This is a genomic window from Streptomyces sp. NPDC019396 (genome assembly GCF_040632375.1).
Classification (GTDB): domain Bacteria; phylum Actinomycetota; class Actinomycetes; order Streptomycetales; family Streptomycetaceae; genus Streptomyces.
This window is the reverse complement of record NZ_JBEYBS010000012.1, coordinates 56,855-113,877: the sequence shown is the minus strand read 5'-3', so window position 1 is coordinate 113,877 and position 57,023 is coordinate 56,855. Positions and strand designations below refer to the sequence as shown.

At 71.5% G+C, this 57,023-nt stretch carries 47 protein-coding genes, 2 pseudogenes and 1 riboswitch (1 of these 50 cut by a window edge); of the genes and pseudogenes, 26 read left to right on the top strand and 23 right to left on the bottom strand.

Annotated features, from left to right (window positions below; all coding sequences use genetic code 11):
* Positions 1–2,402: the 5' portion of a polymorphic toxin-type HINT domain-containing protein gene (locus ABZ532_RS16190; RefSeq protein WP_361283112.1), read on the bottom strand. It extends 1,636 nt beyond the left edge of the window; 2,402 of the gene's 4,038 nt are visible here — the first part of the coding sequence; its start codon is at positions 2,400–2,402; the stop codon falls past the left edge of the window.
* A gap of 497 nt (positions 2,403–2,899) precedes the next feature.
* On the opposite strand from ABZ532_RS16190, the gene ABZ532_RS16185 reads away from it, so the two are divergent.
* Positions 2,900–5,374, top strand: a complete 2,475-nt coding sequence (locus tag ABZ532_RS16185) for an FG-GAP-like repeat-containing protein (RefSeq protein WP_361283110.1) — start codon at positions 2,900–2,902, stop codon at positions 5,372–5,374.
* A gap of 87 nt (positions 5,375–5,461) precedes the next feature.
* Here ABZ532_RS16185 and ABZ532_RS16180 read toward each other — a convergent pair whose 3' ends face one another.
* The 3 genes from ABZ532_RS16180 to ABZ532_RS16170 form a co-directional block, all read right to left on the bottom strand.
* The gene (locus ABZ532_RS16180; protein WP_361283308.1) at positions 5,462–6,394 is read right to left on the bottom strand and encodes a 1-phosphofructokinase family hexose kinase; all 933 of its coding nucleotides are present in this window, start codon (positions 6,392–6,394) and stop codon (positions 5,462–5,464) included.
* Between the two features lie 131 nt (positions 6,395–6,525).
* On the bottom strand, positions 6,526–7,671 hold the full coding sequence (gene nagA / locus ABZ532_RS16175; RefSeq protein WP_361283108.1) for an N-acetylglucosamine-6-phosphate deacetylase: 1,146 nt from the start codon (positions 7,669–7,671) through the stop codon (positions 6,526–6,528).
* A complete protein-coding gene (locus ABZ532_RS16170) occupies positions 7,671–8,627 on the bottom strand; it encodes an ROK family protein (protein WP_361283106.1) in 957 nt (318 codons plus the stop codon). Before ABZ532_RS16170 ends, nagA begins: the two co-directional genes overlap by 1 nt.
* 389 nt (positions 8,628–9,016) lie before the next feature.
* Here ABZ532_RS16170 and ABZ532_RS16165 point away from each other — a divergent pair, with 389 nt between their 5' ends.
* Both ABZ532_RS16165 and otsB read left to right on the top strand, forming a co-directional pair.
* A complete protein-coding gene (locus tag ABZ532_RS16165; RefSeq protein WP_361283104.1) occupies positions 9,017–9,253 on the top strand; it encodes a DUF3263 domain-containing protein in 237 nt (78 codons plus the stop codon).
* A 10-nt stretch (positions 9,254–9,263) separates the two neighbouring features.
* A complete protein-coding gene (otsB, locus tag ABZ532_RS16160; RefSeq protein WP_361283102.1) occupies positions 9,264–10,124 on the top strand; it encodes a trehalose-phosphatase in 861 nt (286 codons plus the stop codon).
* On the opposite strand, the gene ABZ532_RS16155 is transcribed toward otsB, so the two are convergent.
* The 3 genes from ABZ532_RS16155 to ABZ532_RS16145 all read right to left on the bottom strand — a co-directional run bounded on the left by ABZ532_RS16155 (position 10,062) and on the right by ABZ532_RS16145 (position 12,987).
* Complete coding sequence (locus ABZ532_RS16155; RefSeq protein WP_361283100.1) at positions 10,062–11,564, bottom strand: trehalose-6-phosphate synthase; 1,503 nt, start codon at positions 11,562–11,564, stop codon at positions 10,062–10,064. The two genes, otsB and ABZ532_RS16155, sit on opposite strands and share 63 nt — an antisense overlap.
* 81 nt (positions 11,565–11,645) lie before the next feature.
* Positions 11,646–11,888: a hypothetical protein gene (locus tag ABZ532_RS16150; RefSeq protein WP_361283098.1), complete on the bottom strand. Its 243-nt coding sequence runs from the start codon at positions 11,886–11,888 to the stop codon at positions 11,646–11,648.
* 145 nt (positions 11,889–12,033) lie between these two features.
* Positions 12,034–12,987, bottom strand: coding sequence for a glucosyl-3-phosphoglycerate synthase (locus ABZ532_RS16145; RefSeq protein ID WP_361283096.1), 954 nt, complete (start codon positions 12,985–12,987; stop codon positions 12,034–12,036).
* Positions 12,988–13,151: 164 nt separating this feature from the next.
* A riboswitch (SAM riboswitch) is annotated at positions 13,152–13,312 on the top strand.
* Here ABZ532_RS16145 and thrC point away from each other — a divergent pair.
* From thrC to groL, 4 genes are all read left to right on the top strand, one after another.
* Positions 13,306–14,619: a threonine synthase gene (gene thrC, locus ABZ532_RS16140; RefSeq protein ID WP_361283094.1), complete on the top strand. Its 1,314-nt coding sequence runs from the start codon at positions 13,306–13,308 to the stop codon at positions 14,617–14,619. (Overlaps the previous riboswitch by 7 nt.)
* Positions 14,616–14,891, top strand: a complete 276-nt coding sequence (locus ABZ532_RS16135; RefSeq protein ID WP_361283092.1) for a MoaD/ThiS family protein — start codon at positions 14,616–14,618, stop codon at positions 14,889–14,891. The genes thrC and ABZ532_RS16135 overlap by 4 nt, the downstream gene beginning before the upstream one ends.
* Positions 14,892–15,408: 517 nt before the next feature.
* Entirely contained in the window at positions 15,409–15,612 is a 204-nt protein-coding gene (locus tag ABZ532_RS16130; protein WP_009339379.1) for a cold-shock protein, read from the top strand.
* Positions 15,613–16,007: 395 nt separating this feature from the next.
* A complete protein-coding gene (gene groL / locus ABZ532_RS16125) occupies positions 16,008–17,630 on the top strand; it encodes a chaperonin GroEL (RefSeq protein WP_361283090.1) in 1,623 nt (540 codons plus the stop codon).
* Positions 17,631–17,790: 160 nt separating this feature from the next.
* On the opposite strand, the gene ABZ532_RS16120 is transcribed toward groL, so the two are convergent.
* Complete coding sequence (locus tag ABZ532_RS16120) at positions 17,791–19,782, bottom strand: PAS domain S-box protein (protein ID WP_361283088.1); 1,992 nt, start codon at positions 19,780–19,782, stop codon at positions 17,791–17,793.
* A gap of 231 nt (positions 19,783–20,013) precedes the next feature.
* Complete coding sequence (locus tag ABZ532_RS16115) at positions 20,014–20,412, bottom strand: hypothetical protein (RefSeq protein WP_361283086.1); 399 nt, start codon at positions 20,410–20,412, stop codon at positions 20,014–20,016.
* Between the two features lie 129 nt (positions 20,413–20,541).
* Here ABZ532_RS16115 and ABZ532_RS16110 point away from each other — a divergent pair, with 129 nt between their 5' ends.
* On the top strand, positions 20,542–21,939 hold the full coding sequence (locus ABZ532_RS16110; RefSeq protein WP_361283084.1) for a hypothetical protein: 1,398 nt from the start codon (positions 20,542–20,544) through the stop codon (positions 21,937–21,939).
* Here the strand turns inward: ABZ532_RS16110 and ABZ532_RS16105 are convergent.
* Both ABZ532_RS16105 and ABZ532_RS16100 read right to left on the bottom strand, forming a co-directional pair.
* Positions 21,931–22,893, bottom strand: a complete 963-nt coding sequence (locus ABZ532_RS16105) for a hypothetical protein (RefSeq protein WP_361283082.1) — start codon at positions 22,891–22,893, stop codon at positions 21,931–21,933. The two genes, ABZ532_RS16110 and ABZ532_RS16105, sit on opposite strands and share 9 nt — an antisense overlap.
* A gap of 229 nt (positions 22,894–23,122) precedes the next feature.
* Entirely contained in the window at positions 23,123–23,299 is a 177-nt protein-coding gene (locus tag ABZ532_RS16100; RefSeq protein ID WP_361283326.1) for a hypothetical protein, read from the bottom strand.
* On the opposite strand from ABZ532_RS16100, the pseudogene ABZ532_RS16095 reads away from it, so the two are divergent.
* Positions 23,222–23,398: pseudogene (locus tag ABZ532_RS16095) on the top strand (amidohydrolase); the annotation flags it as partial. The gene ABZ532_RS16100 and the pseudogene ABZ532_RS16095 overlap by 78 nt on opposite strands.
* A gap of 146 nt (positions 23,399–23,544) precedes the next feature.
* Here the strand turns inward: ABZ532_RS16095 and ABZ532_RS16090 are convergent.
* Together ABZ532_RS16090 and ABZ532_RS16085 are read right to left on the bottom strand one after the other, a co-directional pair.
* Positions 23,545–25,335, bottom strand: coding sequence for a DUF11 domain-containing protein (locus tag ABZ532_RS16090; protein WP_361283080.1), 1,791 nt, complete (start codon positions 25,333–25,335; stop codon positions 23,545–23,547).
* A gap of 664 nt (positions 25,336–25,999) precedes the next feature.
* Positions 26,000–26,716 (bottom strand): TetR/AcrR family transcriptional regulator C-terminal domain-containing protein, encoded by a 717-nt coding sequence (locus ABZ532_RS16085; RefSeq protein WP_361283078.1) that lies wholly within the window; start codon positions 26,714–26,716, stop codon positions 26,000–26,002.
* A gap of 101 nt (positions 26,717–26,817) precedes the next feature.
* Here ABZ532_RS16085 and ABZ532_RS16080 point away from each other — a divergent pair, with 101 nt between their 5' ends.
* Positions 26,818–28,023: an FAD-dependent monooxygenase gene (locus ABZ532_RS16080; RefSeq protein ID WP_361283076.1), complete on the top strand. Its 1,206-nt coding sequence runs from the start codon at positions 26,818–26,820 to the stop codon at positions 28,021–28,023.
* A gap of 28 nt (positions 28,024–28,051) precedes the next feature.
* Here the strand turns inward: ABZ532_RS16080 and ABZ532_RS16075 are convergent, their stop codons facing one another.
* Both ABZ532_RS16075 and ABZ532_RS16070 read right to left on the bottom strand, forming a co-directional pair.
* A complete protein-coding gene (locus tag ABZ532_RS16075; protein WP_361283074.1) occupies positions 28,052–28,318 on the bottom strand; it encodes a DUF397 domain-containing protein in 267 nt (88 codons plus the stop codon).
* Positions 28,299–29,141 (bottom strand): helix-turn-helix transcriptional regulator, encoded by an 843-nt coding sequence (locus tag ABZ532_RS16070; RefSeq protein WP_361283072.1) that lies wholly within the window; start codon positions 29,139–29,141, stop codon positions 28,299–28,301. Before ABZ532_RS16070 ends, ABZ532_RS16075 begins: the two co-directional genes overlap by 20 nt.
* A 111-nt stretch (positions 29,142–29,252) precedes the next feature.
* Here ABZ532_RS16070 and ABZ532_RS16065 point away from each other — a divergent pair, with 111 nt between their 5' ends.
* From ABZ532_RS16065 to ABZ532_RS16050, 4 genes are all read left to right on the top strand, one after another.
* Positions 29,253–29,468: a hypothetical protein gene (locus tag ABZ532_RS16065; protein WP_361283071.1), complete on the top strand. Its 216-nt coding sequence runs from the start codon at positions 29,253–29,255 to the stop codon at positions 29,466–29,468.
* Positions 29,468–29,698, top strand: a complete 231-nt coding sequence (locus ABZ532_RS16060; RefSeq protein WP_361283069.1) for a hypothetical protein — start codon at positions 29,468–29,470, stop codon at positions 29,696–29,698. Before ABZ532_RS16065 ends, ABZ532_RS16060 begins: the two co-directional genes overlap by 1 nt.
* Positions 29,699–29,882: 184 nt before the next feature.
* Positions 29,883–30,680 carry a putative protein N(5)-glutamine methyltransferase gene (locus tag ABZ532_RS16055; RefSeq protein WP_361283067.1) on the top strand — a complete coding sequence of 266 codons (798 nt, stop codon included), beginning with the start codon at positions 29,883–29,885 and terminating at the stop codon, positions 30,678–30,680.
* 67 nt (positions 30,681–30,747) lie between these two features.
* Positions 30,748–32,040 (top strand): MFS transporter, encoded by a 1,293-nt coding sequence (locus tag ABZ532_RS16050; RefSeq protein ID WP_361283065.1) that lies wholly within the window; start codon positions 30,748–30,750, stop codon positions 32,038–32,040.
* An 87-nt stretch (positions 32,041–32,127) separates the two neighbouring features.
* Here ABZ532_RS16050 and ABZ532_RS16045 read toward each other — a convergent pair.
* The 3 genes and pseudogenes from ABZ532_RS16045 to ABZ532_RS16035 form a co-directional block, all read right to left on the bottom strand.
* Positions 32,128–32,667, bottom strand: a pseudogene (locus ABZ532_RS16045) (MATE family efflux transporter); the annotation flags it as partial.
* 765 nt (positions 32,668–33,432) lie between these two features.
* Entirely contained in the window at positions 33,433–34,818 is a 1,386-nt protein-coding gene (locus ABZ532_RS16040; RefSeq protein ID WP_361283063.1) for an MFS transporter, read from the bottom strand.
* Positions 34,819–34,875: 57 nt separating this feature from the next.
* Positions 34,876–35,271: a MarR family transcriptional regulator gene (locus ABZ532_RS16035; protein ID WP_361283306.1), complete on the bottom strand. Its 396-nt coding sequence runs from the start codon at positions 35,269–35,271 to the stop codon at positions 34,876–34,878.
* Between the two features lie 263 nt (positions 35,272–35,534).
* Here ABZ532_RS16035 and ABZ532_RS16030 point away from each other — a divergent pair, with 263 nt between their 5' ends.
* On the top strand, positions 35,535–35,741 hold the full coding sequence (locus ABZ532_RS16030; protein WP_361283061.1) for a ribbon-helix-helix protein, CopG family: 207 nt from the start codon (positions 35,535–35,537) through the stop codon (positions 35,739–35,741).
* A gap of 161 nt (positions 35,742–35,902) precedes the next feature.
* Here the strand turns inward: ABZ532_RS16030 and ABZ532_RS16025 are convergent, their stop codons facing one another.
* Positions 35,903–37,384, bottom strand: coding sequence for an NCS2 family permease (locus ABZ532_RS16025; protein WP_361283060.1), 1,482 nt, complete (start codon positions 37,382–37,384; stop codon positions 35,903–35,905).
* A 195-nt stretch (positions 37,385–37,579) separates the two neighbouring features.
* Here ABZ532_RS16025 and ABZ532_RS16020 point away from each other — a divergent pair, with 195 nt between their 5' ends.
* The 3 genes from ABZ532_RS16020 to ABZ532_RS16010 all read left to right on the top strand — a co-directional run bounded on the left by ABZ532_RS16020 (position 37,580) and on the right by ABZ532_RS16010 (position 43,210).
* A complete protein-coding gene (locus ABZ532_RS16020; RefSeq protein WP_361283058.1) occupies positions 37,580–37,861 on the top strand; it encodes a DUF2530 domain-containing protein in 282 nt (93 codons plus the stop codon).
* A 192-nt stretch (positions 37,862–38,053) separates the two neighbouring features.
* Positions 38,054–40,531, top strand: coding sequence for a cation-translocating P-type ATPase (locus ABZ532_RS16015; RefSeq protein WP_361283056.1), 2,478 nt, complete (start codon positions 38,054–38,056; stop codon positions 40,529–40,531).
* A 174-nt stretch (positions 40,532–40,705) separates the two neighbouring features.
* The gene (locus ABZ532_RS16010) at positions 40,706–43,210 is read left to right on the top strand and encodes a hypothetical protein (RefSeq protein WP_361283054.1); all 2,505 of its coding nucleotides are present in this window, start codon (positions 40,706–40,708) and stop codon (positions 43,208–43,210) included.
* A 141-nt stretch (positions 43,211–43,351) separates the two neighbouring features.
* On the opposite strand, the gene ABZ532_RS16005 is transcribed toward ABZ532_RS16010, so the two are convergent.
* On the bottom strand, positions 43,352–46,588 hold the full coding sequence (locus ABZ532_RS16005; protein ID WP_361283052.1) for a molecular chaperone Hsp90: 3,237 nt from the start codon (positions 46,586–46,588) through the stop codon (positions 43,352–43,354).
* Positions 46,589–46,902: 314 nt separating this feature from the next.
* On the opposite strand from ABZ532_RS16005, the gene ABZ532_RS16000 reads away from it, so the two are divergent.
* The 3 genes from ABZ532_RS16000 to ABZ532_RS15990 all read left to right on the top strand — a co-directional run bounded on the left by ABZ532_RS16000 (position 46,903) and on the right by ABZ532_RS15990 (position 50,078).
* The gene (locus ABZ532_RS16000) at positions 46,903–48,531 is read left to right on the top strand and encodes an LAETG motif-containing sortase-dependent surface protein (protein WP_361283050.1); all 1,629 of its coding nucleotides are present in this window, start codon (positions 46,903–46,905) and stop codon (positions 48,529–48,531) included.
* A gap of 129 nt (positions 48,532–48,660) precedes the next feature.
* A complete protein-coding gene (locus ABZ532_RS15995) occupies positions 48,661–49,329 on the top strand; it encodes a SigE family RNA polymerase sigma factor (protein WP_361283048.1) in 669 nt (222 codons plus the stop codon).
* Positions 49,326–50,078 carry a hypothetical protein gene (locus tag ABZ532_RS15990; protein WP_361283046.1) on the top strand — a complete coding sequence of 251 codons (753 nt, stop codon included), beginning with the start codon at positions 49,326–49,328 and terminating at the stop codon, positions 50,076–50,078. The genes ABZ532_RS15995 and ABZ532_RS15990 overlap by 4 nt, the downstream gene beginning before the upstream one ends.
* Before the next feature lie 432 nt (positions 50,079–50,510).
* On the opposite strand, the gene ABZ532_RS15985 is transcribed toward ABZ532_RS15990, so the two are convergent.
* A complete protein-coding gene (locus tag ABZ532_RS15985) occupies positions 50,511–51,419 on the bottom strand; it encodes a DUF3027 domain-containing protein (protein WP_361283044.1) in 909 nt (302 codons plus the stop codon).
* 336 nt (positions 51,420–51,755) lie between these two features.
* Here ABZ532_RS15985 and ABZ532_RS15980 point away from each other — a divergent pair, with 336 nt between their 5' ends.
* From ABZ532_RS15980 to ABZ532_RS15965, 4 genes are all read left to right on the top strand, one after another.
* On the top strand, positions 51,756–53,120 hold the full coding sequence (locus tag ABZ532_RS15980) for an MFS transporter (RefSeq protein ID WP_361283042.1): 1,365 nt from the start codon (positions 51,756–51,758) through the stop codon (positions 53,118–53,120).
* 185 nt (positions 53,121–53,305) lie between these two features.
* Entirely contained in the window at positions 53,306–53,785 is a 480-nt protein-coding gene (locus ABZ532_RS15975; RefSeq protein WP_361283040.1) for a DUF2771 domain-containing protein, read from the top strand.
* A 17-nt stretch (positions 53,786–53,802) separates the two neighbouring features.
* The gene (locus ABZ532_RS15970; protein WP_361283038.1) at positions 53,803–54,504 is read left to right on the top strand and encodes a futalosine hydrolase; all 702 of its coding nucleotides are present in this window, start codon (positions 53,803–53,805) and stop codon (positions 54,502–54,504) included.
* Complete coding sequence (locus tag ABZ532_RS15965) at positions 54,501–55,370, top strand: 1,4-dihydroxy-6-naphthoate synthase (RefSeq protein WP_361283036.1); 870 nt, start codon at positions 54,501–54,503, stop codon at positions 55,368–55,370. The genes ABZ532_RS15970 and ABZ532_RS15965 overlap by 4 nt, the downstream gene beginning before the upstream one ends.
* Positions 55,371–55,445: 75 nt before the next feature.
* On the opposite strand, the gene ABZ532_RS15960 is transcribed toward ABZ532_RS15965, so the two are convergent.
* Entirely contained in the window at positions 55,446–55,829 is a 384-nt protein-coding gene (locus ABZ532_RS15960) for a cold-shock protein (protein WP_361283034.1), read from the bottom strand.
* A 283-nt stretch (positions 55,830–56,112) separates the two neighbouring features.
* Between ABZ532_RS15960 and ABZ532_RS15955 the strand changes: the two genes are divergently transcribed.
* Complete coding sequence (locus ABZ532_RS15955) at positions 56,113–56,331, top strand: hypothetical protein (RefSeq protein ID WP_361283304.1); 219 nt, start codon at positions 56,113–56,115, stop codon at positions 56,329–56,331.
* Here the strand turns inward: ABZ532_RS15955 and ABZ532_RS15950 are convergent.
* Complete coding sequence (locus tag ABZ532_RS15950; protein WP_361283032.1) at positions 56,286–56,927, bottom strand: HAD hydrolase-like protein; 642 nt, start codon at positions 56,925–56,927, stop codon at positions 56,286–56,288. The genes ABZ532_RS15955 and ABZ532_RS15950 overlap by 46 nt on opposite strands.
* Positions 56,928–57,023: the final 96 nt, after the last annotated feature.

Here is a 57,023-nt window from a genome sequence, read left to right as displayed (position 1 = left end):
GTGGCGATGATGCCCTGGATCTGGGCGACGTGGGCCGCGGTCAGCTGGTCGCGGCGCTGGGCCCGGTACTGGCCGGATTCGATGAAGTCGCGCAGGTGCGTGTCGGGGCTGGCCAGTGCGGTTTCGGCAGCGGCTTTGATCTCCGGGGTGCCGCCTTCGGTGAGGCGCGCTGCTGCGACGCGGTCGTCCACGACACGCGCTTGGTGTTGGGTGGTGGCGAGGAAGTCGGCGAGTGCCTTGGGGTCGGGGTCGTAGAGGGCCTTCTTCGCGGCTTCCTTGACAACCCTCCCGCCGGCTTCGTCGATCTGGGCGACCAGGATGCGGTTGTCGTCTGCGGCAGCCTTGTACTGACCGGTGGTCAGGAAGGTGTGGACCTGGGTGGCGTCGCCCTTGAGGGCGTTGCCCGCGGCGGTGCGCACATCCTCGAAGGGCGATTCCTGGTACAGGCTGTTGACCTGGTCGCGCTCGTCCTGCTCTTCCGCGCTCTTCCAGCCACCGCGGGCGTACTCGACGACGGTCGCCTCATCGCCGGCGAGGGCGGCTTCGGCGGCGGCGCGGCTCCAGGAATGCCGGATCTTCATCGCGGTCAGGGCCATCTTGCGGCCGGTTGCGGCGATCTGCTGGGTGTCGGCGCCTGACTGGTTCGCCTGTTCGGCGAGCGTGGCGAAGTCGGTTTCGAGCGTGAGGGCTTCCTGAGTGAGGCGCTTCACCTCGGCCCCGGCGATGTCGAAGGCTTCCTTGGCGTCGCGGGCCTGGTTGACCTGGGTCTTGGTCCGAGTGGCGATCTCCTCGGCTTCGGTCTTGCGGGCCTTTTCCTGGACGGCTTGTGCCTGCTTGACCGCGTCTCCGGCCATCTTGGCGGCCTTCAACGCCTCGTCGGCGTTGGTCTTTGCACGGTTGGCCGCCTGCTGGGCGTCGCCTGCGTGTTCGGCGGCCTTGCGCGCGGCCTCAGCCGCCTTGCGCGCGTGAGCTGCTGCCGAGCGGGCGCTGTCGCGGGCCTGCCGTGCTGCTGCGGCGGCATCGGCCGCATGGGCCTGCGCTGCGGCTGAAGCCCGCCGGGCCTCTTCCGCATGGCGCCGGGCCGACGCCGCTGCCGCCTGGGCTTCGGTCGAGTGCGCACCGGCCTGCTTGGCGTATCCGTCGGCGGCGGTGGCGCTTTCGGCGGCGTCGGTCATGTCCTGGATCGCCGCGATCGATGCCTGCAGGGCGGTATTGGCTTCATCCAGGGTCTTCGCCATCGCGTCCGCGGCGTCCGCGATCTTCTCCGCGTGCTGGGCGGCCTTGACCGCATCGTCCGCGATCTTCTCGTTGACCTTCCCGGAGGCGGCGGCCCGCCATGCCTCGCTAGCGGCCCGTGATGCAAGCAGGGCGGCGGTTGAGGCATTGTGGGCGGCGATCGCCGCGGTCTGCGATGCGGCGTTGGCCGCGCGGGCGGCGGCGATCGCGGACTGCGCGGCGTCGGCAGCGCGACGGCTGGACTCGGCGGCACGACGTGCCGCGTCGGCGGCCTTGATCGCATCGTTCTTGGCCGCCTTGGTCTCGGCGGCGGCCTTGGCTGTCTCCGCTTTGGCCAGACGGGCGGCGGTCTTCGCCTTCTGGGCCTGTTCCTGCGCGCTCTTCTTGGCCTTCGCAGCGGCGGCGCCGGCTTCCTCGGTCTGCTCGGCCAGCTGGCTGATGGTGGCGTGTTCCTGGTCCTGGGCGCGTGCGATGTGCTGGCCGAAGAGGAGGAACTCGCGAACGTCTTCGATGGTGCCCCGCAGCGCAGCGGCTGCGGCGCGCTTGGTCGCGGGACCACCGGCTTCGTCGATCTGGGCGACCCGGACGCGGGCGTCGTCGTCACGCTTGCGGTACTGCCCGTCGGCGAGGAATTCGCGGACGTCATCGAGCGATCCGCGCAACGCCGCACCGCCCGCCTCACGCAGATGGGCGCCACCGCCCTCGGTGATCTGCGCCGCCTCGATTCGCCGGTCGTCGGCAAGCGGGGCCTGCCAGCCGTTCTCCATGAAGGCGGCCAGGTCCTCCGGTGTGCCGTCCAGGGCCTTCTGTGCCGCCTCGCTCAGGCGCGGTCCGGCGTCGGTGACGAGCGTGAGCGCGGCCTCACGCAGATCGAGGTCTTCAGCGATCTTCTGGCCGTTGGCCAGGTAGTCGCGAAGCTGCTCGTCATTGCCCGTGAGGGCGGCACCGGCGGCGGACTTCACCGCCGGCCCGCCGTTCTTCCAGAGTTCGAGGACCTGGGCGCGATCGGACGGCGGCGGGACGTCGGGGCCGTCGGCGGCAGCTGGTCCTGCCGCCGAGACCAGTCCGGCGATCAGGGCAAGCGGAAGCAGGCCGCGAGCAGCCTTGCTGGCTACCGCGTACCCCCTTCGCCATCCCCGTGTGCGCCGGCTTCTGTCGAGAAGCACGGAGTTTGTTTCCCCTCAGTGGTCTGCTGGTCGCAGCACGCGTCGCGGCAGGACCGCCCCCGGCTGAGCACGAGGACAGGTGGGCGCCATTGCCCCCTGCACACACCGCAGAGAACCGCCGCCCCCCATGAATCGGCTTCCCCAGGCCGGAGGACGGCAGACCCGTTGCCGAACCCCCCGGTCCGGTACGGCACTGCTTGAACGAGAACACAGATTCAGCCAAGGGGTAGATGGTTGTGCGCCAAACCAGGACCGTTATGCGCTCTTTATCGAAGCCAGTAGTGCTGGGAGCGCGTGACGTCGCTGCTGCCTGGAGCGGCTATGCTGCCTCCTCGGCCCCCCAGGCGATCCCGACCGTCCGCAGTGCAGCGTTGACGGTCCCGTTGTGGTTCCGCCTTCCCTCCCGCCTGGTCGGGGGGCTTTTCATGAGAGAAACACCTGTGCGTATACGCAAATGGCTGCCTGCGGCGATCGTGATCGCAGCCACCACTGTGGGGATGCCAGCTCCGGTTGCCGCCGCTGCGGACGAGAATCCCACCGCCACCGGCGCCTCCTACGCCGTCGAGGACGGTGCCTACCCTGACGCCGACGCGATCCTCGAGGAGACGGGCGCTCAGCTCGTCGCCGGTGATGGGAACATCACTCTCACCTCGTGCTCCGAGGACTTCCAGATCATGGTCTGGATGGCGGACATCACGGAGGACAACCAGGGCCGGCTCTGCTTCAAAGCCGCGAGCACCGGCTACCTGTCCGTGAACATTCCGCACGCGTTCCGGATCGAGACCTTCGGACGGGACATCCGGGCCGAGGTCAGCATCGACGGCGACACGCAGACCCTGAACGTCCCCAAGGACACCGCAAAAAACTTCGGCGAGGCCATACCCGCCGACCCCAAGAAGGCAGTCCTGCTCGAACTCCAGGTCACCGGCCCCGGGGCGAAGCCGCCCACCGGTGAGCAGAAGGACACCAGCCTGCCCTTCACCGGCAAGCTCAGCATCGGCAACGTCCGTTCCTGCACCGCGACGCTGGTCGCCCCGCAGTGGGTCGCCACTTCGAAGAGCTGCTTCGCCCAGGACCCGGCAAAGAGCATCGACATCCCCACAGGCCCCCCGAGCGAGAAGACCACACTCACCCTCGGCCGCAGCGACCTCGCCCTCGGCGGCGGGCACACGACCGAGATCACCACACTCGCCCCGCGCGGCGACCGCGACCTTGTCCTGGCCCGGCTCGCCGAGCCCGCCACCGGCATCGCCCCCGCATCGCTCGCGACCTCGGCAGCCGGCAAGGGCGAGGCGGCGGATGTCGTCGGCTTCGGCCGCACCGCCGACCAGTGGGTGCCCACCAAGCGCCACACCAGCGGGTTCACCGTCGCCAGCGTCACCTCCACCGAGGTCAACCTCGACGCCCAGGCCGAATCTGCCGTCTGCAAGGGCGACGCAGGCTCCCCCGTGCTGCGCACCAAGGACGGCAAGACTGAACTCGTCGGCATCGCCAGCCGCTCCTGGCAGGGCGCTTGCTTCGGGGAGTTCGACGAGACCCGTACCGGAGCCGTCGCCACGCGCGTGGACGACATTCTTTTCGGCTCCCAGCTGACCGCCGCCAAGCGCCTCGACACCGGCGACATCCTCGTCTCCGCTTCCGCCCAGCTGACCATGAAGAGTGACGGCGACCTGGTTCTCACCTCGAATGCCGGGAAGACCCTCTGGTCCACCGGCACCGCAGGGAACCCGGGTGCGTTCGCGCGTATCAGCAAGGGCAACCTGATGGTGCGCAACGCCGGCGACACCGCCACGCTGTGGGAGTCCAAGACCAGTGCGTCGAACGGCTACGCCGTCCTGAACGACCGGGGCGACTTCGTCATCTACAACAGCGAGGGCGAGTCGCTGTGGTCCAGCAACAGTGCGCCGCGCCACGACCAGGACGGTGACGGGCGCAGCGACCTCGGGGCTTGGTACAGCTACACGGCCGGCAACGACGGCATGTACACCTTCCGCAGCGGCGAGGACGGGGCCATCGGTGCCCCCGAGCGGTCCTATCTCACTTCTGGTGATGAGTGGGATGCCAAGGCGATGAAGTTCGTCAGCGGCGACTTCAACGGCGACGGTCACGGTGACATGGCCACGGTGCGCGGCTACAGCGACACGAGCGTCAAGATCTGGATCGCGCTCGGCAAGCCCGACGGCGGTTTCAACGCGCCAGTGGCCACGTGGAGCTCGCCCGCGGGCGGCCCGTTCCACATCAGCTACATCACGCCGCAGTCCGGTGACTTCAACGGCGACGGACGCGACGACCTCGCCATCTGGTACGCCGCAGGCGACGGCAGCACCAAGCTGTGGACCTACCTGGCCACCGACAAGGGCAAGCTGAATGCCCCCACCAGCTCCTGGTCCGCCCCCAGCGGCACCTGGACCCGCAACCGGGTCAAGTTCATCACCGGTGACTTCAACCAGGACGGCCGCACCGAGATCGGTGTCTTCTACGGCCAGGGCAACAACGATGTGAAGACCTACGTCTTCACCACCACCCCCGCAGGTGGATTCACCAGCCCCACCGTGTGGTGGGAGAGCGCCTCGATCGACTGGGACCGGACCGAGCCGCACTCCGGAGACTTCAACGGTGATGGCACCGACGACGCCCTGATCTGGTACGACTACGCCGACGGCAGCGACAAGGCCTCCACCATCCTCGTGCAGAAGGTGGACGGCGCGAACCGGTTCGGCGGGGCCAAGGTCGTCCTCGACAGTCCCAAGGGCAACCTCGACGTGAAGCGCTTCCAGATCGTCATCGGCGACTACAACGGCGACGGCCGCGACGACCTCGCGATGCTCAACCACCAGCCCGACAACGCCGTCAAGCTGTGGACCTGGACCACCAAGTCCGACGCCACCCTCAACAGCCCCAAGGCCGGCTGGACCGCACCCGCCACCAGCTGGCTCTACGGCAACACCACACTCCTCAACACCTACAACTGACCCGGCTCCCACCGGCCGTCGAACCCCGGGGCGCCGGGCCCGCGACCAGCGCGGGTCCGGCGCCCCGGGGTGTCCGGTCGCGGTTGTTCAGGCTGCGGGGAGCAGCTCAGTGACGGCGATCCTCGGCAGGAGCTCCTCGTACGCGGCCGGGTCGAAGTCGCCCGCTGCGGGGGAGAGCACGGCGGCCGCGGACAGGGCCACCGCGCGGGAGAGGCGGTCCGGCCAGGGGAGGGACTCGACCAGGCCGGACAGCAGGCCCGCGACGGCGGCGTCGCCCGCGCCGGTCGGGTTGCCGGTGACCTTGGCCGGTGGGGTGGCGCGCCAGGTGCCGTCGGGGGTGACGGCGAGCAGGCCGTCCGGGCCCAGTGAGGAGACCACCGTGTGGGCGCCGCGGCGGCGGGCGTCGCGGGTGGCGCGCAGGGGTTCGCGGGAGCCGGTGAGCTGGGCGAGCTCGTCGGCGTTCGGTTTGACCAGGTCGGGGCGGGCGGCGATGCCCCGGCGCAGGGGTTCGCCGCCGGTGTCGAGGACGGTGGGGACGCCCGCGGCGCGGGCCCGTCGGATCAGCGAGGCGTAGGCGCCGACATGGATGCCCGGGGGCAGGCTGCCGCAGAGGGCGACGGCCTCGGCGTCGCGCAGCAGCCTCTCGTACGTCACCAGGAAGGCGTCCCACTCGGCGGCGGTGACGTGCGGGCCGGGTTCGTTGAGCTGGGTGGTGCCGCCGCTCGCCGTGTCCACCACGGCGAGGGTGCGGCGGGTGTTCGCGGCGATCGGTACGAGTGCGTCGTGTACGGGCTGCGGCTGTCCGGCCAGCAGCTCACGCAGCACCGCGCCCGTCGGGCCGCCCGCGAAGCCGGTGACGACCGCCTCGTGTCCCAGCGAACCCAGCACCCGTGCGACGTTGAGGCCCTTGCCGCCAGGGCGTTCGGTGACCTCGGCGACACGGTGGGAGGCGCCGGGGAGCAGCGAGGGGACCCGGTGGGTGATGTCCAGGGCGGCGTTGAGTGTGACCGTGAGAATCACTGCTGACACCCCCGGAGGCTGCGTTGCCATGGTTGGAGTTGCCATGGTGGGACGGGGCCTGATCATGCCAAAGAGATGGCCGTTGGCCCAGACCCCGCCCGTTCGTACGCCCGCCTTCCGGTGGCGCGGTGTCAGGAAACGCCCGGCTCGACCACCCATGCGCCCTTGCGCATCACGCCCTTGAGGGCGAAGTCCGCGTCCAGCACGACCAAGTCCGCGTCCTTGCCGGGTTCGAGCGAGCCGACCCGGTCGTAGACGCCCAGCAGCCGCGCCGGATTGGCCGAGATCGCCCGCACGATGTCCTCGACGGGCAGCCCGTCGACGGTCGCCGCCCGCCGGAAGGCCGTGTCCAGAGTGAGGGTGGACCCGGCGATCGAGCCGCCGTCGACCAGCCGGGCGACCCCGTCGCTGACCTCGACCTCCAGCGGTCCGAGGTGGTAGACGCCGTCGCCGAAGCCGGCCGCGTCCATGGCGTCCGTGATGAACGCGACCCGGGCGGGCCCCGCGCGGTGGAAGGCGAGTTCGAGGGCGGCGGGGTGCAGGTGGGTGCCGTCGTTGATCAGCTCGACGGTCACGCGTTCGTCCTCGAGCAGTGCGGCGACCGGTCCCGGTGCCCGGTGCCCGAGCCCGGGCATCGCGTTGAACAGGTGCGTCGCCACCGTGGCGCCCGCCTCGATCGCCTCGACCGTCTGCTCGTACGTGGCGTCCGTGTGGCCGACCGCCGCGATCACCCCGTGCTCGGCGAGCAGCCGTACGGACTCGATGCCACCGGGCAGTTCGGTGGCCAGCGTCACCATCTTCGCCGTGCCGCGCGCCGCGTCGAGCAGCTTGCGCACCTCGGACGGGTCGGGGTCGCGCAGCAGCATCTCGCTGTGCGCGCCCTTGCGGCAGGGGGAGATGAACGGCCCCTCGAAGTGGATGCCCGCGAGCTCGCCCTGCTCGACCAGCTCGGAGAGCAGCCCCGCCCGGTGGGTCAGGAAGTCCATGTCGCCCGTGACCGTGGAGGCGACCAGCGTGGTCGTGCCGTGCCGCCGATGGGTCCGTACGCCGGTGAGTACGTCATCGGCGCTGCCGGAGGTGAAGGAGGCACCGCCGCCGCCGTGGTTGTGCAGGTCCACGAATCCGGGGACCAGCCAGTGGCCGGACAGGTCGACGGCGGGGGTGGCGGCGGGGGCGTGCCCGGCGATCCGGGGCCCGTCGACGATCACCCGCCCGTTCTCGGCGATCCCGGTGGGCAGTACGACCCGGGCGCCTTGGAGAACCATCCGGTCGGCCATCAGGCGGTTACCTCCTTGGTTGCGGTTGCGGTCGCGGTCGCGGTCAGCAGGTCCCAGGCGAGGAGGCCCGCGCCGAGGCAGCCGGCGGTGTCCCCGAGCGCGGCCGGGACGATCGCGGGCGGCTTCTGGAACGTGATCCGCGCCCCGACGGCGTCCCGCAAGGGTGAGAACAAGGTTTCCCCCGCCTCCGCCAGACCGCCACCGATGATCAGCGTGCCGGGGTCCAGCAGGGTGAGCGCCATGACCAGCCCGTCCGCGAGCGCCTCGACGGCCTCCTGCCAGACCCGCACGGCGCGGGGGTCGCCGGACGCGACGGCCTTGGCGCAGTCGGCGGCGTCCGCGTCGGGGGCTCCGCTCGCGGTCGCCCAGGCGCGGGACACGGCGGCGGCGGAGGCGAGGGTCTCCAGGCAGCCGTGCTGTCCGCAGCCGCAGAGGGCTCCGCCGGGGCGTACGACTACATGGCCGATCTCGCCCGCGCAGCCGTGGGCCCCGGCCTCGATGGCGCCGCCGATGCCGATGGCCCCGGCGATGCCGGTGCCCAGCGGCACGAACAGGAACCGCTCGGCGCCGCGCCCCGCCCCGAGCCTGCCCTCGGCGAGGCCCCCGGCACGGACGTCGTGCCCGAGGGCGACGGGCACGCCGCCGAGCCGCTCCGTCATCAGGTCGCGCAGGGGTACGTCACGCCAGCCGAGGTTCGCCGCGTAGACGGCGATGCCGTGGTCGGCGTCGACGATGCCGGGGACGGCGAGGCCGGCGGCGAGGGGGGCGTGGCCGTGGCGGGCCTCGCCGTGGGCGCGGAGCTCGTCGGCGAAGCCCAGTACGTCGCCGACGACCGCGTCCGCGCCGCGGTGGCGGCCGGTCGCGCGGCGTGCCTCGTGGAGCAGTGCTCCGTCGGGTCCGACGAGGGCGCCCTTCATGCTGGTGCCGCCCACATCGAGGGCGATGACGTGTCTCACGCGTACAGTCTGGCGCGGAACCCTCGGAAAGGTCTAGTCCACTGTGGGCTGTGCTTGCGGTGCGGTGCGGGGCTGGCGGGTTTCGCGGTGCGGGGTGCCTCGGGGGGTCATCCGGAGTGTCCGTCCGCAAGCGCCGGACGGGCTGCGTATGCGGGCTTGCCCTGTTCGGTGGGGTGGTGTCGCGGCGCGCAGTGGGCGGGTGGCCCGCTGTCCTCAGGAGCCGGACGGGGTGCGAGGTGGGCCGGTTCTCGGTGTGCCGCACCCCGCGACGGCTTCGTCCTCAGGCCCCGGACGGGCCGGGCGTGCGGGCTTTCCCCGCTCCGCGGGGCCGCGCTGCCTTGCCGTGCACCGCGAACCCGCCCACACCCGTGCACCGTTATCGTGCTCGTATGACCGATGCTCAGCCGCTCTCCGCGCGCGCCCTCGCCGTGCTCGCGCTGGAGCGGGGCGACCACCCCGGGCCCGGGGCCAAGGAGCGGGCGATACGGGAGCGGCTCGGGATGTCGCCGGTCCGGTACTACCAGCTGCTGAACGCGCTGCTGGACGACCCCCGCGCGGCCGAACACGACCCCGTGACCGTCAACCGGCTGCGCCGGGTCCGGGACGCGCGGCGGGAGCGCCGCTAGGGTCGGAGGCATGGGCAGCCACCCGTATGAAGCCGATGCCGCACTGCCGGAGCCCCGTACCCCCGCAGGGCGTGACGCCCTCGCCTTGATTCTCGACCGGCCGCAGGACACCGTGGTCGCGCTGGACTTCGACGGCACCCTCGCCGAGATCGTGCCCGACCCCGAGCAGGCCCGCGCCCACCCCGGCGCCGTCCCCGCGCTCTCCGCGCTCTCGCCGCGTGTCGCGTCCGTGGCCGTGCTGACGGGGCGCCCGGCCGGAGTCGCCGTACGGTACGGGGGCTTCGCCGGGGTCCCCGGGCTCGAGCACCTCGTCGTCCTCGGGCACTACGGCGCCGAGCGCTGGGATGCCGTCAGCGGGGAGGTGCACGCCCCCGCCCCTGACCCGGGCGTCGACGCCGTGCGCGCCGAGCTGCCAGGGGTGCTCGCCGCCGTCGGTGCCCGGGAGGGCACCTGGATCGAGGACAAGGGGCGCGCGGTCGCCGTGCACACCCGCCGCGCCGATGATCCCGAGGGCGCGTTCGAGGCGCTGCGGGCTCCGATCGCCGAGCTGGCCGCCCGGCACGGGCTGATCGTCGAGCCGGGCCGGCTGGTCCTCGAAGTGCGCCCGCCCGGGGTGGACAAGGGTGTCGCGCTCACCGAGTACGTGCAGGAGAAGCGGGCCGGAGCCGTGCTGTACGCGGGCGACGACCTGGGCGATCTCGCCGCCTATGCCGCCGTCGAGAAGCTTCGCTCCGACGGGGTCCCCGGGCTCCTGCTGGCCAGCGGGACCGAGGTCCCCGCGCTCGCCGAGCGTGCCGATCTGGTCCTGTCAGGCCCGGCCGCGCTCGTCGGCTTCCTCGCCGCCCTCGCCGAGCGCGTCCAGCTCCGCTAGCTGGTCGAGGAACCACCGCTGCGGGGGCAGCGCCGTCGCAGCGGCGGCCAGCCGCTTGCCGCGCTCCGCCCGCTCGTCATCCGGCATCGTCAGCGCGCTGTGCAGCGCGTCGGCCGTGCCGGTGACGTCGAACGGATTGACCACCAGCGCGTCGTCCCGCAGCTCCGCCCACGCCCCCGCCTCGCGCGACAGCACCAGCGCGCAGCCCGCGTCCGAGACGACCGGGACCTCCTTGGCCACGAGGTTCATCCCGTCCCGGATCGGGTTGACGAGTGCCACGTCCGCCATCCGGTACGCGGCCAGCGAGCGTGCGAAGTCGTCCTTGACGTGCAGGATCACCGGGGTCCAGCCGGGGGTGCCGTACTGCGCGTTGATCTCCTCGGCGACCCGGGAGACCTCCGCCGTGTAGTCGCGGTAGACGGGCAGGTCCTGGCGGGACGGATAGGCGAAGGCGATGTGCACCACGCGCTCGCGCCACTCGGGGTGTTCGTCCAGCAGGGTCCGGTAGGCCAGCAGTCCGCGCACGATGTTCTTCGACAGCTCGGTGCGGTCGACCCGGACGATCGTCCTGCGGCTGCCGTCCCCGCCGATCTGCTCGCGCAGCGCCGCCATCCGCTCGTCCACGTCCGTCTGCCGGGACCGCTCCCGCAGGAAGTCCGCGTCCGCGCCGAGTCCGTGCACCCCGAGCATGGTCCGCCGGCGGCGGTGGTCGGGCAGCCGGTAGTCGAGGTGCGGCTGGTCGTCCTTGGGCCAGTACGCGGCCACGTCGTAGTCCGTGAGCACCGCCTCGCAGCAGCTCTCGAAGGCGGCGAGCCAGCGCTGGGTCAGGAAGCCCAGGTGGTTCGCTCCGAGCATGCCCAGCAGCAGCTGCTCCGCGATGTCGTCCGGCAGCATCCGGAAGTACTCGGGCGGCGCCCAGGGCGTGTGCGAGAAGTGGCTGATACGCAGGTCGGGGCGCAGCTCCCGGAGCATCCCGGGCACCAGCGCCAGGTGGTAGTCCTGCACGAGCACCGCCGCGCCCGGTCCGGCCGCCTCGGCCAGGGCCTGCGCGAACGCGAGGTTGTAGCCCTCGTAGGCGATCCACTGGCGCCGGAACTCCCGGTCGAACACCGGCTCGAGCGGCGTCTGGTACAGCATGTGGTGGACGAACCACAGCACCGAGTTCGCGATGCCGTTGTACGCGTCCGCGTGCACGGCCGGGTCGATGTCGAGCATCAGCACGCCGGGCTCCGCGACTCCGCGGCGCACCGCCTCGCGGTCGCCGTCGCCGAGCGCGGAGCACACCCACAGGGCGCCCGCGTCAGGGCCGATGGCCGACAGTCCGGAGACCAGACCGCCGCCGCCGCGCCGGGCGTCCAGCGTGCCGTCCTCACGGAAGGCGTATGTGACCGGACCGCGGTTGGAGGCGACGAGTACCTGCGCCGCGCGCTCGGAGACCATGTCGGCAACCTAGCCCGTGAGGTATCCGCTCAAACGTACAGAGGCCCGGACGGGCGGCCCGGCCAGGTGTGCTGTCCGGTTTCAGGGGTCCCGGCGGCGGTTGCCGCGGGTCGCGACCATCGCGATCACCCCGGCCGCCGTGAGCGTCACGGCGACACCGCCGAGCAGCCACAGCCGCTCGGTCCGGGCCCGGGGCGCGGCGAGTCCGCCCGTGTCGGCGGCTGCCGGGCCCGGGGTCAGCAGCACAGCCGAGGCGCAGACGAGGACGGAGAGGAGGAAGAGGAGGAAGAGGGGTGGGCGGGGAGATCTCGGTGAATGGGTCATATCTGGGCAAGGTAGACAATCTCACTGCTCCTGCTGCGCACGCCGCGCCCGGCGCCCGCGAGGGTCACGCCCGCCGCACCCTGGCTCGGCGCCTCCGCGGTCACGCCGGCCACCCCGCGGCCCGCCGCCGAGCCGCCTCCGTGCGTCACGCCGCCCGGTGCGCCGCGTACTCCGCGATCTCCGCCATCGGCGGCCGTTCCTCCGTGTCCACCTCATGCGTCCGCGGTACGAAACCGTCCTCGCCGCGCTCGAACTGCGTCAGCGCCGGGCGCACCAAATGCCCACGCGAAAGCCGCAGCTGAGCCGTCCGGTAGATCGCCGCCGCCATCCTGCCCAGCGCCTGCCCGTCCTGGTGCCGGTGCAGCCGCACGCCCACGTCGACCTGGGCCAGCGCGTCGAGCCCGACCGTGTGCAGCGCGTCCACCAGCAGCCCGAGTTCCACCCCGTAGCCGACCGGGAAAGGCAGCCGCTCCAGCAGTGAGCGCCGGGCCGCGTACTCCCCGCCCAGCGGCTGGACGAAACCGGCGAGCTGCGGCCAGTGCAGGTTGAGCAGCGGCCTGGCCACCAGCTCGGTCACCCGACCGCCCTGGCCGGGCGTGTCCCCGAGCGGGCGGTCGTACATCGCCTTCACGAAGTGCACATCCGGCTCGGTCAGCAGGGGTCCGACGATCCCGGTGACGAAGTCCGCCGAGAACTCCCTGAGGTCCGCGTCCACGAAACAGACGATCTCCCCGCTGGTGACCAGCAGCGAGCGCCACAGCACCTCACCCTTGCCGGGCAGCGCCGGAAGCCGCGGGAGTATCGCGTCGCGGTGCTCGACCCGCGCACCCGCCTTCGCCGCCACCTCGGCCGTACGGTCCGTCGAGCCGGAGTCCACCACCACCAGCTCGTCCACCAGCGGCACCTCGTCCGTCATCAGCTCGCGCCGGATGACGCCGACGATCTCGCCGACCGTCGCCTCCTCGTTCAGGGCTGGGAGCACCACGCTGACCGTGCCGCCGTGCCGGGCCGCGCGCTTCGCGGCGACGAGCCGGTCGAGCGGGCGGTCGGCCACGGACCAGGACCGCCGTGCAAGCCAGCGCTCCACCTCTTCCAGCACGTGATCTCCATCTCTCTGTCTCGCGGATCGGACGACCCGTCTCAGCGGCCCGGGGGGTCGGTTACAGTCTTGAACAACGCGGACGACCATCGCATGCCGATCGCACCGACAGCACGGCGCGCATCGCGCACCAGCGCACGTCGCACCCGCCGACAATCACATACCGCTCATCCAGAGGGGCAGAGGGATACGGCCCGTTGAAGCCCCGGCAACCCTCCAGCCGGTCTCGTTGCTCGGTGTCGTCACCGCGGCGCAATCGAGGCTCCCGGCTAGGGAAGGTGCCAAATCCGTCTCATGGCGAGATGCGCCATGAGGAAGATGAGGAGAAAGGGCCTCCCCTCCATGGCTGTACAGACCGACGCCACCCCCGAAACCCCCGGCACCGTCGACCTCGGACCCGCCTCCGGCCTCTCCTGTCGCGAGTGCGGCGAGACCGTCCCGCTCGGCCCCGTCTTCGCCTGCCAGCTCTGTTTCGGCCCCCTCGAAGTGGCGTACGACCTGCCGACCGGCGACCCGGAGAGCCTGCGCAAGCGGATCGAGAACGGTCCGGCCAACATCTGGCGCTACGCCCCGCTGCTGCCCGTCCCCGCCGACGTGGCGGACAAGCCCAATCTGAACCCGGGCTGGACCAAGCTGGTCAAGGCCGACAACCTCGCCCGTGAGCTGGGCGTCACCGGCGCGCTGTATGTGAAGGACGACTCCGGAAACCCGACCCACTCCTTCAAGGACCGCGTGGTCGCGCAGGCCATCGAGGCCGCCCGCGCCTTCGGCTTCACCACCCTGTCCTGCTCCTCCACCGGCAATCTCGCGGGCGCGGTCGGCGCCGCGGCGGCCCGGGCCGGATTCCGGTCCTGCGTGTTCATCCCGCACGACCTGGAGCAGGGCAAGGTCGTCATGGCCGCGGTCTACGGCGGTGAGCTCATCGGCATCGAGGGCAACTACGACGCAGTCAACCGCTTCTGCTCCGAGCTCATCGGCGACCCGGCCGGCGAGGGCTGGGGCTTCGTCAACGTCAATCTGCGCCCGTACTACGCCGAGGGCTCCAAGACCCTGGCCTACGAGATCTGCGAGCAGCTCGGCTGGCGGCTGCCCGACCAGCTCGTCATCCCCATCGCCTCGGGCTCCCAGCTCACCAAGATCGACAAGGGGCTCCAGGAGCTGATCAAGCTGGGGCTCGTCGAGGACAAGCCGTACAAGATCTTCGGCGCCCAGGCCGAGGGCTGCTCCCCGGTGTCCGTGGCCTTCAAGGCGGGCCACGACGTCGTACGGCCGCAGAAGCCCGACACCATCGCGAAGTCGCTGGCGATCGGCAACCCGGCGGACGGACCCTACGTCCTGGACATCTGCCGCCGCACGGGCGGAGCGGTCGAGGACGTCACGGACGAGGAGATCGTGGCAGCGGTCAAGCTGCTGGCCCGTACGGAGGGCATCTTCACCGAGACCGCTGGTGGTACCACCCTCGGCGTGGCGAAGAAGCTGATCGAGGCCGGAGTCATCGACCCGTCGCTCACCACGGTGGTCGTCAACACGGGTGATGGCCTCAAGACCCTCGACGCGGTGGTCCCGACCACGGGTATGACCGCCGTCATCCGCCCGAACCTGGACTCCTTCCGAGAGGCTGGCCTCGCATGAGCGTCAACGTCCGCATCCCCACCATCCTGCGCACCTACACCGGGGGCCGCTCCGAGGTCGCGGCGGAGGGCACGACACTCGGCGAGGTCATCGCCGACCTGGAGAAGAACCACACCGGAATCGCCGCCCGGGTGCTGGACGACCAGGGCAAGCTGCGCCGCTTCGTGAACGTCTACGTCAACGACGACGACGTGCGCTTCGAGCAGGGCCTCGAGACGGCGACGCCGGACGGCGCCGGTGTGTCGATCATCCCCGCCGTCGCGGGTGGGTGAGCCGCGCTCGGACACCCCCTGAACGGCCCTTTCCGACCTGTGTACGGCACGTTCCTGACCCTGCGTACAGCACGTTCCGTCACCCGGTGCGCCCCCTCCGCAAGCTCTGCGGAGGGGGCGATTCCGTTGAACGCCGCACGGTAGAGTTGGGGTCATCTCCCCTCGCTGGGTTGTGCCGTGGGCATATGAGAATGCGACCGCGCGCGACAAGAAACAGCCAAAGTGTTCGAGCTACTTGCGCGTTTTGTGCGCTTTGCCCGGCCTGACTTGCCCGGGATTGCTCGGAGTTGGGCATGGTTGCCCGATCAGCCATGCTCAGATTTCTCGTCCGTTTGACCTGTTGCAGAGGGCAGTTGGACAGATACATTCAGCCGCGGTCGACGCGTTCCGGCGCACGTTCACAGGGGTTCCTCGCTGCTTCCTGCACGGGAGCTCACGGGAACTCTTCGTGGGCGAGTTCTGACCCGGGTCCGCGAAGTGCGGTCCTGTGCAAGGGCCAGTAATAGGGGAGTTAGGCATGGCTCAGGGCACCGTCAAGTGGTTCAACGCGGAGAAGGGGTACGGCTTCATCGCGGTCGACGGTGGTGCGGATGTTTTCGTCCACTACAGCGCGATCCAGATGGACGGGTACCGCACCCTGGAGGAGGGCCAGCGGGTCGAGTTCGAGATCTCGCAGGGTCAGAAGGGGCCGCAGGCGGACATGGTCCGGCTGGCCGGCTGAAGCGCCGGACTGGAGACCTGCGCATCACGTCACGGAGGGCCCGTACCAAGGGGGTGCGGGCCCTCCGTGCTGCCCGCGTCCAGCACGTCGGTGGCTCCGTCGAGGATTCTTCGGAGCCGTTCGCTCCCGCCCGTCGCCCGACCACCACCCCTGGTCGAGGCTTCTTCGAAGCCGCTTGCACTCGAGGGGTCCGAGTGCTAATCATTGGCGTTAGCACTCTACGAGTGAGAGTGACAACGAAGGACCGGGTCGGTGAGGCTCGCAGGCCGAGTGGGGCAAGGAACCACAAGGCGTGCAGGCCGTCCGTCGCGGGCACCAGCGCGGTCCGGAAGCATCCTCCCCCGTAGCCCTGCGCGGGCACGGGGAGACCCCCAAGTCCGGGAGGACCACTTCACATGGCCAAGATCATCGCGTTCGACGAGGAGGCACGGCGCGGTCTCGAGCGCGGGATGAACCAGCTCGCCGACGCCGTCAAGGTCACTCTTGGCCCCAAGGGCCGGAACGTCGTCCTCGAGAAGAAGTGGGGCGCCCCCACGATCACCAACGATGGTGTCTCCATCGCCAAGGAGATCGAGCTCGAGGACCCTTACGAGAAGATCGGCGCCGAGCTGGTCAAGGAAGTCGCCAAGAAGACGGACGACGTCGCCGGTGACGGTACGACCACCGCGACGGTTCTCGCCCAGGCGCTGGTCCGCGAGGGCCTGCGCAACGTGGCGGCCGGCGCCAACCCGATGGCTCTGAAGCGCGGTATCGAGAAGGCCGTCGAGGCCGTCTCCGGTGCGCTGCTCGACCAGGCCAAGGAGGTCGAGACCAAGGAGCAGATCGCCTCCACCGCCTCCATCTCCGCCGCCGACACCCAGATCGGCGAGCTCATCGCCGAGGCGATGGACAAGGTCGGCAAGGAAGGCGTCATCACCGTCGAGGAGTCCCAGACCTTCGGTCTGGAGCTGGAGCTCACCGAGGGTATGCGCTTCGACAAGGGCTACATCTCGGCGTACTTCGCCACCGACATGGAGCGTATGGAGGCCTCGCTGGAGGACCCGTACATCCTGATCGTCAACTCCAAGATCTCCTCGGTCAAGGACCTGCTCCCGCTGCTGGAGAAGGTCATGCAGTCGGGCAAGCCGCTGCTGATCATCGCCGAGGACGTCGAGGGCGAGGCCCTGTCGACCCTGGTCGTCAACAAGATCCGCGGCACCTTCCGGTCCGTCGCCGTCAAGGCCCCGGGCTTCGGTGACCGCCGCAAGGCCATGCTCGGCGACATCGCCATCCTCACCGGTGGCACGGTCATCTCCGAGGAGGTCGGCCTCAAGCTGGAGAACGCCGGTCTCGACCTGCTGGGCCGCGCCCGCAAGGTCGTCATCACCAAGGACGAGACGACCATCGTCGACGGTGCCGGTGACAGCGAGCAGGTCCAGGGCCGCGTCAACCAGATCCGCGCCGAGATCGAGAACTCCGACTCGGACTACGACCGCGAGAAGCTCCAGGAGCGCCTTGCGAAGTTGGCCGGCGGCGTGGCCGTCATCAAGGCCGGTGCCGCGACCGAGGTGGAGCTCAAGGAGCGCAAGCACCGCATCGAGGACGCCGTTCGCAACGCGAAGGCGGCCGTCGAGGAGGGCATCGTCGCCGGTGGCGGCGTGGCCCTGCTCCAGGCCTCCCAGGTCTTCGAGAAGCTGGAGCTCGAGGGCGACGAGGCCACCGGTGCCGCCGCCGTCAAGCTGGCGCTCGAGGCCCCGCTGAAGCAGATCGCCGTCAACGCCGGCCTCGAGGGCGGTGTCGTGGTGGAGAAGGTGCGCAACCTGACCCCGGGTCACGGCCTGAACGCCGCGACCGGCGAGTACGTCGACCTGGTCGCCGAGGGCATCATCGACCCGGCGAAGGTGACGCGCTCCGCGCTGCAGAACGCGGCCTCCATCGCCGCGCTGTTCCTCACCACCGAGGCCGTCATCGCCGACAAGCCGGAGAAGTCCGCTGCGGCTGCTCCGGGTGGCATGCCCGGCGGTGACATGGACTTCTGATCGACCTGAACGTTCCGGGCTCAGGGCTTCACGTCTCCGGGCTTCGGGCGAAGGTTGATCGACCGTCCTGAAACGAGGGCGGCACCCCCACTCCCAGGGGGGTGCCGCCCTCGTGTTTTTTGTGCCCCGCCTTTTCGTCGCCCGCTCGCGCTGAACGCGCTCACACGGCGAGCGGTGACACGCCCCTCAGCAGCAGCGTGAACCACGTCGTCTTGCCGTCGTCATTCGGCCGTACCCCCCAGCTCCCGGCCAGGGTTTCGACCAGGATCAGCCCGCGCCCCGACTCGTCGTCCGCTTCGGCGATCCGCGGCTGCGGCAGATGGTGGCTGCTGTCGCTCACCTCCACCGTCAGCTCCGTCGCGTTGCGGCGCATGCACAGCCGTACCGGGCCCTGACCGTGTCTGATGGCGTTGGTGACCACCTCGGACACCAGGAGCTGGGCGTTGTCGACCAGGTCGTCGCAGCCCCAGGAGCGCAGCGCGGTGGTGAGGAATGCGCGTGCCTTGGACACCGAGGCGGCGGTGGCAGGCAGCTTGGTCGAGGCGGTGGCCAGGGGAGCGGCGGGAAGCTGGGCGATGAGCAGGGTCACGTCGTCGTGGTGGTCTTCGGTGGCGGGCAGCACGGAGGAGAGCACGTCGTCCACCGCGGCCTCCAGGTCGGACGTGGACATGAAGGCCTTGTCCAGTGCGGCGACCAGTGCGTCGAGCTGGTCCTCGATATCGCCGTCGGGGGTCTCTATCAACCCGTCCGTGAACAGGACGAGACTGGAGCCCGGCGCGACTGCCAGGGTGGTCTGCTGGTGGAGGTGGTCACCCACGCCCAGCGGCACGCTCACCGGCGCGTCGAGCGCCCGCACCGGCAGGCTCGGTTCGGCGACCAGGGCGGGCAGATGGCCCGCCGAGCACACGGTCACCTCGCCCGCGTCCGGGGCCAGGACCAGATAGCAGCAGGTGACGAGCTGGTCGGGGCCGTCCAGCTCGGCGACGATGGCGTCCAGGGACTGCATGAGCTGGCGCGGCTGCATCCCGGTCTTCGCGAGGGCGTGCGCCGCGGAGCGCAACTGCCCCATGATCGCGGCGGCTTCGAGTCCGCGTCCCATGACATCGCCGATGAGGATGCCGACCCGCCCCGCCCCCAGCGGCACGAGGTCGAACCAGTCGCCCCCGACACCCGCGCCCTGCGTCGCGGGCAGGTAGCGGCTGGCCGTGGTGAGTCCGGGAACATCGGGCGGGGTGCCCATGAGACTGCGCTGGAGAGTGAGGGCGACATGCCGCTGCTGCTCGTAGAGGGCGGTGAGCTGGATCTCCGCCGTCTTGCGTTCGCTGACGTCGCGTACGGCGGCGGAGACGAGGAGTCCGTCGGTGGTTTCGAGTGGGCTGAGGCTGATTTCGACGGGGAACTCGGTGCCGTCCCTGCGTACGCCGTGGAGTTCGAGTCCGGCGCCCATGGGGCGTACCTGTCTGTTGTCGGTGTAGCTGTCGCGATGGGAGGCGTGGGTGTCGCGGAAGCGCTGGGGTACGAGGATCTCGACGGGTCGTCCGAGCAATTCGTCGCGCTGGTAGCCGAAGAGCGCCTCGGTCTGGGCGTTGACGAGCCGGATGGTCCCGGCGTCGTCCACGATCACCATCGCGTCAGGGGCGGACTCCAGTAACGAACGGAACCTTTCCTCCGCCGCCTTGCGTTCGCTGACGTCGCGTACGGCGGCGGAGACGAGGAGTCCGTCGGTGGTTTCGAGTGGGCTGAGGCTGATTTCGACGGGGAACTCGGTGCCGTCCCTGCGTACGCCGTGGAGTTCGAGTCCGGCGCCCATGGGGCGTACCTGTCTGTTGTCGGTGTAGCTGTCGCGATGGGAGGCGTGGGTGTCGCGGAAGCGCTGGGGTACGAGGATCTCGACGGGTCGTCCGAGCAATTCGTCGCGCTGGTAGCCGAAGAGCGCCTCGGTCTGGGCGTTGACGAGCCGGATGGTCCCGGCGTCGTCCACGATCACCATCGCGTCAGGCGCCGCTTCCAGCAGTCCCCGGAACCGCTCCTCCGCCGACCCGGGCGGGGTCTCGCTCAGCGGGGCCCGGGCGCCGCACCGGCATACCGAAGTCTCCAGGGCCGGGGCCCCTAGGTCGGACTCCAAAGAGACGGGAGCGGTGAAGCCTTCCATACTTGCCTCCAGGACGGATACTGCCGACTGCGATGCCCACAACTGCCGTATCCGGACCATCCCACCGCAAATTGTTCCGGCGTACCTCCGTGAGTCCGATTCTGATCGGCACTGATCCGGTTCAGGACGCAGCGTGCTTTGGCCTGAACTTCTGGTGCACACGGGTGGCTTCATCCGCCGGGCCCCGCCTGGCGGACGCGGGGCCTCCGCCTGACCCGCACCAGGCAGCCGTCAGCCCCCCGCCAGGTCGCCGCCGCGGTCCCGCCAGCTCATCGCCCCGCCCACGTACCGGACGAAGAAAGCGCGCAACCGCTCCCGTACCCACGGCACCGACACGACCGGGTCGATCCCGCCGACCATGGCCGCCCGGCCCTCCGCGGTCATCAGCCCCGCCGCCGCCAACTGCGGTACGAGGGCCGCGTAGTCGGTGAACACCCAGTGGCTGGCGTGGCCGAGCCGCCGACGGGCGACGCATCCCGGGGACCGGCTCAGCAGTGCCGACCAGGACCGCTCGAACCGCTCGTCCTGGAAGCCGTCGGTCCCGAGGAGCAGCAGCGGCCGGTCGATGCCCTGCCGCGCGACCGGGAACAACTCGCCCCCACCACCCGCGCCGGCCGCGCGGTCCTGCACCGCCGCACCGTGATGGGGACCCTGCTGGTGCGGGGCCGGGGCGCTTCGGAAGTGGCATCCGATGCCGGCCGACCCCTTCCCCCGGTCCGCTCGAAAGGGTTGGATTACCACAGGTAACAGCAATGAGGCGTGACGAGCAGGAGAGACACGGTGAAAGGTGCCGGCAGCGGCTACTACGGCTCACCCTGGCCGGCCGAGGACGGCGGCCCCACTCGAGGCCAGGCTCCCTCCGCGGCAGGGCCGCGGATCGCGCCGGGGGAGCAGCTGAGGGTACGGGCCTGCCGCGAGGCGCGCGGTGCGCAGATGCTCATCCAGCGCGCCCCCGGCCAGTTGTACCTGCTGCGGGGGTTGTTCGGAGCGCGGATCTCCAGCAGCCCGTCCAGGACGGTCGTCGAGCGCCTCGACCCGCGCACCCTGGAACCGCTCGCCTCCTCAGGGCACCTGCCGGCAGGCCCGTTCTGGATGGGCGGCATCGGTGCGGTCGCCGACGGCGCGGTCGTCGTGGTCGCAGGCCGCCACGCGCACCGCCTGGATCCCGAGACGCTCGACGTCCTCGCCCGGCGCGAACTGCCCGCGCCGCGGCCGCACAACTCCTTCGTGGCGATGCCCGACGGCACGCTGGTGCTCAAGGACTTCGACGTCACCGAGGGAGCCCCCGCGACCCTGCGGGCACTGGACCCGCTCACTCTGAAGGACCGGGACACGCTGCCGCTCGGCGAACCCGTGATAGCCAGGCTGGCGGCCCGGGGCGACGAGGTGTACGCCGTCGGTTCGCACCGCGTCCACCGGGTGCGCTGGGATTCCGCCGCAGGCAGGCTCGTCAGGGACGACGACTGGTCGGTGGCCTACCGCGACGCCCCCGGGCAGGGACACGGATGGGATCCCGTGCTCGCCGGTGAGCGCATCTGGTTCCTCGACCAGGGGCGGCACCGGTACCGCGGCACCATGCGCGGAGCCGCGCGCGACCGCGGCCCGGTGCGTCTGCACGCGGTCAGCCTCTCCGATCCGGGCGACCACCGCCGTGCCGAGATCTGCGGCCTGCCGTGGGGCGCCGCCACCAACCCCCCGCTGGTGGACCCCGAGCGCGGTGTGGCCGTCGGCTACGACTCCGCCAACGGCGTGCTGACGGCGTTTCACGCACGCCCCGGGGAGCCGTTGACGCACCTGTGGTCGCAGCGGATGAACACGGCCGGCCATCTGCTGCGCTGGGCCGACACCGGCGAACTCATGGCGTACGACCAGCGGCAGCGTCCTCCCAGGGGAACCCGCGCCGGGGCGCGCGTGCTCGCGGCGACGGGAGACGCCATCGCCTTCGCCCTGCGCGCGCCCGCGCTCTCCGGGGCACTGGGGCGGCTGACGGGCGAGGATGCCGTGCTCCTCGACCTGACCACCGGGGCGGAGCGCGGCCGGGCCCGGGTGCCGAGCCTGATGCAGTCCGTGTGCTTCCCCTCGCCCGGCTGGGACCGCGACTTCTACTACTGCTCCATGTCCACGGTGGCCCGGGTCGGTGTGAGCTCCTCAGGGTGAGCGGTCCGCATGTGCCCGTGGCCGGCCCGCCGCCGCGCGGACCTGGGACATGTGGGCCCGCACCTCGGCAGGGGACAGCGCCGCGGCGTATCCCCGGGATGGCGGGGCCGACGCGCCTCGGCAGGGGCCGCAGTCGCCGTCGCGCAGGGCTTCGGCGAGGGCGGGGGCGCCGCATCTGCCGCATTCGAGGAGACGCAGGGGCGGGCGAGCGGGCGCCGGTTCGGGTGGGAGTTTGCTGATGAGCCGGGAGCGCACGAGGCCTGCGGGGTGGTGGATGGGGGAGGGCAGGCCGTCGGTCAGGGCGCGCAGGACGTCCCGTTCGGTGGCGCCGCGCTCGAACCACTCGTCGACCAGGGGGCCCAGCCGGGCGCACTCGATGGCCGAGAGGGTCAGTGCCGGGGCTTCGCGGGCCAGTGCCACCAGCAGGATCACCGCGCGGGAGCGGGTCGGCCGTGCCCGGTGCTGTGCGAGCGCGTCCCCGGCCTCGCCCCCGGCCATGTCTCCTGTCACGTCCCGGGACGCGTCCTCCGTCACGTCCCCGGCCACGTGTCGGGACCCGTCCTCCGGGACGTCGCCTCGGCGGAACGCCGCCCACCATCCGTCGTCGCGGGGCACGCGCGACCACCACGTTCGGGTGATCCAGCGCCCTCCGGCCAGATGCTCGCGTCCGCGCCGAAGATGACCGGCGGCCTGGAGGCGGTTGAGGGCGGTGCGCATGGCGCACTGGCCGTACGGGAGCTCTGCGGCCAGGGTCTTCGCGGAGATGTCCGCCCCGTCGCCGAGCCGCTCGATGTACCAGGCGATGCCCTCTTCCCGCCGCGGAAGATGCACGAAGTCATGGGCCGTGGGAGCGGGTTGGCCGGAAACAGGCCGCTTGCCGTATCCCGGCCTGGCCATGGGGTGCCCGGACTCGTGCGCGGGCAGAGAAGGGGAACTAAACTGGCTGTCAGCCATCGGATCGCTCGATTCGATCTCGTTGGTCAAGCCCCCGCAGGTGTTGGCGCACCTGCCGGGGGCTGATTCGTTTGGCGGACAAGCTAGACCCTGATGACCGTGTGTGGCAAATGCATCGCGCAAAGTCAACTCGCGGGGTGGGTGGGCGGGTTAAAGCCCTGATCCCATTCCGTCAGAGCAGGGCTCGAAGCCCGGATCCCGAAGCCCGAAGCTCAAGTCCCGGGCCCGGTCAGGGAGCGGTGCGCCGGCCTCCGGTGGACACCGGGCCACGACGCCGGTCCTCGGGCGCAGCCTCGGCGACCCCCTCTTCCGGCCGCTCTTCGAGGAGTTGGCCCACCGGGGCTCGGTCCTCGGCCTCCACCCGGCGGGCCAGGACGCCGGGACCCCGCTGATCGCCGACAACCACATGCGGTGGATGGTCGGCGCGCCCATGGAGGACACCATCTGCGCGATGCACCTGATGCTGGAGGGAATCCCGCGCCGCTTCCCGAGGCTGCGGATCGTCCATGCGCACCTCGGGGGTGCGCCGCCGATGCTGCTGCCGCGCGCCGACGAGCTGCCGCGCTGCGGGCGGCGGCGGCCGGCGGTGACGCTTCCCGCGCCACCGCCGGCCCCTGGTTCGACCAGGTTGTTCCGGTGTTCCGGGCCGGTTCAGTCGGCTGCCGTCACACCCGGGTCGGGGTCGTCGCCGACGGGTGTCGTGGTGGACGTGGTGCACTGCGGGTCACCGGGGCAGTTGCTGTTCGGCGCCGTGACAGTGACGTTGTTGACGAGCTGGTCGTCGGGCTCGACGGTCACCGAGTAGGTGATGGTCGCGGTCTGACCCGGCTCGAGGTCGCCGGTCCAGATCATCTTCGGGACCTCGTAGGTCACGCCGCCCGTGGACGCCGCCGCGTCGTTGTTGTACGTGGCGTTGTCGACCACGTCGGACAGGTCGTCCTCGGCCCGGACCCCGGTGGCAGGGTTGGTGCTGGCGTTGGTGACCGTGAGGGTGTAGGTGACCGTACGGCCGATCGCGGTGTCCCGCACGACGGCCGTCTTGTCGACCTGGAGTGTGGACGGCTCGGGCGGCGCCGCCTCGGGCGTGTTGGTGAACGTGCAGAGCACGGCCACGCCGCGGGTGTCGGATGACGCCGGCACGGTGTACTGGAACGAGGTGCCGGAGCCCTCGGTCAGCAGCGTGTTGCTGTGCGCGGTGTCCACGCACTGGTAGGTGGTGGTGTAGTCCGCCGGGTCGGTGCCGCTCGCCGGCTCCTGGGTGAAGGTGTAGGTCGCGCCCACGACACCGGGCAGCGGGCCGGCCATCTCGGGCGGGGTGTTCTGGGGGCCGGTGTCCGAGCCTGCCGTGGTGCCTGAGTTGCCCGAGGTGATGCCGTTCCCAGTGATCGTCACCGTGAACTGGTCGTTCGGCTGCGCACGTTCGGGAATGTCCGCCTGGGAGGCGATGTTGGGCCCGTACGAGCAGTTGCCGGCGTCGACCGGGGTCGGTTCCTTGTCGGCCGGGGTGGTCATCTGCGTGCTGGAGACCAGGGCCCCGCTGTTCGGGTTGATCTTGAACAGCTCGCCGGCGGGGGTCACCCGGGCCCGGGTGGTGTACAGGTATCCGTCCGCGCCGAGGGTGACGCCGTATGCGGCGCCGTTCGGCAGGTCGGCGAGCAGGTCCGCCGTCAGGGCGATGTTGCCAGGGGTGGTGGGCAGATCCTCGTTGATGCGTACGAGCGCCGAGTTGATCCCGCCGGTGGCGAGCTTCTCGGGGGTGGAGATGACCACGTACAGATTGCCCGCGGAGTCGAAGACCATGTCGCCGGAACTGCCGTTGAACTGCGGGTCGGTCAGCGTGCCGACGGCGCCGACGCTGACGTTGTTCACGGTGTCGAAGGCGTAGATGACCTGGGTGGTCGGTCGGTTCTCGTCGTTCGGGTTCTCCATGGAGTGGGAGTAGTAGAACCAGCCGTTGGTCGGGTTCATCGCCCCACGCACGGTCTCCCGCGCACTTCCGTCGCCGATCTTGGCCGCACCGGCGAAGGTGGTCGTGGTGTTGGTGTTCAGGTCGAGCCGGAACACGGTCTGCGTCCCGGTCCCGGAGTCCTCTTCCTCGGACACCGCCCAGGCGACCTCGCCGCCCGGCATCATTCCGAGTCCGTTCACCGCGACCCCGGCGGGCACGGTGAAGTTGCCGATCTCGGTCCGCACCCCCGTGCCCAGATCCACCTGCTGCACCGACGTGCCCTCGGAACGGCCCTTGGGCCCGGCCAGGATGTAGGCGTTCTGTGCCAGGCAGTCGGCCGGTACGGCGCGGGTGCCGGCGTGGTGCCCGGCGGCGACGGTCGCCGACGCGGCCGGTACGCCACCGGCCACCTGGAGCAGAACCGCACACGCCGCTGCGGCGACCAGTCGCGACGCGTTTCGCCTGCGGGCCGTGGTGCGGGTTTGTAGTGTCATCAGGCTGGGGCTCCGTTCGTACCAGGATCGATCATCCGCTGATCACCGAAAACCCAAGCCGTGAGCGGGTTGTCCGGCCGGAAAGATCATGAGCGGACAAGTCAATCCAAAGCGTCAGAACACGCGGGCGATATAAATAGGGCATATGCCTCAGGCGGTGTACTGGTGTCGCATCCTCGCAGGTCAGGGTGATGGTGACGGCTCCCGCGTATCCCTCAACTGGACGCCGCCGCACGGACCACGACGGCGCGCCCCGTCACTCCGTATGACCGGTGTGATGCATGTGGTGGTCGTTTTGTATGGCCAAACGTGGCCAGATGTCTACGCGTTGGACGGTGTCCGCGCTTGCGTTCCCTCTTGCGGCTGAGAGGGCATGCGTCGTCGCACCGCCACGTCGCCAGGCGAGGGGGTGCCATCCTTACCCATGCCCTGCGCCGGATCAGTCAAGGTTTCACGGGGGAAGGGAACGCGCGAATGCAGCGCAAGACTGCCATCAGGACTGCCGCCGTCCGCAGGGCGTGGTCGCCGTGGTGGCGGTGCGGCAGAGTGCTTCCTGGCAGCCCAGGGCGGACTGATCCGTGTAGCGGCCCGTGCAGGATGCGTGGCGCCGCGGGAGGGATCTCGCCGGCCGGCGCCCCGGCGTGAGTTGCGTGCGGCGCCTGTGTCAGTCGCGATCGTGCTCGATGAGCGCCGCCAGCCCGTCCAGGATGCTCCGCAGTCCGAACTCCCATGCCTGGTCGCCCCCGCCCGACTCGCCCACGGAGGTGAAGGCGGCGCACAGGGCCGGGAAGCGTTCCGCGTGGGCTCCGAGCAACTCCGCGAGCAGTGAACCGAGCTGAGCCTCCGGACTTCCGACCGGGCCTGCCGCGCGCAGGTGCTGGGCCGTGGCGCGGACGTGTCCGGCGAGCAGGACCACTGCGTCCAGCCGTTCGGCACCGGTGAGGGCCGTGCCGTCCAGCGCGGAGACCGCGTACTCCATCCAGCCAAGCTCGGCCGGGCCCATGACCCGGGGTCGGACCGCGACCTCCGCCGCCCAGGGGTGGCGGCAGAACACCTCGAGCAAGCGGCGGGCCCAGTGGTCGAGCTCCTCCCGCCAGCCGCCGAGCGGCGCATCGGGCGAGGGGTGCGGGCCGACCGCTTCCTCGAGCATCAGGGCGACCAGCTCGGTCCTGCCCGGGACATAGCGGTACAGCGCCATCTTCGTGACACCGAGCTCGCCGGCGAGGCGCTGCATCGACACCGCCGGGAGATCCTCGGCATCGGCGATCCCGATCCCGGTGTGCGCGATGCGCCGGAGGTCGAGCTTCGGCTTGGGGCCGCGCGTGGGCTGGGGGTGCGGTCCCCACAACAGCCGTGCCGTGTGGGTGTGTTCGTCGGTCATGCCGCCTGCCGTGTTGTACCTGCGAGAAAACTGTGTCTATGGTACACAATAGTTAACCGTGTCCATGGGACACAGTTTCTGTCCGCGAGGGGGAACCGCACATGCATGACCAGCAGCGCAAGACCGTCCTGATCTCCGGGGCGAGCATCGCCGGACCCGCCCTGGCCCTCTGGCTGGGCCGCCTCGGCTTCACCCCGACCGTCGTCGAACTCGCCCCGGCCCTGCGAGAGGGCGGCCAGGCCGTCGACTTCCGGGGCGACACACACATGACGGTGTTGGACCGGATGGGCGTGCTGCCCGACCTGCGCCGCGTACGGACCGGTGGCAGCCCGATGACCTTCATCGACGAGCACGGCCGGCAGCGCCTGCACCTGCCCGCCGAGTTCGCCGGGGGCGACATCGAGGTCCTGCGCGGCGACCTCTCACGCGTGCTGTACGAGCACAGCGCCCCGTACACCGAGTACCTCTTCGGGGACTCCATCGCCTCCCTGACCGAGACCCCGACCGGCGTACGGGTCACCTTCCGGCACTCCACGCCACGCGAGTTCGACCTCGTGATCGGCGCGGACGGTATCCACTCCCACGTCCGCCGCCTCGCCTTCGGCCCCGAGGCGCGGTACGTCAGCCACCTCGGCTACTACGCGGCCACCTGGCGGCTCCCCAACTACCTGGGCCTGGAGGGCGGCACGGGGGTGACCGGCCTCAACACCCCGGGCAGGCTCGCGGCCGTCGGCGCCGACTACCGGGACCCCGAGCTGGCGGGCGCCTTCCTGCTGTTCGCCTCACCGAGGCTGGACTATGACCGCCAGGACCTCGAACAGCAGAAGTCCCTGGTCACGCGGGCCTTCTCGGACCTGGGCTGGGAGGTGCCGCGCCTGCTGGACTCGCTGCGGGCGGCGCCCGAGCTGTACTTCGACTCCATCAGCCGCTCGGACGTGCCCACCTGGTCCACCGGCCGGATCGCCCTCATCGGCGACGCGGCCTGCGGCGCCACCATCGGCGGCATGGGCACGGGAACGGCGATCGTCGCCGCGTACGTCCTGGCCGGAGAGCTGGCCCGGGCGAACGGCGACCACCGGGCCGCCTTCACCCGCTACGAGGCCGTGTTGCGCGACTACGCCCAGCGCTGCCAGAAGGGCGGCGACCGCACGGGCCCGTTCCTCGCCCCGAGGACCACGAGGGGTCTGCGGCTGCGCAACGGCCTGCTGTCGAGGCCGCTGCTGCTGAACTGGATGCTCAAGGAAGGCCAGAAGGTCAGCAGCATCCCCGGCCTGCCCGATTACGCGACGAGCCCCCGGCCGGCGTGAGCCGGGGGCATGAGGGGGGTGACGGTGCTCAGGCGCGCTTGACGTCGGCGATGAACGCGGACCAGGCGGCGGCCGGGAACACGAGCTTGGGACCTTCGGGGTTCTTGGAGTCACGGACGGGGACGATGCCGGGGTGGTCGTCGGCGACTTCGAGGCAGTCCCCGCCGCTGCCGCCGCTGTAGGAGGACTTGCGCCAGGTGGCGACCTCGACGCAGTTCCCGCCGCTGCCGCCGCTGTAGCTGGACTTGTGCCAGATGGCGCTGCTCAGGTCGTACTCAGGGCTGGTGCTCTTCATGCGCGTAATCCTCCGCCACCGACTCGATCAGGGCCAGGGAATCCTCGGGCGACCATGCGCTCGCCGCGATCAGATCGTAGGTCAGCTGGCAACGGGCGACGGTGACAGGATCGTCCTCCAGGTGACCTGAGCCCAGGGCTTGGCGGTAGGCGACCGGGGGCGCGTCGCTGAAGGTCATCAGTTTGAGCGAGCCTTCGAGTGACGCATGGGCCCCTGTAGTGAAGGGCATCACCTGGACGATCACCCGATTGCGGCGTGCCAGCGCGACGACATGCCCGAGCGCCTCCGCCATCACCGCCCCGCCGCCGACATTCCGCCGCAGTGCGGCCTCGTCCAGAACCGCCCACAACAGCGGCATTGTTGGATGGGCGAGGATCACCGCCCGCTCCAGCCGTGCCTCGACCAGTTTGTCGATGTACTCCTCGGGCGCGGTCGGCTGATACGCCCGGCACACCGCCCGTGCGTACGCAGCCGTCTGGAGCAGCCCCGGGATCAGCGCCGGGTCGTACTCCTTGATGGCCGTCGCGGCCGCCTCCATCTCCACGGCTTCGGCGAAGTGGTCGGGATACTTCGACTTGCCGGGGGCCTTGCAGTTCCGCTCGAAGAACCCGCCCGTGCGGAGTGTCTCGTCGAGTCTGCACGCGAGCGCGGTCTGTATCCGCCGTGAGCCGTCCTCAAGCTGCCCGATGAACGTGCCGCTCACATGAAGCATTTCCCCCAGCTCGCGCTGACTGAGCCCCGCCCGCTCGCGGGCGTGCCTCAACTCCGAGCCGATCAGGGCCCGGGGAGAGGCGAACGGATCGAGGCACTTCGGTCCAGGCATGTCAACTCCCTGTCACGCAAGTGGGGTTGTTGGGCCGCCAATACTGGCCAGGCTAGCCCTCGGCCCGCCACGCTGTGTAAAGAACGCGAACACTCAGAGTGGAGGTATCCGATGGCCGTCCCACCGGAAGACAGAATCCGTGCCGCGGAAGTGGTCATCGCCCAGCTCAGGGCGGAGCTCGACTCGAAGGGAGTGAGCCTGCCTTCCATCCGCGTGGACCTGCTGTCGATCACCAGCGAGACGGCCGACTACCCGCTGGTCGACCTCGGGCGCTGCAACCTGGACACGGCGCTGCGGCTTGCCGCGGTCCTGCACGAGGGCCGCTGATGAGCGCTCTCCCTTCGTCGCCCCGCCCCCGCCGCGGCGACTTCGCCGTCGACTCCCGTGACGGCCGCATCGGCCGTGTCATGGACGCCGACGGCCCCTACGTCCAGCTCCGCCCCCCGGGCGGCGGCCGGGAGTGGGACTGCCCGCCGGAGTCGCTGCGGTCCGCGACGCCGGGGGAGATGCTGCGGGCGCGGGTCAGGGAGGTCAACAGGGAGGGGCGCCTGCCGTGAATCGACGGCACGGTTCCGTGACTGCCGGGTGTGCTCGGGTAGAGTGACTGCCCGTCGTGTCGTGACCGGAAAGAGGAGGTGGGACCCATTACCGCTGTAGCAGGCTGGGTGCTCGCCTCCGTGCCGCCGTCCTCGTAGACGGCTGAGGGAGCCCCGCTCGGCTTTCCGAAAGGCTCCCGCTTCCGTGTCACTCGCTTCTTCTTCTGATTCGTTCGCCGTCTCCGCCCGGCTCCGCGCCGCAGGCTGTGTCTTCGCCGAGGACGAGGCGGCACTGCTCCTCTCCACCGCCCGGACCCCCGCCGAACTCTCCGCCATGGTCGAGCGGCGCGCCGACGGGCACCCGCTGGAACATGTCCTCGGCTGGGCCGAGTTCCGCGGACTCCGGATCGCTGTGGATCCCGGGGTGTTCGTGCCACGGCGCCGTACCGAGTTCCTCGTACGGCAGGCGCTCGACGCCCGGCCGGACGCGGGCCTCGTCGTCGATCTGTGCTGCGGCACGGGGGCGGTGGGGGCCGCACTGGCAGCCGTGCTGAACGGCGGGGCGGATGGCGGGGTGGAGTTGTACGCGGCCGATGTGGACCCGGCTGCGGTGCGGTGTGCGCGGCGCAACGTGGGGGCGTACGGGGGGCGGGTGTACGAGGGGGATCTCTTCGGGCCGTTGCCCGGTGAGCTGCGGGGACGGATCGACATCCTGGCCGCCAATGTGCCCTACGTACCCACCGAGGAGGTCGGGCTGCTGCCCGCCGAGGCGCGGGTGCACGAACCGTTGGTCGCTCTGGACGGCGGTGCGGACGGGCTCGACGTGCTGCGGCGGGTGACGTCGGAGGCCGGACGCTGGCTGGCGCCGGGTGGGTGTCTGCTGTTCGAGACGAGCGAACGGCAGGCGGCGGCAGCGGTCGAGGCCGTGGGGCGCGGCGGGCTGGAGCCGTGGGTCGCCATGTCGGATGAGTGGCACGCGACCGTCGTCGTCGGCCGCCGGTGAGTGGCCCAGTCGGAAGGCGGCCGAATGGACCTGGGGAAAGGGGCATTGGGAGCCTAGCGTTGCTGCCGTGACGACGATCCGCATCCTCCCGCCCGCAGGCCCTGCCGCCCGTCGGCTCGCTCTCGCACAGCTCGTCAGCTCCCTTGGCGACGGGGCCTTCTACACCACGTCCGCCCTCTACTTCTCCCATGTCGTCGGGCTGTCCCCGGTGCGGATCGGCCTCGGGCTGACCCTCGCCTGGGCGTTCGGCTCGGCGGTCGGGGTACCGCTCGGGCGGCTCGCCGACCGGCGGGGTCCGCGGGGGACGGCGGTGCTGCTGGCGCTCGCGGCCGGTGCGGCGATCGGGGCGTTCCTCGTGGTGCGGTCCTTCGGGCCGTTCCTCGTCGCCGCGTGCTTTTACGCGGCCGCCGTGTCGGGGCTCGCGGCGGCCCGGCAGGCGCTGCTCGCCGGGCTCGTGACGAAGCAGGAGCGCACGGCCGTGCTCGCCCATCTCCAGTCCACGCTGAACGCGGGGCTCGCCCTGGGGGCCGGGGCGGGCGGGCTGGCGCTGTACGCGGGCAGCCGTGGGGCATATCTCGCGGTGTTCGCGATGGACGCGGTGAGCTTCGCGGTGTGCGCGGTGGTGCTGGCGCGGCTGCCCGTCGTGCGGGGCGCCGGGACGGTTGCCGGGCCGGCCGCCGGGCGGGGCGTGCTGCGTGACCGGCCGTACGTACTGATCACGCTGGTAAACGCCGTGCTGCTGCTGCGGATGCCGCTGCTCAGCCTCGGCATCCCGCTCTGGATCAGCGAGCGGACCGAGGCACCGGAGTGGGTGGCATCGGCGCTGTTCGTGGTCAACACCCTGGGCGTGGCGGCGTTCCAGGTCAGGGCCGCGCGGGGGGTGCACTCGCTGGGCACGGCCACGGGCGCGGTGCGGCGGTCCGGGCTCATCCTCTTCGCCTCGTGCGCCGTCATGGCGCTGTCGGGTGCCGCGATGCCGGTGTGGGTGGTCGTCGCCGCGCTCGTCGCCGGCGCGGTGCTGCATCTCGCCGGGGAGATGCTGCACTCGGCCGGTTCCTGGCAGATCAGCTTCGACCTCGCCCCGGCCGGGCGCACCGGGGAGTACCAGGGCTTCTTCGGCACCGGCCTGACCGTGGCCCGTACCGCCGGGCCCCTGGTGCTGACGGCGCTACTGGTCGGCTGGGGTGTGCCCGGCTGGCTCCTGCTGGGCGGGCTGTTCGTCGCCGCGTCGCTGGGTCTCGGGCTCGTGGTGCGCCGGGCGGAGCCTGCCGCTGCGCTGGTGGAAGAACCACGCCTGGCCGATGACCAGCAAGGCGTTGGCGCAGGCCAGGGCGGTCCACAGGGCGCCCAGTCCGCCTGAGGCGGCGAGGGGGATCGCCGCCAGTGCGAGCGTCCCGTAGCACACGGCGAAGACGGCGAGGCTCGGCACCGTGTCCTTGATGGCGATCAGACCGAAGCCGAGCACCGCTTGCAGTGCGTCCAGGACGACCACGGCGAGGATCAGCGGGAGCAGGGAGGTCACCAGACCGCGGGGCTCCGGGTCATGGGTGAAGACCGAGACCACCGGGGAGCGGAACAGCAGGACCGCGGCACCCAGGGCGAGCACGGTCGCCAGCGCCACCTTCAGCCCGGCGACCACTCCGCGCCGCACTCCTGAGGCGTCGCCCGCCTTCACGTACGGGCCCATCAGAGGGATCGTCGCCTGGCCGATCGCGATCGCGGCCGTGAAGACCACGCTCACCAGGGAGGCGGCGATGCTGTGCGCCGCAGCGCTGCCGCTGCCGGCCCGGGCCGCGGCCAGCGCGAGCACGCCGAGCACGCCGAACTTGATGAGCACGGTCGCGGCGAGCGGCAGCCCGACCCGGGCGAGGGCCAGCAGCGCCCGGAGGTGGGGGCGCCCGATCCCCAGGCGTCGTCCGGCCAGAACCGTGGAGCGGCGCAGGGCCCAGTGTGCGACCGTGGCGCTGATCGTGCTGGAGGCCAGCATCGCGATACCCGCTCCCGTTGCCCCGAGCCCGTGCCACGACCCGGCACCGCCGACCAGCACGAGTGAGAGCACCACGGCCGTCGCCGTGCCCGCGAGACCGGCCCGCATCACCAGACTGGACCGGCCCAGGCCGATGAGCGCGGACGTGGCCGAGCTTCCGAGCGCGGCCATCAGCACGCTGCTCGCGAGCAGCGCCGGCAGTGCGCCCAGCTGCGCCAGAGTGCCGGCGGGCACACCGGACGCCCGGCCGGTCAACGGCACCGCCGCCACCGCCACGGCGCCGAGCAGCCCGGTGCCGATGCCCAGCCACATGCCGTCGCGGACCACGGGTACGAGCGCGTCGGGGTCGTTCTCCTTCGCCGCGATGAACGGCATCAGCCCGCGCATGGCACCGGCGACGGTCGCGGTGGCCGGCAGGGAGAACGCCAGGGTGAGGCCGAGGGCCGCCAGTGACGCCGTGCCGTGTCTGCCGAGCACGGCGGTGTCCACCAGCGCACCCGCCGATGACGCGATCATGGTCACGTAGAGAGGGAGCGCCGCCAGCGCGATGGCCCTGGCCGGGCCCCGGCTCCGCACCGGGCTCTTGTGTACCGGGCTCCGGCGCGGGCTCGGTAAGTCCTGCGCGGCCTGTCGCGGCATACCGGGGTTGTTCCGTTCTTCCGTGTTCCGACAGCGGGCGTTCGAGCGTATGCGAACGTCGTGCGACGTGAGGGAGACGCTCCCGCCCCGCACACCCCGCCCCCCGGCCCGCGGCGGCGGGCCCCGTCAGGCCGCCGCGGTGAGCTGCCGCTGCTCGCGCGGCACGAAGCGGACGCGGGGGCGGCCCTGCCGCAGGTCCACGCGCATCCGCAGGCCCCCGACCCGGACCAGGATCAGGCCGATCACGGCGGCGGCGAGCAGTGAGACCGCGCCGCCCGCGGCGAAGCCGGTGCGGGCGCCGTAGGTGTCCGTGATCCAGCCGACGATGGGTGCGCCCAGTGGCGTACCGCCGAAGAACACCATCATGTAGAGGCTCATCACGCGGCCCCGCATCGCCGGGTCGGTGGCCAGCTGCACCGAGGAGTTCGCGGTGACGTTGACCGTCAGACCGACCATGCCGAGGGGTACGAGCAGCAGCGCGAAGAGCCAGAACGACGGTGACAGCGCCGCCACGATCTCCAGGGCGCCGAACAGCGCCGCCGCCCCGACCAGCATCCGCAGCCGGGACGAGCCGCGGCGGGCGGACAGCAGCGCGCCCGCCAGGGAGCCCGCCGCCATCAGGGTGTTGAGCAGGCCGTAGCTGCCCGGGCCGACGTGGAAGACCTGGTCGGCGAAGGCCGTGAGCCAGATCGGGAAGTTGAAGGCGAAGGTGCCGACGAAGCCGATCAGCACGATCGGCCAGATGAGCTCGGGCCGCCCTGCGACGTACTTCAGCCCTTCGCGTAGCTGGCCCTTGCCGCGCGGGGCGCGCTCCAACTTGTGCAGCTCGCTGGTGCGCATCCGCAGCAGCGCGATGACGGGGGCCAGGAAGAACAGGCCGTTCAGCAGGAACGCCCAGCCGCTGCCCACCGCGCTGATCAGGGCACCTGCGACGGCCGGACCGATCAGGCGGGCCGACTGGAAGTTCGCGGAGTTCAGACTGACGGCATTGCGGATCTGGTCTGGGCCGACCATCTCGGAGGCGAAGGACTGCCGGGTCGGGTTGTCGACGACCGTGACCATGCCGAGCAGGAACGCGATCAGGTACACGTGCCAGACCTGCACATGGCCCGACAGCGTGAGGACGGCGAGCGCGAGCCCGCACAGCCCCAGCGCGGTCTGGCTGAAGAGCAGGATGTTGCGCTTGGGGTAGCGGTCGGCGATGACGCCGCCGTAGAGGCCGAACAGCAGCATCGGCAGGAACTGGAGGGCCGTCGTGATACCGACGGCGGCGGCGGATCCGGTCAGGCTCAGGACCAGCCAGTCCTGGGTGATACGGGCCATCCAGGTGCCCGTGTTGGAGACGATGGCTCCGGTGAAGAACAGCCGGTAGTTGCGGACCTTGAGGGAAGAGAACGTCCCGGAGGGGGAGGCGCTCTCCGGGGTCGGCCCCGGCTCGGCCTCGGATGAAGGGTTCGGGTTGCGGTGGGGGTTCGGTCCGGGTGCGGAGTCTGCTCCGGGTCCCGTACTCAAAAGGGCTCGCCTCCTTGCGCCGATCGGGTGAAGGTCCGGGGCCGTGGTCGGCTGTTGTCAGCTCCCGGACGGGGGTGTCAGATGCGCCAGCTTCTCCAGTACGGGGGCCGCTGCGCGCAGCTTGGCCCACTCGTCCTCGTCCAGACCCTCGGCGAGGGATGCCAGCCAGGCGTTCCGCTTACGGCGGCTCTCCTCGAGCATGGCTTCGGCCTGCTCGGTCTGGCTGACCACCTTCTGCCGGCGGTCATCGGGGTGCGGCTCCAGCCGGACCAGGCCCTTGGACTCCAGCAGTGCCACGATGCGCGTCATCGACGGCGGCTGCACATGCTCCCTGCGGGCCAGCTCACCGGGGGTGGCGGAACCGCAGCGGGCCAGGGTGCCGAGCACCGACATCTCGGTGGGGCTCAGCGACTCGTCGACGCGCTGGTGCTTCAGGCGCCGGCCCAGCCGCATCACGGCTGAGCGCAGGGAGTCCACCGCTGCCGCGTCCAGTGCGGTGGGGTCCACTCCGGCGGCCTCGGCCGCGGTGGTGGACGCCGCGGTGGACGCCACGGGACGGGAAAGGTCAGGCATGTTCATTAGCGTAACTCATTACGTAGCCTAAAGACCAACCGATTCCCGGCTGGCGCGTGAGGTGTGCGAGGGGTCACCCGAACGGGTGATAGGGGTCCGGAAAACGACGCACCGAGCGGTTCTGGCCAGAGACCCTGGCTGACATGGCATCGACAGTGCTCAGCCTGCGTATGGACGAGGAGCTGCTTGCCCGGCTCCGGAAGCATGCCGCCAAACGCGGCATGAGCGTCCAGGACTACGTGGTCCGGACGCTCATGCGCGACGACTTCGACGAGCGCTTCAAGGCGGCGGTCGACGAGACGGAGAGGTTCTACGGCCCGGGGTGCCGACCCGGGCGGGGCCGGGGCTGACCGGGGGGTCAGGGGCACCGGGAGGCCCGGGCCGGTTCACCCGATCAGGTGAGCCCCGGCCGCATGGGTTCGGGCCACGTGGGTCCCGGTCATGCGGATCGCGGCCGCATGGTCCCGGTTACGTGAGCCCCAGCGCCGGCATCGCGGCCGCATGGTCCCGGTTACGTGAGCCCCAGCGCCGGCATCGCGTAGTAGAAGACGAACACCGCTGAGACGACGTACATCGCCACCGGCACCTCGCGGCCCCGCCCAGCCGCCAGCCGCAGCACGGCGAAGGCGATGAAGCCGATGCCGATGCCGTTGGTGATCGAGTAGGTGAACGGCATCATCACCATGGCCAGGAACGCCGGGACCGCGATCGTGTGGTCGCTCCAGTCGATGTCCTTGACCGAACCCGCCAGGATCAGGAAGCCGACCGCCAGCAGCGCGGGCGTCGCCGCCTGGGACGGGACCATCGTGGCGAGCGGCGTGAAGAACAGCGCCACCGCGAACAGCGCTCCCGTGACGACGGACGCGAGGCCCGTCCGGGCGCCCTCGCCGACGCCCGCCGTGGACTCCACGAAGCAGGTGTTGGCGGAGGACGAGGTGGCCCCGCCGGCCGCCACGGCGATGCCGTCGACGATCAGCACCTTGTTGATCCCCGGGAACTCGCCCTTCCCGTCCACCAGCTTGGCCTCGTCGCCGACGCCGAGGATCGTGCCCATCGCGTCGAAGAAGCAGGACAGCAGCACGGTGAACACGAAGAGCGCGCCGGTGAGCAGGCCGACCTTGCCGAAACCGCCGAACAGGCTGACCTGGCCGACCAGCCCGAAGTCTGGGGTCGCCACCGGGTTGCCCGGCCACTCGGGGACGGTGAGGCCCCAGGCCGTCCCCGGCAGCCCCGCGACCAGCTGGATCACGACGGCGACGACCGTCATCACGACGATCGAGATCAGGATGGCGCCGGGCACCTTGCGGATCATCAGCGCGAGGGTGAGCAGCGTGCCCAGGACGAACACCAGCACCGGCCAGCCACCGAGGTGGCCGGTGAGCCCGAGCTGGAGCGGGACGGTGGTGTGGGCGGCGTCCGGGATCCGGGAGACGAAGCCCGAGTCGACCAGGCCGATCAGCATGATGAAGAGGCCGATACCGATGGCGATGCCCTTGCGCAGGCCCGGCGGCACGGCGTTCATCACGCGCTCCCGCAGGCCGGTCGCGACCAGCAGCATCACGATGAGACCGGCGAGCACGACCATGCCCATGGCGTCGGGCCAGCTCATCCGGGGGGCGAGCTGGAGCGCGACGACGGTGTTCACGCCGAGCCCGGCGGCCAGCGCGATCGGGACGTTGCCGATCACGCCCATCAGCAGGGTGGTCAGGGCCGCGGTGAGCACGGTGGCGGTGACCAGCTGGCCGCCGTCGAGCTGGTGCCCGTACATGTCCTTCGCGCTGCCGAGGATGATCGGGTTCAGCACGATGATGTAGGCCATCGCGAAGAAGGTGGCGAAGCCGCCGCGTACCTCGCGGGGGATCGTGGAGCCGCGCTCGGAGATCTTGAAGAACCGGTCGAGCGGGCCGAGGGGAGCGCCGGGGCGACCGGAGTCCGGCTGCTGTGGCGGCTGCTGCGGCTGGGCGTCCGCGTGGGCGGTGGCCGTGGGGGGCATGCGGGACCTCGTGAAGGGTTCTTGCCGAGTTCCTTGCGTGCCCTCGGGAGTTCCTTGGACGTTCATACGAAGGATTCGGGCCGGACATAAACCGCTTCAGTATGAACGTATAAGAGGAAGATCGGTATCTCCGCGCGTAGACGCCCGCAGGCAACGGCCAGTCGCCTGCCCGGGACGGCCGCCTACACTGACCGCATGGCGAAGTGGACCCCCAAGCACGAGGCACCCGAGCCCCTGGAGGGGCCCGTCGTCGCCACCATCACCGGCGGCACGATCATCTGGTTCGTCCTGTTCCTCGTGCAGCTCCCCTTCTACGGCTGGTTCGCGGAGCGCGAGCTCACCTGGTGGGTGTGGACCTGCCTGGCCGGGGGCGGTCTCGGGCTCATCGGCATCTGGTACGTGCGCAAGCGCGACGCGGCGATCAAGCGCGCCGCCCAGGCCGGGTCCGCCGCCGAGGACGGACACCCCGCGGTCTGACCCCGGCACGGCGAGGCGTCACCTGCGTGTCCCGCCCACTGCCCGACTGCCCGACCGGCATGAACCGGCATGACCGGCCCGAGTCCGACCGGCCTGACGGCCCGATAGCGGCCGCCTGCCCCGGCGTGACCCTGGCCTGATCCCGACGTTCTCGGCGGGTGAACCCGCCCGGCCCGCCGTACCGTCGAGAACATGACGCAACGGGCTGGGAGCGACGGCCCCGGGCCCACCACAGGCCGGGCTCTCATCGACGCGGGCGCGGAGCTCGACCCCGTGCACCCCGTCAAGCTTCCCGTCAGACACCGCCCCGGCGGGCTCACCGCCGCCGAAGTGGCCGAACGGGTCGCGCGCGGCGAGGTCAACGACGTACCGCTGCGCAGCAGCCGCTCCACCGCGGACATCATCCGCGGCAATGTCCTCACCCGCTTCAACGCGCTCATCGGCGTGCTGTGGGTGGTCATGTTCATCGTCGCGCCGTTCCAGGACACCCTGTTCGGATTCGTGATCGTCGCCAACACCGGCATCGGCATCATCCAGGAGCTGCGCGCCAAGAAGACCCTCGACGGACTGGCCGTCATCGGCGAGGCCAGACCCACCGTGCGGCGCGACGGGGTCGCCGCCGAGGTGTCCACGGCCGGGATCGTGCTCGGGGACCTCATCGAGCTGGGACCGGGGGACAAGGTCGTGGTCGACGGCGAGGTGGCCGAGGCGGACAGCCTGGAGGTCGACGAGTCCCTGCTGACCGGTGAGTCGGACCCGGTGCTGAAGCGGCGCGGCGACCAGGTGATGTCCGGCAGCTTCGTGGTCGCGGGCGGGGGCGCCTTCACCGCCACCAAGGTGGGCCGGCAGGCGTATGCCGCACAGCTCGCCGAGGAGGCCTCGCGCTACACGCTGGTCAGCTCCGAGCTGCGGTCCGGTATCTCCACCATCCTCAAGTACGTGACGTGGATGATGATCCCGACCGCGATCGGTCTGATCATCAGCCAGCTGGTGGTGAAGGGCGACAACATCAAGGACTCCATCGCCCGGACCGTCGGCGGGATCGTCCCGATGATCCCCGAGGGCCTGGTGCTGCTCACCTCCGTGGCCTTCGCGATCGGGGTGATCCGGCTCGGCCGCAAGCAGTGCCTCGTTCAGGAACTGCCCGCGATCGAGGGACTCGCAAGGGTCAACGTGGTCTGCCTGGACAAGACCGGCACGCTCACCGAGGGCGGGATGGACGTCACCGCGCTGCGCGTCCTGGACGGCTTCGACGAGGCGTACATACGCAAGGTGCTCGGCGCGCTCGGGGAGTCCGACCCCCGGCCCAACGCCTCGCTCCAGGCGATCATCGAGGCGTACCCGGACAGCGACGACTGGCGCTGTACGCGTTCGCTGCCCTTCTCCTCCGCCCGCAAGTACAGCGGGGCGGCCTTCAGCGAGGGCGACGGCCAGAGCTCCGCGTGGCTGCTGGGTGCGCCCGACGTGCTGCTCCCCCCGGACGACCCCGTGCTCGCGGACGCCGACGGGCTCAACGAGAAGGGGCTGCGGGTGCTGCTGCTCGCGCGTGCCGCCCGCAGGGCTCACACGGGCGGCACGGCGGACGAGCTGGACGCCCCCGATGTGGCCGCCGGCGCCCGCCCCGCAGCCCTGGTCGTGCTCGAACAACGGCTGCGGCCCGACGCCGCGGACACCCTGGCCTACTTCGAGGAGCAGGACGTCGCGGCGAAGGTCATCTCCGGCGACAACGCGGTGTCGGTGGGCGCGGTCGCCGGGAAACTCGGGCTGCCGGGCGCCGAGCACACCGTCGACGCCCGCCGCCTCCCCGCCGACCGGGACGCCATGGCCGCGGAACTCGACGCGAACGCGGTCTTCGGCCGGGTCACCCCACGGCAGAAGCGGGACATGGTCGACGCGCTCCAGTCCCGTGGCCACAACGTGGCCATGACGGGTGACGGCGTCAACGACGTGCTCGCCCTCAAGGACGCCGACATCGGGGTCTCGATGGGCTCGGGCTCGGAGGCCACCAAGGCGGTCGCCCAGATCGTGCTGCTCAACAACAGCTTCGCGACGCTTCCGTCGGTGGTCGCCGAGGGCCGCCGGGTCATCGGCAACATCACGCGCGTGGCGACCCTCTTCCTCACGAAGACGGTCTACTCGGTGCTGCTGGCGGTCCTGGTGGTCTGCTGGCAGGTGGAGTACCCCTTCCTGCCCCGCCATCTGACGCTGCTGTCCACCCTCACCATCGGAGTGCCGGCCTTCTTCCTCGCCCTCGCCCCCAACAAGGAGAGGGCCAAGCCCCACTTCGTACGGCTCGTCATGCGGTACGCGATCCCCGCCGGCGTGATCGCGGCGGTGGCCACGTTCCTCACCTATCTGCTCGCCCGCGCCCACTACGGGGGCCCGGACGCCCTGGAGGCGGAGACCAGCGCGGCGACCCTGACCCTGTTCCTGGTCGCCCTGTGGGTGCTGGCGATCATCGCCCGCCCCTACACCTGGTGGCGGCTCGGCCTTGTCCTGGCGATGGGCCTGGGCTTCCTGCTGGTGCTGGTGGTGCCCTGGCTCCAGGACTTCTTCGCGCTGAGGCTGGTGGGCACGGTCATGCCCTGGACGGCGGTGGGGATCGCGGTGGCGGCGGGGGTGGTGCTGGAGCTCGCGTGGCGGTGGGTGGACCGCCGCTTCCCCGCATAGCACCACCCGGCTGAGGACTTCCTGTGAAGGTTTAAGGTTCACCCGACGGTGATCGCTGTGATCAGTGTGATGACCGTCGTCGTCCGTGGCGCGGGGTGCGCCCGGCAGGGGAGGGGAGTTCCGCAGGGCATGGGGCAGATCGGGATTTGGCGAAGGACGAGAAGAACCACAGGGGTGACCCTGGCAGGGGCGCTCGCGGGGGCGGCCGTACTGCTGGTGCCCGGGCAGAGCACGGCAGCGGCGCCGGAGGCCGCGGCCGCTCCGGCGCCTGTGGCTGGTGAGCGGATCGAGGCGGTACGCGACGCGAACGGCAAGGCGTCCGGCTTCCGCGTCGTACCGGCACGGGCGGGCGGGCAACCGGGGCGATACGCGTACGGCACCACGGACGGAATGCTGAGGGTGCAGCCGGCCCAGGCCGACCGCGGACAGCCGGTGAAGGCCACGACGCTGCGCCTCGCGCCGGCCCGGAAGTCCGCCGCGCCGGTGGCGCGGGAGGCGCCGGCACGTGCCGCCGGCGGCACGTACTCCGTGCGGCTCCAGCTTGCGAACGCGGACCACTTCGGGCCGCTCATCCACGTCTGGAACCGCAAGACCTGGGTGTACTACGACGTCGACGAGGAGCAGTTCGACTCCTACGGCAGGGTCAGCCTGCCCCCGGGCGACTATGTGACGGTCGGTCTGTTCAGCAACTGGCAGCAGCCCGACCACCTCATCACCAGGACCTTCTCGGTGAAGGACCGCGGCCTGACGGTGACGCTCGACGCGAACACCGCCAAGGAGACCGGCATCACCACGGACGAGCCGACCGCGCGCCGGAGCAGCTCCTCGGTGTGGATCAAGACGCCGAACGGCGACATCGCGGGCTTCGCGGGCGGCTGGGGCAACAAGGTGTACGTCACGCCGTTCTCGATCCCCGGCATGTCCCTGCGCGTCCACGACGTCCTGACGAAGAGCGGCAGCGGCGCCAACAACCCGAGCCCGTACCGGTACGACCTCTACCGCCACTACGACGGCACCGTGCCCGCGTCGCCGCTCACGCGGGTGCTCACGGCGGACCTGGCGAAGACCACCACCAGCCTGCGCGCGATCGGCGGGACCACCACCGGCTGGATGCTGTCGGCCCCGGAGACCGACACATCCGGTGTCTACGTCGGGTCCACGGCCCGGGTCCCGTCCAGCGTCACCGAATACGCGACGCCGGGCCAGTCCTTCCACCGTCTCGTGAACTACGACGGCGGCCCCAGCTTCAGCACGGAGCCCCGCACCCTGCCCAAGGGGAGCAGCCCGGGCGAGAGGTTCGGCGCCGCGCCCCTCATGGTCCGCGCCCACGAGCCGTCCGGCACCCAGCTCCGCGGCACGAAGCTGTCGGTCTACGAGCCGTACGCCTTCAGCGACTCGTCCGGCCACGGCGGCGTGGACAGCGACGCGACCCAGGACCTCCTGCTCACCTCCAACGGCTCTACCGTCGCGGAGGCGAAGGACCTAGGCTTCCCCAAGCCCTGGACCGCGACGATTCCGACGGCGCGCAACCCCTACCGCCTCGTCCACACGGTCCGCAGCCACGCCGCCCCGTCCGCGCTGTCCACCCGGCAGACGACCGAGTGGGCGTTCATCGCGGACGGCTACAACGGCACCCCCTTCGAGACCGATCCGCCGCTGGTGGACGTGGACGTACGGGTCGAGGGGCTGGACATCCGCAACACCGCGGGTACCGCGTCCGCTCCCGTGACCGTCGAGGCGGTCGCCACCTCCCGTACGGACGGGGCCACGGCGACCCTGACGGCCCTGGAGTACTCGACCGACGACGGGGCGAACTGGACCGCCCTGCCCGTGCCGGACTCGGCTGACAAGGCCACGGCGGAGCTGGCGGTCCCCCAGGACACGCGGTACGTCTCGCTGCGGGTGAGCGGCAAGGACACCGAGAGCTCGACCGTCCGGCGCACGGTCATCCGGGCGTTCGCAGGACCCGCGCCCGCGGCAGCCGAGACCCGCGGCGCCACGAAGATCACCGACGTGGTCGTCAACGGCGGCCGCGTGATCGCCCCGCCCGTGTACGACGACCTGAACGCGGCGCCGTACACCGTGCGCTTCACCGCGTCCGACCCCGCGGGCATCGCGGAGGTCGGTGCCGTCCTCCACCGGGGCCCGTACGACCGCCCCGACGGCGTCCTGCGCGCCGGACCGGCGACATGCACGGCGAAGGACGCCACCACCTCCGTGTGCGAGGCACCGTTCACCATCAACGCCCTCACCCAGCTCGGCCGCAACAGCCTCGCGGGCGAGTGGAAGGTCGCGGCCTGGGCCCGCTCCCGCGACGGCAGGAGCTACACGGACCTGAACGGACTCGGCTCCGCGCTGATCCTGCGTCAGAGCCGGGTGACGATGAGCGCCCCGGAGCAGGCGACCAAGGGCAAGCTCTTCACGGTCAGCGGCATCGCCGGCATCTCCGACTGGTCCACCGGCCGGTGGCTGGCCCTGAGCGGCCAGCCGGTCCAGCTGGAGTACCGCAAGCCGGGTGTCTCCACCTGGAGCCTCGCCGCCAAGCGGACCGCCGACCCCTCAGGCATCGTCAAGGCCTCGCCGAAGGCCGCGTTCGACGCGAACTGGCGGTGGCTGATGCCGCGCACGGGCGAGATCGGGGCGGCCGCGTCACCGGTCTGGTTCATCGACGTGCGGTAGCGCCACGGACGTGGGCAGGGGCGCCGGTCATCCCGACCGGCGCCCCTCTGCCGTTTCCGTGCCGGGCCGGTGCACGGCGGGGGCCATACGGCGGTCGGTGCCCAGGGGACAGCGCCGAGACCCCGACCTCCACAACACGGCCTAGTCGAACCAGCGGTCCCTCGCCAGCTCCTCCGTCCGTGACGGGTCCTCCAGCAGGGCCGCCACCTCGAAGCGGCGCGGCCACTGGCCCGCCGCCCAGGCGAGGCCCGCGGCGACACCCTCCAGGGTGGCGGCGTGGATGACGCCGTCGGGGGTGCGGCGCCAGTCCAGTTCGGTGCCGCCGGCCAGGAGTTCCTCGTGCTCGACGTACGAGCGCGGGGTCGCCGGGCCCAGCAGGGCGTGGACCGAAGGGGGCACGTCGTGTTCCTCGCCCACCGTGGTCACCTCGGCGTCGACCGCCTCGCTGAGCCGTCCGACCTGGAACAGCTCCGCGAGGTCCGCCGCACGGTCCGGGGAGACCGGCAGCAGGGCGCGGCCGGCCGTCAGAGGCAGCAGGTCGGGTGCGTCGGCGACCAGGGCGTCCGACGCGTCCACCACCCGCACCTCGCCGTCGACCACCGCGCGCAGCTCGTCGGGGAGCGTCACCTGCTCCGGGTCGAGGTCGGCCAGCGCGGTGTAGAGGGCGTGCAGCTGGGCGGGGCCGACCGGGCGGTCGGGGTCGGCGAGGCGGCCGAGCAGTTCGGCGGCGCCGCCCGGTTCGTCGAGGAGGGCGGCGACGGAGGTGCGTACGCCCAGGGCGTGCAGGACCTGCTCGTCCTCGAAGCCCGTCGCGTCCGCCGAGTCATAGAGACCGAGCAGCAGCGGGTCACCGCCGGAGACCCGCAAGCCGGCCGGGCGTCGGCCGTCGAGCACCGGGTGGTCGCGCAGCCACCAGGCCGTGTACGGGCGGATGGTCTCCGTCGTGCCGTCCGGCAGCAGCACCCTGACCGGCTGGGTGAGCGCGTCCCGCAGCGGCGGCTGCGCGAGGAGGGCGAGAGCCTGGGGCCAGCGGTCGTCGTCCACCAGGTCCAGATCGCGGACGGCGACGATCTCCGTGGCCACGGGCGGCACGGGTGTGTCGGGCAGCCGGTCCAGCACGTCCTCGCACCACACGTCCACCGCGTCCAGCAGCCCCGCGTCGTCCGGTTCGGGGAAGTCCGCTTCCCGGGGGTCCAGTTCGTCGGGGTCGAGTACGACATCGGTGGCGCGTACGAGCGCGAAGTTGGCCAGCACCCCGCAGGCCGCGAGGGGCTGCTCGCCCCAGCGCTCGGCCAGTTCGGCCTCCACCAGGGCGAGTTCGTCCTCGCGCATCACGGACGCGAACGGGCTGCCCGGCAGCACCAGTTCGGCGGCCGGTGACAGCTCGCCGTCCTCGTCCGGCAGGGCGAGCGCGCCGAGCCACGGCTCGTCGCCCGGCTCCAGCCCCGCGTCCCGCACCAGCGTGAGCACGATCTCGGCGAGTTCGTCGGCGTCCGGTGCCGCGTCGTCGTCCCACAGCGGTGCCTCCGCGTCGTCGAGCGACGCCGCGACCGCCGCCCGCACCTGAGGTGTCGTCAGCACCGCCCGGGGGGTCGCGGGCAACGCGCCCAGCTTCTCCAGCAGGGGGTGGGAGGCCTCCGGATGCGCCACCTTCAGCCCGAACCTGGCCAGGCCCGCGGGGGTGTCGGGGGTCGGCAGCAGGACCTGGCGAGGGCCGATCGTGGTGCGGGAGCGCTGGGGGGCGGCGGGGGGTGCTTCGTCCGCCGCTTCGTCTGTTTCGTCGTCGGGGGAGTGGCCGCGCGTACCCGGAGCCGCGAGGGGTACCGGCAGCCCCGTGAGCCGCTCCGGGTCGACCCCGGCGAGGCTGTCGTACAGGCGCCACCACCACGACGGGTCCCGCTCGATCCCGGCGAGCCGGTCGACCGCCTCGGTCAGCGGGACGCGCGCGACACCGAGCGTGCGCAGCTCAACGCGCCGTTCGAGACCCGCCGGCAGCAGTGTAGGCAGCACGTCCGCCAGGACCCGTACGGTGTCGGCGCCCGCGCCCTCCACGATCTCGGCCTCCAGCGGCCGCAGCGCCGCCATGCCGTCAGCGGGGGACGGGGCCGACAGGGCTGACGGGTCGGACGGGTCGGCCGGGGCCGACGACGGGGCCGACGCGCCGGGGGCGGCCGGGGCGAGGAACGCGACGCGCGGCAGCAGGCCGAGGATCGCGGCCCGCAGGGTGCCGTCCAGCTCACCCTTGCCGAGCGGTCCCGGCACGAGGTCGATGGTGCCGGTGCTCACCGGCTGCCAGTCGCCGAGGAGTTCGGCGTACGCCTGTGCCGCGCGCTGCACCAGGAAGTCGGTGAGCGGACCCGGGGCGTGATGGCGGCGGGCGGTGTCGAGCGGGAGCGTCGCGATGAGGAGGGCGGGCACCCCGAGGGGCTCGTCCGTGGGTGTGGGGGCGTGGATGACGGGAGCGGTGGCCGGGTACAGCGGCGCCCCGTCGCCGTCCACGGGCACCGCCCACGTGACGCTCCAGTGCGGGCGCAGCCGCTCCTCCACCGGGCGCCCGGCGAGCAGCGCGGGGTCGAGGGCTCCGTGGTGGGTGACGACGCGCCAGCGGTTGACGCCGAGCGCGCTGTCCTCGATATGGACGTACGGGCCCTGCTCGCTGCGACGCAGCGTCCGCACCCCGTCCGGGGTCTCCACGACCACCTCGGTGAGGCCGGACAGCGCGAGCAGCAGCGCGTCGTCCACCCCCGCGAGCAGCCGGGCGACCAGGTCCTCGGCGGTGCCGTCGCGCAGCGGCAGGATCACCACAGTGTCGTAGCCGTCGGGCGCGGTGCCCTCGGCGGGCAGCGGAAGCCGCAGCAGCGGTACGTGCCCGTCGCGCCGGCGCAGCTCGTCGCCGAGCCCGGGGCTGCCCTGGGAGGCCTGCGCCGCCAGCCCGCGCGCCTCGGCCAGCGACCACCGGACACCGCCGTGCCGCCCGACCACCGCGGGCTCGTCGCTCACCGCCAGCACGGCGGCGAAGCCGACACCGAAGCGGCCGACCGCGCGCTGGTCGTGCTCCCGCTTGGCGGACGCGCGAAGGGTGCTCAGCGACTCGACCCCGGTGGCGTCGAGCGGCGCGCCGGTGTTGGCCGCGACGAGGGTGCCCCCGTGCAGGGTCAGCCTGAGCCGCCCGGGCACCCCGGCGCGGGCGGCCGCGTCGGCGGCGTTCTGGGCGAGCTCGACGATGAGGCGGTCGCGGTAGCCGCCGAGCGCGAGGTCCTCCTCGGCGTTGGCATCCTCCCGGAAGCGTGCGGGGCTGGCCCCCCACGCGTCCAGCACGCCGCGCCGCAGCCGCGCCGTCCCGAACGGGTCGGCACCCTCGGTCGTCCTGACGCTCACGCCCGTCTCCGCTCTCTGTGTCCGCGCTGACACCAGCTATGTGTCCCTGATACCGGTGTACCTCTGACCGCCTACCGGTGCGGCCTGAAGGTACCGCGTCATCTGCTGTGGCCCGCCTTCCCGCCCGTCTCGCACACCCCGAAAAAAACTTTCCGAACCACCTGCAACCTTGCCCGGGGCCGCACGTCTATCCCTACGAAGGCGGCAGTAGGGCCGACGGCACCGGGGGGACCGGGACGGGAGCCACCGCCGAGATCACTTTCAGCTTTTCCGGTTTTTCTCCGAGCCTGTGTATCCCTGGGGGGACCTGCATCATGCGTACGCACCTTTCATCCCGTTCTGTCACGGTCGCTCGTTCCGCTGTCGCCGCCGCCGCGGTGCTGCTCGCGGTGGTCACCCCGGTCGCCGTGCCGGGCGTCGCCTTCGCTCAGGCTCCGGGCGCGCCGGCCGCCGCCAGCGCGGGGGTCACGACCGAGCTCGACATGCAGGGAAGCTTCCGGATCGGTCAGCGCGTCTCCTTCAACGCGCACATCACCAATGGCACCGCCACCGCGCTGAAGGGTCAGAAGGGCCTGATCACCGTCGCCTACGGCAAGCACGTCAACGCCGAGCTCGAGCCCGTACCGGCCGACCCCTCCAAGGTCATCGTGGAGCACCTCTCGGGCGACGTCTGGGAGCGCCTGACGCTCAGCGAGGGCGGGAACAACGCGCTCCAGGCCACGTACGCCCTCAGCGGCACGGTGGCACCCGGTGCCGAGGCCCGGGAGCGCTTCCGGGTCACCATCGACCGGTCGATCCCGGCCGACCTGAACATGGGCGAGGTCGCCGTCGGCGCCCACACGGACGGCGCCGGCATGGACTCCATCGGCTTCGGCATGGCACGCACACAGGCCGAGGACCCCGACATCAGCATCAGCGGCATCAACGGCAAGCCCGAGCTGACCACCGGCGGCAGGCCCGTGGAGTTCACCGCCACCGTCACCAACAACACCGGCAAGGACCTCGGCCCCGCGGACGCTTTCTTCGTCGGCACCGAGTCCGGCGACCTCGATCCCGCGCACGTCACCTTCGAGCGCCGCGACCGCTCCGGTGTGTGGGCCCCGGTGCGCCTCAGCGAGCAGGACCAGGCGGTCTCGGGCGTCCTCGACAGCGGCACCCTCAAGAAGGGCGAGTCCCGCACCTACACCCTGCGGCTGGGCCTGACCAAGCACTTCCCGAAGAGCGCGAACCGCGGTGACTTCGAACTGATCAGCAGCAACGGCGGCGCCGGCTTCGACTTCACCGTCAAGCACCAGGAAGGTTCCGGCACCCCCGACCCGGCCGTGGACCGTACGTTCGAGATCATCACCCCGGGGCTCGGCGCCACCACCCCGCTCACCAAGGGCGGTGCGGCGAAGGAGTTCATCGCGACGGTCCGCAACAAGGGCAACGTCCCGCAGCAGGCGAACCTCGTCGTGGAGATCACCGACCAGGACGTCAAGCGGAAGCTCCAGGCAGGTGAGATCCGCCTGGAGCAGTACGTGAAGGCCGCCGCCGACGGCTGGAAGAACGTCAAGCTGGTCCCGTCCGGCGAGGGCGGCCACCTGATGGCGCAGGTGACTCCCGACGAACTGGACCTGGCCCCGGGCGGGTCCGAGAGCTACCGGATGCGGATCGCGGCGACCTCCGCGAACAAGGCGCAGGGCTTCACGCTCGGGATGGAGGTCCGGGCGTCGCTCTCCAGCCACCGGGTCAGCCGGCCGTTCACGGTGACCGGGGCGTCCTCGTCGGCCGCTCCGGTCCCCACCGCGGGGGCCGTGAGCGCGAACGAGACCACCCCGCGGGGCGGGCGCATGGCCGAGACCGGTGGCAGCGACTCCACGCCGCTGCTCATCGGCGCCGCGGGTGCACTGGTCGCCACGGGCGCGGCCTGGCTCCTGATCGCCCGCCGCCGCGCCCAGTAGGGCCGTGCGGGGCCGAACTCGGCCGGGCCGGGACGAGCGCACCGAGTACCATGCCCCGGCTGAAGATCGCGGGGGTGGGGATCGCCGGATGCTCCAGCGCGAACGACAGGTGGCTCCGGAGGTACGGCGTTGAACACATCCCTTGCTCTGCCCGGCCCCTGGCCGGCGGCCCGGCCCTGGTCCAGGCCCCGGCCCTGGCCGCTGCGGCTGCTGTTCTCCCTCGGCGCAGACGCGTCCGGCGGGCACCGGTCCGTCCACGGGGGGCGGACCGGCGCCCGCCCGACCGTCACGGATCTCTACCACTCGCACCGGTTGTCCATGGTGCGGCTGGCGATCCTCCTCGTCGACGACCTCGCGGCCGCCGAGGACGTCGTCCAGGACGCCTTCGTCGCCCTCTACAAGCGGCACGGTGAGACCCTCGACGACATCGACAACGCACTCGGCTACCTGCGTACCTCGGTGGTCAACACGGCCCGCTCGGCGTTGCGTCGGCGCAAGACGGCCCGGGAGTACGTGCCACCGCACGAGGCTGACGCGGCGTCGGCCGAGGACCAAGCCGTGCTGAGCGACGAGCACCGGCAGGTGCTCGTCGCTCTGAAGGACCTCACCTCCCGCCAGCGCGAGGTGCTCGTACTGCGCTACTGGTCGGACATGAGCGAGGCCGCCATAGCGGAGACGCTCGGACTGTCCCGGGGCGCCGTCAAGTCGACCGCCAGCCGGGCGCTGGACGCACTGGAACGCAGGCTCAAGGCCAACGACACACCGACGGCCCCGACGGCGGGGAGGGGAACCCGATGAATTCCGCAGACAGCGTCGAGGAGCGGCTCACCCGGGCCCTCTCGGCGCGCGCCGAGCAGGTCACCGTCCACTCACTGCGGCCCGCCGCACCGCCCCAGCCCAACTGGACGGCGCGTGGGCGCGGTCCGCTGCTCTTCGCCCTGGCCGCGGCCGTCACTGCGGTCGCACTCATGGGCACGGCGGTGGTCACCATGACCCAGCGGCCCGGCGACGCACCCGTGGCGGACCTCCCGCCCGGGGTCGTCTCCCCGGCGCCCACGGTCTCGCCCGACCCGGGCCCCAGCGGCGTGCCGCCGCAGTCGCCCACGGCGCCGGACGTCCCGGAGCAGCCGTCCAGCCGTTCGGTCACGATCGTCTACGGCCCGCCGGACCGCAGCTTCACCCTGCGCACGGGCGGTGGGACCGCGTCCCTCGACGCGACGGTCGCCAACAACGTCGGTGAGGCGGTGGAGCAGGCGACGGACGTCCTGACGATCACCCCCGAATCCGGCGGCACCCTCCCGGCCGGAGCCGTCAACGTCTCGCTGCGAGACCCCGCGACCGGCGCGTGGCGCCCGGTGGGCGGGGTCAGCGGCTCCGTCTACGAGGCGTACCTCTCCGGCGTGGCGGGCGCCCGCCTGGACGCCTCGGCGTCCCGTACGCACCGGATCCGTATCTCGCTCGGCGAGGCGTTCCCGGCGGGGGTCGGACGGCTGCGGGTGTCGCTCAGCAGCGACGGGGGCGAGGAGACGCTCACGCGCACGGGCTGAGCTCCGCGAGGGGCCTCGCGGCGCGGGACCGGGCTCGGTTTCGCGCGCGGGGCCCCGCTGGGTTCCGCGGTGTGCCGCACCGAGGTGGGCCGGAGTGTCCGTCCTCCAGAGTGCTCACACGCCGGACGGACCGGTCTCCCGTGCTTCCCGGCACCGCACGGGGTGGGGGCAGGCTCTACCCCGCACCCGCCGGCAAGGTGCCCGGTGAGGGCGCTGCACCCGGACGGGGCCTAGGTGTGCTGCGAAAGTCCCGCCTGGCACGCGACTCCCCCAGAGCTTCGCCTGGGAGGTGCCCCCAGCACGCACACTCGCTGCGTTGTCGGACTCATCCAAGACGTCCAGTACGAGGATGACCCTCCGCCTTGCGATCGCACGCACCAGACGCCGCGAGCCCCGCCTTCCGGGCGGACGGCGCTACTTCCGCAACACGCCCTAGCTGTGGCCCAGGTCGTCCGGGGACGCCGTGTCCGCGTGGTCCGGGACCGAGCCGCTGTCGGGGGCCGGGCGCAGGGGGAACTCGTCGGCGCGCATCGAGTCCAGTACCGGTGCCGCCGGGCGGGGCGGCTTCGGCATCACGGCTGCTTCGGAGTGCGCACCGCAGCCGTACGCCAGCGAGACCACCCGCCCGTCGGCGGGCGAGAACTCGTTCGCGCACACCCCGAACGCCTGCCCGAGCGACCCGCCCAGGGGCATCAGGAAGGCACAGGACACACAGGTGGAGGGGGCCGCCTGCGCCATCGGAGTCTTGGCGCCGTAGGCGTCCTCCCAGCGGTCTGCCGCCGTGTGCAGCCCGTACCGCGACAGCACCCGGGCGCGTCGCATACCGAGCTCCTCCGCGATCGCGCCGATGGCGCCGCGCGACGGGCCGCGGGAGACGATCTCGGCGTCCTCGGCGTCGACCCGGTCGGCCATCTCGTGCGACACCGCGGAGTTCGGCGGCGGCGCGTCCTCGCCCGAATACCCGGGCTCGAGGCGCATATCGTCCGCCTCGGTCGGCAGCAGGTCCCCGGGACCCAGGTCGCCGGGCCTGAGCCGCTCGCTCCAGGGCACCCACTCCGGTGCGAGCAGCGCGTCGGAGCCCGGCAGCAGCACGGCTTCGTCGATCGTGACGATCTTCGCGCGGGAGGCTCTGGCGACTGTCACCGCCCAGCGCCAGCCGCGGTAGCCCGGTTCCTTGCACTCGAAGAAATGGGTGACCACCCGGTCGCCCTCCGAAGCGACCCCGGTGTGCTCGCCCACCACCCCCGGCGCAGCCGCTTCCTCGGCCGCCGACCGGGCGAGGTCTACCGCCTCGGCGCACAGACGGTCGGGGGTACGGCTTCGCGTCGTCGCAGCACTCACAGGTCTCGCTTCTCTCCTACGCCGTCTCACGGGTGCGCGCCGGAGGATCCACGATGTACGGGCAGCGGGCGGAGCGGCTGGAATCCACCCGGGCCCCGGAGTGGGTCCGGAACACTGGGGGAGTGCCGCATCGACGTCCGCGCCCGGGCAATCGGTCCCGTGCGCACGCACCTACCATCACCCATTCTGCGGGATGACGAAGAGGCGCGCGGCCGAGAACCACCGCCGGTGGCGCGCTACGCACGCTACCCCCCTCCGTGCCGTACCGCCCACCTGCCCGTCCGAATAGCGGTTCATACCCGTTCCGGATGGCGGCGCGTAGGGCACTATGACGACGTGACAGCCGCGAGGTCGTCCCCCGTGCCCGGGCCGCTGAGCAGGACGGCCCGGTCGGTCGGGCGTGCCCTGCACTGGCCCTTCACCGGCGCGGCGCGCGGCATCCGCCGGGCCACACACGCGCACGGCGCGGGCGAGTCCGGGCTCGGCAAGCTCATCGAGCTGCACGCCGTGAACGGCGCGGGCGATGTCATGGTCACCGTGGCGCTTGCCGCCACCGTGTTCTTCGCGGTCCCCACGGACGAGGCCCGTGGCCGGGTGGCGCTCTACCTCGCCATCACCATGGCGCCGTTCGCGCTGCTCGCCCCTGTCATCGGCCCGCTCCTCGACCACATCCCGCACGGCCGGCGCGCCGCGATGGCGGCCGCGATGGCCACCCGCGCGGTGCTGGCCCTCACGATGTCGGGCGCGGTCGCCACGGGCGGCCTGGAGCTGTACCCGGCCGCACTGGGCGTGCTGGTGGCCTCGAAGGCGTACGGAGTCGTCCGCAGCGCCGTCGTGCCACGCCTGCTCCCACCCCGCTTCGCCCTCGTGAAGGCCAACTCGCGGGTGACCCTGGCCGGTCTGGTCGCCACCGGCATCGCCGCACCCATCGCGGCCGGGCTCCAGCAGATCGGGCCCGCGTGGCCGCTCTACGGTGCCTGCGCCATCTTCGTGGCGGGAACGTTTCTGGCGTTCACCCTGCCGCACAAGGTCGACTCCGCGAAGGGCGAGCACAAGGCGCACATGCTGACCCACGGCGAGCGGAAACCCAGTCTGCGCACCGTCGGGCCCTCCGTGCTGCACGGGCTCCAGGCGAACGCGGCCCACCGGATGCTCTCCGGTTTCCTGATCTTCTTCCTCGCCTTCCTGCTGCGGGTGCATCCGATGGCCGGGCAGAGCGCGGCGGCGTCCCTGGTGATGGTGGGCATCGCGGCGGGCGTCGGAAACGCCTGCGGCACGGCGATCGGGGCATGGGTACGGCACCGGCCGCCCGAGGTGATCATCGCGGCCGGGCTGATGATGGCACTGGCGGCCGCGGTGCTCGCGGCGGTCTTCTTCAGCCCGCTGATGGTGGCGGTGCTCGGTGCTGTCGCCGGGCTGACCCAGGCGCTCTCCAAGCTGTCGCTGGACGCGATGATCCAGCGGGACGTGCCGGAGGCGGTGCGGACATCGGCGTTCGCCCGTGCCGAGACGCTGCTCCAGATGGCGTGGGTGGTGGGTGGGGCGATCGGGATCGCTCTGCCGCTGAACGGCGTGCTCGGCATGTCGGTGGCGGCCGCGATCCTCGCGACGGGCGCGGTGCTGGCGCTGCGCGGCCTGGTGGTGGCCTCCCGGCGCAGCATGCCGCCGCCGCGAACGGTGCGGGCGGTACGGGTGAGGTGAGCGCGGCGCTGCCGGCTGCGGTGGCGCCTGCTGCTTGTGGTGTGGAGACGCCTGAGTCACGTGGTGCGGTGATGCCTGAGTCACGTGGTGCGGTGATGCGTGTGACGCATGTGGGGGACGCGGGCCGCCGCGCCACGCCGCACCCCCGCGCGGCGGGACACCGGGCGCCCGATAGCCTTCGGCCCATGACCGTTGCGTTCTCTTCCGGCAAGCGCCGCCGGGCCGTCGCCGCCCTCGGTGCCGTGTCCGCCGGCCTCCTCGTACTCTCCGCCTGCGACAAGCCGACGCCGCTCGCGACCGTGACGGTCGGGTCGAACTCGGTCAGCACCGAAGCGGCCTGCTACAACGACGGCGAAGCCATCAAGGAGTCGCTGATCCAGGGCTGCCTCAACAAGAAGACCGGCAAGACCGTCGAGGTCAGCTCGGACGAACGGGTCCGCTTCGGCGTCGAGCCCGAGGTGGCCGAGAACGGCTGGACGCTGTTCATCGGCGGCCAGCAGGCCGAGCAGGAGCCGTACCACAAGACGTACCGGTCGATCCCCGCCAGCGCGTTCTTCTCCACCCAGACCGGCGAGGCGACCAACACGGCGCAGGTCAGCATCGTGGAGACCACGGGCAAGCGGCTGACCGGCATCTGGCACTTCACGCTCAAGAAGGAAGGCTGAGCCGAACGGGCTCGCCCATGCACGTACTCGTCGTGACCGCGGTGCAGGCGGAAGCGGACGCCGTTGCCGCCGGGCTGGTGTCCGCCGGCGGCGGCACCTCCCTCCCGGGCGGGTACGTCCTGAGCCGCTACGGGGGCGGGGACGGCTGCACCGTCACCGTCGATGTGCTGGCCGGGGGTGTGGGCCCGGCGGCCGCCGCGGCGGCCACGGCGACGGCGCTGACGGCCGCGACCTACGACCTGGTGGTCTCCGCGGGCATCGGCGGCGGCTTCGCCCCGACCGCCCCGCTCGGCGCGATCGTCGTCGCGGACGCGATCGTCGCCGCCGATCTCGGCGCCGACACGCCCGACGGCTATCTCACCGTCGACGAACTCGGCTTCGGCCGCTCCGCCCATGCCCCGTCCCCGCTCTCGGCACCGCTCGCCAAGGCCCTGGACGCGGTACACGGCCCCGTGCTCACCGTGTCCACGGTGACCGGGACCGCCGCCCGCGCCGCGGAGCTGACCGCACGTCACCCGCGGGCCGCCGGCGAGGCGATGGAGGGTTTCGGGGTCGCCGAGGCCGCTGCGGCGCACGGCGTCCCGGTCACGGAGATCCGCGCCGTGTCGAACGCCGTCGGCCCGCGCGACCGCGCCGCCTGGCGGATCGGCGAGGCCCTGGAGGCCCTGCGGAACGCGTTCGCCAGGCTTGGACCCGCGCTCGAGGAGGAGGCCCGATGACACCGAGCACCACCCTCAAGATCGCCTACTCGCCCTGCCCCAACGACACGTTCGTCTTCGACGCGTGGGCACACGGCCGGGTCCCCGGCGCGCCCCGTCTCGACGTGACGCTGGCCGACATCGACATCACCAACGGCATGGCCGAGCGCGGTGAGTCCGATGTGCTGAAGGTGTCCTACGCGGTGCTGCCGTACGTGCTCGACGAGTACGCGCTGCTCCCCTGCGGCGGTGCGCTGGGCCGGGGCTGCGGGCCGCTGGTGCTGACCCGTGAGCCGGGGCCGGGCACCGGCGCCGCGGCACGTCTCGCGGGCAGGACGGTCGCCGTGCCGAGCGAGCGCTCGACGGCCTATCTGCTGTTCCGGCTGTGGGCGGCGGACATGGTCCCCGAGGGCGTCGGGGAGATCGTCGTGCTGCCGTTCCACGAGATCATGCCCGCCGTGCGGGACGGCAAGGTGGACGCGGGGCTCGTCATCCACGAGGCGCGGTTCACCTACCCGAACTACGGGCTGCACTGCCTCGCCGACATGGGCGAGCACTGGGAGTCCACCACCGGGCTGCCGATCCCGCTGGGCGCGATCATCGCCAAGCGCTCGCTGGGCGTCGGAGCCCTGGGGGTGCTGGCCGAGGCGGCCCGTACATCCGTCCGTATGGCCTGGGACGACCCGCTGGCGTCACGGCCCTACGTACTCGAACACGCCCAGGAGATGGACCCCGCGGTGGCCGATCAGCACATCGGCCTGTACGTCAACGAGTTCACCGCGGATCTGGGGGAGCACGGATACGCGGCGGTCCGCGGGCTGCTCACCCGCGCCGCGGCGGAGGGTCTGGTGCCGCCGATCGCGCCGGAGGCTCTGACGTTCCCGTGAAAGCGTTCCGGCCGTGGGGCTCGTGCTGCCCCACGGCCGGATTTCTCTGCCTGCAAGTCCCTGGACCGGACGGACCTAGACGTCGAGTTGGTCGGCCACGGCACGCAGCAGACCCGCGATCTTCGCGCCGTGCGCCTTGTCGGGGTAACGGCCCCGTTCCAGCTGAGGCGTGATGTTCTCGAGCAGCGTGGTCAGGTCCTGCACGATCGACGCCAGCTCGTCGGGCTTGCGGCGCTGCGCGGCGGCGACGGAGGGGGTCGGGTCCAGGATGATCACCGAGAGCGCCTGGTCTCCGCGCTGACCTGCGACAACGCCGAACTCCACTCGCTGCCCGGGCTTGAGGCCGTCGACTCCGTCAGGAAGCACCGACGAGTGGACAAAGACGTCGCCGCCGTCGTCGCGGGAGAGAAAGCCGAAGCCCTTCTCGCTGTTGAACCATTTGACCTTGCCGGTAGGCACGTCTGTCCTCGTCCTCGTACTCGTCGGGAAACTAGGGAAACTGTGGTAAATACGGAAAACTGGTCTGAAAACTGCTCTGGATAGCACTACAGCGGGTCGTTGCCTGACCCGCCACCAACCAAGGCTAATGGTCCCGGGCCCGCTGACAAGACGTCCCCGGTGATTCCTGTGCGCTGGGAACTACCCTGGTCGAGTGACTCTCGAAACCCAAACGAATTCATCCGGTTCGGCCGGTTCAGCCGCCAGTTCAGGCGCCGGTTCGGCGACAGGGCCCGGGGACGGGCTGGTGCGTGCCGGCGGGATCGTATTCATCGTCGGAGCTGTGGCCACTCTTGTCACAGTGGCCCCATTGTTTCTCGGCACGGAGCCGTTTCCTCCGATTGCCTACGCCGTCTGCATGCTGATGGGCCTGGGGTTCCTCATCGCGGGAGCGGGGATACTGCGGGCGATCGCGATTCAGCGCCGTGAGGCGCGGTCCGTGTCCCGGTCCGCCGCCGCGTAGGCGGCGAGCCACTCGGGGAAAGCGGTGAGGTCCGGAAGCACCACATCCGCACCGGCCGCCCTGAGCTCGTCCGCCCCACAAGGCCCCGTCGCCACGGCGACGGACAGCGCACCCGCGGTCCGGGCACCGCGTACATCCCCGATGTGGTCGCCGACGTACACCCGCGCCCGGTGAGCCCGCAGCGCCTCCGCCTTGGCCTCCGCCCACAGCCACCCGATCAGCGCGTCCGGTTCGATGCCGAGGTGGTCCAGGTGCAGCCGGGCGCTCGGCTCGTGCTTGGCGGTGACCACGATGGCCTGCCCGCCGACCGCCCGGACGGCGGCGATGGCCTCACGGGCACCCGGCATCGCGGGGCTCGGGGCTATGGCGTGGAGGGCGTAGATCTCCCGGTAGCGGGCGGACATCTCCTCGACGCGGTCCGCGGGGAACCAGCAAGCGATCTCCTGCTCGAGCGGCGGCCCGAGCCGGGACACGGCGAGGTCGGCGTCGATGGGGACCCCGGTCTCGGCGGCCAGGGCGAGGTAGACGGTGTGGATGCCCGGACGTGAGTCGATGAGGGTCATGTCGAGGTCGAAACCGACGGTGAGGGGCTGCATGGTGCCATTGTCCGGGGGCGGGTCGCCCGGTGTCCCCGCACCCCGCGGTGGGCACTCCGGACGCCGTCACGGGCACCGCGACACCCCGTGACCGGA

Excerpts from the sequence above, each read along its gene's own strand:
- ABZ532_RS16080 (WP_361283076.1), top strand. The coding sequence starts at position 26,818 with ATGCATGACCAGCAGCGCAAGACCGTCCTGATCTCCGGGGCGAGCATC.
- ABZ532_RS16105 (WP_361283082.1), bottom strand. The coding sequence starts at position 22,893 with ATGGCTGACAGCCAGTTTAGTTCCCCTTCTCTGCCCGCGCACGAGTCC.
- ABZ532_RS16150 (WP_361283098.1), bottom strand. The coding sequence starts at position 11,888 with ATGACCCATTCACCGAGATCTCCCCGCCCACCCCTCTTCCTCCTCTTC.
- ABZ532_RS16185 (WP_361283110.1), top strand. The coding sequence starts at position 2,900 with ATGCCAGCTCCGGTTGCCGCCGCTGCGGACGAGAATCCCACCGCCACC.
- thrC (WP_361283094.1), top strand. The coding sequence starts at position 13,306 with ATGAGGAGAAAGGGCCTCCCCTCCATGGCTGTACAGACCGACGCCACC.
- ABZ532_RS16135 (WP_361283092.1), top strand. The coding sequence starts at position 14,616 with ATGAGCGTCAACGTCCGCATCCCCACCATCCTGCGCACCTACACCGGG.
- ABZ532_RS16070 (WP_361283072.1), bottom strand. The coding sequence starts at position 29,141 with ATGCCTGGACCGAAGTGCCTCGATCCGTTCGCCTCTCCCCGGGCCCTG.
- ABZ532_RS16155 (WP_361283100.1), bottom strand. The coding sequence starts at position 11,564 with ATGGTCTCCGAGCGCGCGGCGCAGGTACTCGTCGCCTCCAACCGCGGT.
- ABZ532_RS16130 (WP_009339379.1), top strand. The coding sequence starts at position 15,409 with ATGGCTCAGGGCACCGTCAAGTGGTTCAACGCGGAGAAGGGGTACGGC.
- otsB (WP_361283102.1), top strand. The coding sequence starts at position 9,264 with ATGGGCAGCCACCCGTATGAAGCCGATGCCGCACTGCCGGAGCCCCGT.
- ABZ532_RS16085 (WP_361283078.1), bottom strand. The coding sequence starts at position 26,716 with ATGACCGACGAACACACCCACACGGCACGGCTGTTGTGGGGACCGCAC.
- ABZ532_RS15965 (WP_361283036.1), top strand. The coding sequence starts at position 54,501 with ATGACACCGAGCACCACCCTCAAGATCGCCTACTCGCCCTGCCCCAAC.
- ABZ532_RS15970 (WP_361283038.1), top strand. The coding sequence starts at position 53,803 with ATGCACGTACTCGTCGTGACCGCGGTGCAGGCGGAAGCGGACGCCGTT.
- ABZ532_RS16015 (WP_361283056.1), top strand. The coding sequence starts at position 38,054 with ATGACGCAACGGGCTGGGAGCGACGGCCCCGGGCCCACCACAGGCCGG.
- groL (WP_361283090.1), top strand. The coding sequence starts at position 16,008 with ATGGCCAAGATCATCGCGTTCGACGAGGAGGCACGGCGCGGTCTCGAG.
- ABZ532_RS15950 (WP_361283032.1), bottom strand. The coding sequence starts at position 56,927 with ATGCAGCCCCTCACCGTCGGTTTCGACCTCGACATGACCCTCATCGAC.
- ABZ532_RS16035 (WP_361283306.1), bottom strand. The coding sequence starts at position 35,271 with ATGCGGCTGGGCCGGCGCCTGAAGCACCAGCGCGTCGACGAGTCGCTG.
- ABZ532_RS16030 (WP_361283061.1), top strand. The coding sequence starts at position 35,535 with ATGGCATCGACAGTGCTCAGCCTGCGTATGGACGAGGAGCTGCTTGCC.
- ABZ532_RS16025 (WP_361283060.1), bottom strand. The coding sequence starts at position 37,384 with ATGCCCCCCACGGCCACCGCCCACGCGGACGCCCAGCCGCAGCAGCCG.
- ABZ532_RS16000 (WP_361283050.1), top strand. The coding sequence starts at position 46,903 with ATGCGTACGCACCTTTCATCCCGTTCTGTCACGGTCGCTCGTTCCGCT.
- ABZ532_RS16060 (WP_361283069.1), top strand. The coding sequence starts at position 29,468 with ATGAGCGCTCTCCCTTCGTCGCCCCGCCCCCGCCGCGGCGACTTCGCC.
- ABZ532_RS16165 (WP_361283104.1), top strand. The coding sequence starts at position 9,017 with ATGACCGATGCTCAGCCGCTCTCCGCGCGCGCCCTCGCCGTGCTCGCG.
- ABZ532_RS16065 (WP_361283071.1), top strand. The coding sequence starts at position 29,253 with ATGGCCGTCCCACCGGAAGACAGAATCCGTGCCGCGGAAGTGGTCATC.
- ABZ532_RS16120 (WP_361283088.1), bottom strand. The coding sequence starts at position 19,782 with ATGGAAGGCTTCACCGCTCCCGTCTCTTTGGAGTCCGACCTAGGGGCC.
- ABZ532_RS16020 (WP_361283058.1), top strand. The coding sequence starts at position 37,580 with ATGGCGAAGTGGACCCCCAAGCACGAGGCACCCGAGCCCCTGGAGGGG.
- ABZ532_RS15990 (WP_361283046.1), top strand. The coding sequence starts at position 49,326 with ATGAATTCCGCAGACAGCGTCGAGGAGCGGCTCACCCGGGCCCTCTCG.
- ABZ532_RS15975 (WP_361283040.1), top strand. The coding sequence starts at position 53,306 with ATGACCGTTGCGTTCTCTTCCGGCAAGCGCCGCCGGGCCGTCGCCGCC.
- nagA (WP_361283108.1), bottom strand. The coding sequence starts at position 7,671 with ATGGCCGACCGGATGGTTCTCCAAGGCGCCCGGGTCGTACTGCCCACC.
- ABZ532_RS16075 (WP_361283074.1), bottom strand. The coding sequence starts at position 28,318 with ATGAAGAGCACCAGCCCTGAGTACGACCTGAGCAGCGCCATCTGGCAC.
- ABZ532_RS16090 (WP_361283080.1), bottom strand. The coding sequence starts at position 25,335 with ATGACACTACAAACCCGCACCACGGCCCGCAGGCGAAACGCGTCGCGA.